47 protein-coding genes and 1 pseudogene are annotated in these 57,671 nt (G+C 63.8%); 24 read left to right on the top strand and 24 right to left on the bottom strand.

All coding sequences use genetic code 11. The features are described 5' to 3' along the window. Positions 1 to 26: 26 nt before the first annotated feature. The 7 genes from J2X62_RS01765 to J2X62_RS01735 are packed head-to-tail and all read right to left on the bottom strand — an operon-like array spanning position 27 to position 8,008. Positions 27 to 1,433 carry an aldehyde dehydrogenase family protein gene (locus tag J2X62_RS01765; RefSeq protein WP_167325212.1) on the bottom strand — a complete coding sequence of 469 codons (1,407 nt, stop codon included), beginning with the start codon at positions 1,431 to 1,433 and terminating at the stop codon, positions 27 to 29. Between the two features lie 35 nt (positions 1,434 to 1,468). After that, the gene (locus tag J2X62_RS01760) at positions 1,469 to 2,272 is read right to left on the bottom strand and encodes an HpcH/HpaI aldolase/citrate lyase family protein (protein ID WP_205024331.1); all 804 of its coding nucleotides are present in this window, start codon (positions 2,270 to 2,272) and stop codon (positions 1,469 to 1,471) included. Then, a complete protein-coding gene (gene hpaH / locus J2X62_RS01755) occupies positions 2,257 to 3,042 on the bottom strand; it encodes a 2-oxo-hept-4-ene-1,7-dioate hydratase (RefSeq protein ID WP_310176760.1) in 786 nt (261 codons plus the stop codon). The genes J2X62_RS01760 and hpaH overlap by 16 nt, the downstream gene beginning before the upstream one ends. Before the next feature lie 34 nt (positions 3,043 to 3,076). Further along, complete coding sequence (hpaD, locus tag J2X62_RS01750; protein WP_057473875.1) at positions 3,077 to 4,228, bottom strand: 3,4-dihydroxyphenylacetate 2,3-dioxygenase; 1,152 nt, start codon at positions 4,226 to 4,228, stop codon at positions 3,077 to 3,079. A 45-nt stretch (positions 4,229 to 4,273) separates the two neighbouring features. Further along, positions 4,274 to 5,806, bottom strand: a complete 1,533-nt coding sequence (gene hpaE / locus J2X62_RS01745) for a 5-carboxymethyl-2-hydroxymuconate semialdehyde dehydrogenase (protein WP_032393251.1) — start codon at positions 5,804 to 5,806, stop codon at positions 4,274 to 4,276. A 37-nt stretch (positions 5,807 to 5,843) separates the two neighbouring features. Then, on the bottom strand, positions 5,844 to 6,515 hold the full coding sequence (locus J2X62_RS01740; RefSeq protein WP_032385579.1) for a GntR family transcriptional regulator: 672 nt from the start codon (positions 6,513 to 6,515) through the stop codon (positions 5,844 to 5,846). After that, positions 6,512 to 8,008: a fumarylacetoacetate hydrolase family protein gene (locus J2X62_RS01735; RefSeq protein ID WP_310176748.1), complete on the bottom strand. Its 1,497-nt coding sequence runs from the start codon at positions 8,006 to 8,008 to the stop codon at positions 6,512 to 6,514. The genes J2X62_RS01740 and J2X62_RS01735 overlap by 4 nt, the downstream gene beginning before the upstream one ends. A gap of 127 nt (positions 8,009 to 8,135) precedes the next feature. Between J2X62_RS01735 and J2X62_RS01730 the strand changes: the two genes are divergently transcribed. The 6 genes from J2X62_RS01730 (at position 8,136) to J2X62_RS01705 (ending at position 16,361) form a co-directional block, all read left to right on the top strand. Next, entirely contained in the window at positions 8,136 to 10,061 is a 1,926-nt protein-coding gene (locus tag J2X62_RS01730; RefSeq protein WP_094693321.1) for an FAD-binding monooxygenase, read from the top strand. Beyond that, positions 10,058 to 11,530, top strand: a complete 1,473-nt coding sequence (locus J2X62_RS01725; RefSeq protein WP_310176743.1) for an NAD-dependent succinate-semialdehyde dehydrogenase — start codon at positions 10,058 to 10,060, stop codon at positions 11,528 to 11,530. Before J2X62_RS01730 ends, J2X62_RS01725 begins: the two co-directional genes overlap by 4 nt. A 227-nt stretch (positions 11,531 to 11,757) precedes the next feature. Further along, entirely contained in the window at positions 11,758 to 12,345 is a 588-nt protein-coding gene (locus J2X62_RS01720; protein ID WP_032393386.1) for a TetR/AcrR family transcriptional regulator, read from the top strand. Positions 12,346 to 12,485: 140 nt separating this feature from the next. Then, a complete protein-coding gene (locus J2X62_RS01715; protein WP_094693325.1) occupies positions 12,486 to 14,444 on the top strand; it encodes a primary-amine oxidase in 1,959 nt (652 codons plus the stop codon). Next, the gene (locus J2X62_RS01710; protein ID WP_230074053.1) at positions 14,437 to 15,876 is read left to right on the top strand and encodes an APC family permease; all 1,440 of its coding nucleotides are present in this window, start codon (positions 14,437 to 14,439) and stop codon (positions 15,874 to 15,876) included. Before J2X62_RS01715 ends, J2X62_RS01710 begins: the two co-directional genes overlap by 8 nt. Beyond that, positions 15,873 to 16,361: a hypothetical protein gene (locus J2X62_RS01705; protein ID WP_052053760.1), complete on the top strand. Its 489-nt coding sequence runs from the start codon at positions 15,873 to 15,875 to the stop codon at positions 16,359 to 16,361. The genes J2X62_RS01710 and J2X62_RS01705 overlap by 4 nt, the downstream gene beginning before the upstream one ends. 376 nt (positions 16,362 to 16,737) lie before the next feature. On the opposite strand, the pseudogene J2X62_RS01700 reads toward J2X62_RS01705, so the two are convergent. Both J2X62_RS01700 and J2X62_RS01695 read right to left on the bottom strand, forming a co-directional pair. Then, positions 16,738 to 18,135 (bottom strand): annotated as a pseudogene (locus J2X62_RS01700) (LLM class flavin-dependent oxidoreductase); the annotation flags it as partial. Positions 18,136 to 18,204: 69 nt separating this feature from the next. Next, positions 18,205 to 18,492, bottom strand: a complete 288-nt coding sequence (locus J2X62_RS01695; RefSeq protein WP_179274124.1) for an antibiotic biosynthesis monooxygenase — start codon at positions 18,490 to 18,492, stop codon at positions 18,205 to 18,207. 300 nt (positions 18,493 to 18,792) lie between these two features. Here J2X62_RS01695 and J2X62_RS01690 point away from each other — a divergent pair, with 300 nt between their 5' ends. The 10 genes from J2X62_RS01690 (at position 18,793) to J2X62_RS01645 (ending at position 31,140) form a co-directional block, all read left to right on the top strand. Beyond that, a complete protein-coding gene (locus tag J2X62_RS01690) occupies positions 18,793 to 20,085 on the top strand; it encodes an alpha/beta hydrolase family protein (RefSeq protein WP_179274127.1) in 1,293 nt (430 codons plus the stop codon). Then, positions 20,082 to 22,649: a DUF2156 domain-containing protein gene (locus J2X62_RS01685; RefSeq protein ID WP_310176728.1), complete on the top strand. Its 2,568-nt coding sequence runs from the start codon at positions 20,082 to 20,084 to the stop codon at positions 22,647 to 22,649. The genes J2X62_RS01690 and J2X62_RS01685 overlap by 4 nt, the downstream gene beginning before the upstream one ends. Before the next feature lie 58 nt (positions 22,650 to 22,707). Continuing rightward, a complete protein-coding gene (locus J2X62_RS01680; protein WP_052053762.1) occupies positions 22,708 to 23,937 on the top strand; it encodes a cation:proton antiporter in 1,230 nt (409 codons plus the stop codon). Between the two features lie 48 nt (positions 23,938 to 23,985). Then, positions 23,986 to 24,675 carry a response regulator transcription factor gene (locus J2X62_RS01675; protein WP_032393256.1) on the top strand — a complete coding sequence of 230 codons (690 nt, stop codon included), beginning with the start codon at positions 23,986 to 23,988 and terminating at the stop codon, positions 24,673 to 24,675. Next, positions 24,672 to 25,781 carry a sensor histidine kinase gene (locus J2X62_RS01670; protein WP_201009648.1) on the top strand — a complete coding sequence of 370 codons (1,110 nt, stop codon included), beginning with the start codon at positions 24,672 to 24,674 and terminating at the stop codon, positions 25,779 to 25,781. Before J2X62_RS01675 ends, J2X62_RS01670 begins: the two co-directional genes overlap by 4 nt. 51 nt (positions 25,782 to 25,832) lie before the next feature. Further along, positions 25,833 to 26,492 carry a response regulator transcription factor gene (locus J2X62_RS01665; RefSeq protein WP_310176722.1) on the top strand — a complete coding sequence of 220 codons (660 nt, stop codon included), beginning with the start codon at positions 25,833 to 25,835 and terminating at the stop codon, positions 26,490 to 26,492. A 1-nt stretch (position 26,493) separates the two neighbouring features. Further along, positions 26,494 to 27,909 carry a HAMP domain-containing sensor histidine kinase gene (locus tag J2X62_RS01660; RefSeq protein WP_236253845.1) on the top strand — a complete coding sequence of 472 codons (1,416 nt, stop codon included), beginning with the start codon at positions 26,494 to 26,496 and terminating at the stop codon, positions 27,907 to 27,909. A 123-nt stretch (positions 27,910 to 28,032) separates the two neighbouring features. After that, a complete protein-coding gene (locus J2X62_RS01655; RefSeq protein WP_032372988.1) occupies positions 28,033 to 29,397 on the top strand; it encodes an MFS transporter in 1,365 nt (454 codons plus the stop codon). 25 nt (positions 29,398 to 29,422) lie between these two features. Then, positions 29,423 to 30,361: a TAXI family TRAP transporter solute-binding subunit gene (locus tag J2X62_RS01650; protein WP_201009647.1), complete on the top strand. Its 939-nt coding sequence runs from the start codon at positions 29,423 to 29,425 to the stop codon at positions 30,359 to 30,361. Between the two features lie 86 nt (positions 30,362 to 30,447). After that, positions 30,448 to 31,140, top strand: coding sequence for a ZIP family metal transporter (locus J2X62_RS01645; RefSeq protein ID WP_032393394.1), 693 nt, complete (start codon positions 30,448 to 30,450; stop codon positions 31,138 to 31,140). 31 nt (positions 31,141 to 31,171) lie between these two features. Here J2X62_RS01645 and araA read toward each other — a convergent pair whose 3' ends face one another. From araA to J2X62_RS01600, 9 genes are all read right to left on the bottom strand, one after another. Then, positions 31,172 to 32,656 (bottom strand): L-arabinose isomerase, encoded by a 1,485-nt coding sequence (gene araA, locus J2X62_RS01640; RefSeq protein ID WP_032393257.1) that lies wholly within the window; start codon positions 32,654 to 32,656, stop codon positions 31,172 to 31,174. A gap of 36 nt (positions 32,657 to 32,692) precedes the next feature. Next, complete coding sequence (locus J2X62_RS01635; RefSeq protein WP_032393258.1) at positions 32,693 to 33,370, bottom strand: L-ribulose-5-phosphate 4-epimerase; 678 nt, start codon at positions 33,368 to 33,370, stop codon at positions 32,693 to 32,695. Further along, the gene (araB, locus tag J2X62_RS01630; protein WP_032393259.1) at positions 33,367 to 35,040 is read right to left on the bottom strand and encodes a ribulokinase; all 1,674 of its coding nucleotides are present in this window, start codon (positions 35,038 to 35,040) and stop codon (positions 33,367 to 33,369) included. The genes J2X62_RS01635 and araB overlap by 4 nt, the downstream gene beginning before the upstream one ends. Beyond that, complete coding sequence (locus J2X62_RS01625; RefSeq protein WP_230591075.1) at positions 35,030 to 36,091, bottom strand: LacI family DNA-binding transcriptional regulator; 1,062 nt, start codon at positions 36,089 to 36,091, stop codon at positions 35,030 to 35,032. The genes araB and J2X62_RS01625 overlap by 11 nt, the downstream gene beginning before the upstream one ends. Further along, on the bottom strand, positions 36,088 to 37,113 hold the full coding sequence (gene yjfF / locus J2X62_RS01620) for a galactofuranose ABC transporter, permease protein YjfF (protein ID WP_080729065.1): 1,026 nt from the start codon (positions 37,111 to 37,113) through the stop codon (positions 36,088 to 36,090). Before yjfF ends, J2X62_RS01625 begins: the two co-directional genes overlap by 4 nt. An 8-nt stretch (positions 37,114 to 37,121) precedes the next feature. Beyond that, positions 37,122 to 38,186: an ABC transporter permease gene (locus J2X62_RS01615; protein WP_080729054.1), complete on the bottom strand. Its 1,065-nt coding sequence runs from the start codon at positions 38,184 to 38,186 to the stop codon at positions 37,122 to 37,124. Then, positions 38,183 to 39,814 (bottom strand): sugar ABC transporter ATP-binding protein, encoded by a 1,632-nt coding sequence (locus J2X62_RS01610; RefSeq protein WP_052056750.1) that lies wholly within the window; start codon positions 39,812 to 39,814, stop codon positions 38,183 to 38,185. Before J2X62_RS01610 ends, J2X62_RS01615 begins: the two co-directional genes overlap by 4 nt. A gap of 10 nt (positions 39,815 to 39,824) precedes the next feature. Continuing rightward, positions 39,825 to 40,826: an ABC transporter substrate-binding protein gene (locus tag J2X62_RS01605; RefSeq protein WP_045842118.1), complete on the bottom strand. Its 1,002-nt coding sequence runs from the start codon at positions 40,824 to 40,826 to the stop codon at positions 39,825 to 39,827. Positions 40,827 to 40,942: 116 nt separating this feature from the next. After that, on the bottom strand, positions 40,943 to 41,953 hold the full coding sequence (locus tag J2X62_RS01600; RefSeq protein WP_052718703.1) for an aldose epimerase family protein: 1,011 nt from the start codon (positions 41,951 to 41,953) through the stop codon (positions 40,943 to 40,945). 207 nt (positions 41,954 to 42,160) lie between these two features. Here J2X62_RS01600 and fdhA point away from each other — a divergent pair, with 207 nt between their 5' ends. From fdhA to J2X62_RS01580, 4 genes are all read left to right on the top strand, one after another. Beyond that, positions 42,161 to 43,378: a formaldehyde dehydrogenase, glutathione-independent gene (gene fdhA / locus J2X62_RS01595; protein WP_032385562.1), complete on the top strand. Its 1,218-nt coding sequence runs from the start codon at positions 42,161 to 42,163 to the stop codon at positions 43,376 to 43,378. 201 nt (positions 43,379 to 43,579) lie between these two features. Continuing rightward, positions 43,580 to 44,134, top strand: coding sequence for a nuclear transport factor 2 family protein (locus J2X62_RS01590; protein WP_032393260.1), 555 nt, complete (start codon positions 43,580 to 43,582; stop codon positions 44,132 to 44,134). A gap of 171 nt (positions 44,135 to 44,305) precedes the next feature. Next, complete coding sequence (locus tag J2X62_RS01585; RefSeq protein ID WP_032393261.1) at positions 44,306 to 45,673, top strand: MFS transporter; 1,368 nt, start codon at positions 44,306 to 44,308, stop codon at positions 45,671 to 45,673. 46 nt (positions 45,674 to 45,719) lie between these two features. Further along, positions 45,720 to 47,420: an amidohydrolase gene (locus tag J2X62_RS01580; protein ID WP_032393262.1), complete on the top strand. Its 1,701-nt coding sequence runs from the start codon at positions 45,720 to 45,722 to the stop codon at positions 47,418 to 47,420. A 98-nt stretch (positions 47,421 to 47,518) separates the two neighbouring features. Here the strand turns inward: J2X62_RS01580 and J2X62_RS01575 are convergent, their stop codons facing one another. From J2X62_RS01575 to J2X62_RS01550, 6 genes are all read right to left on the bottom strand, one after another. Beyond that, positions 47,519 to 48,475, bottom strand: a complete 957-nt coding sequence (locus tag J2X62_RS01575) for a PDR/VanB family oxidoreductase (RefSeq protein ID WP_032393263.1) — start codon at positions 48,473 to 48,475, stop codon at positions 47,519 to 47,521. Positions 48,476 to 48,484: 9 nt separating this feature from the next. Continuing rightward, entirely contained in the window at positions 48,485 to 49,225 is a 741-nt protein-coding gene (locus tag J2X62_RS01570) for an SDR family NAD(P)-dependent oxidoreductase (RefSeq protein ID WP_032393264.1), read from the bottom strand. Then, complete coding sequence (locus tag J2X62_RS01565; RefSeq protein WP_032393265.1) at positions 49,222 to 49,734, bottom strand: aromatic-ring-hydroxylating dioxygenase subunit beta; 513 nt, start codon at positions 49,732 to 49,734, stop codon at positions 49,222 to 49,224. Before J2X62_RS01565 ends, J2X62_RS01570 begins: the two co-directional genes overlap by 4 nt. Continuing rightward, positions 49,727 to 51,025 carry a Rieske 2Fe-2S domain-containing protein gene (locus J2X62_RS01560; protein WP_032385767.1) on the bottom strand — a complete coding sequence of 433 codons (1,299 nt, stop codon included), beginning with the start codon at positions 51,023 to 51,025 and terminating at the stop codon, positions 49,727 to 49,729. The genes J2X62_RS01565 and J2X62_RS01560 overlap by 8 nt, the downstream gene beginning before the upstream one ends. Positions 51,026 to 51,125: 100 nt before the next feature. Further along, the gene (locus J2X62_RS01555) at positions 51,126 to 51,491 is read right to left on the bottom strand and encodes a hypothetical protein (protein WP_032385555.1); all 366 of its coding nucleotides are present in this window, start codon (positions 51,489 to 51,491) and stop codon (positions 51,126 to 51,128) included. Between the two features lie 17 nt (positions 51,492 to 51,508). Next, a complete protein-coding gene (locus tag J2X62_RS01550; protein ID WP_057473888.1) occupies positions 51,509 to 52,663 on the bottom strand; it encodes an acyl-CoA dehydrogenase family protein in 1,155 nt (384 codons plus the stop codon). Between the two features lie 210 nt (positions 52,664 to 52,873). Between J2X62_RS01550 and J2X62_RS01545 the strand changes: the two genes are divergently transcribed. The 4 genes from J2X62_RS01545 to J2X62_RS01530 all read left to right on the top strand — a co-directional run bounded on the left by J2X62_RS01545 (position 52,874) and on the right by J2X62_RS01530 (position 57,612). After that, complete coding sequence (locus J2X62_RS01545; protein WP_032393397.1) at positions 52,874 to 54,397, top strand: PAS domain-containing sensor histidine kinase; 1,524 nt, start codon at positions 52,874 to 52,876, stop codon at positions 54,395 to 54,397. A gap of 122 nt (positions 54,398 to 54,519) precedes the next feature. Continuing rightward, complete coding sequence (locus J2X62_RS01540) at positions 54,520 to 54,789, top strand: hypothetical protein (RefSeq protein ID WP_230074066.1); 270 nt, start codon at positions 54,520 to 54,522, stop codon at positions 54,787 to 54,789. Continuing rightward, positions 54,786 to 56,063 carry an amidase gene (locus J2X62_RS01535; protein WP_310176658.1) on the top strand — a complete coding sequence of 426 codons (1,278 nt, stop codon included), beginning with the start codon at positions 54,786 to 54,788 and terminating at the stop codon, positions 56,061 to 56,063. Before J2X62_RS01540 ends, J2X62_RS01535 begins: the two co-directional genes overlap by 4 nt. A gap of 85 nt (positions 56,064 to 56,148) precedes the next feature. Next, positions 56,149 to 57,612, top strand: a complete 1,464-nt coding sequence (locus J2X62_RS01530; protein ID WP_310176655.1) for an aldehyde dehydrogenase family protein — start codon at positions 56,149 to 56,151, stop codon at positions 57,610 to 57,612. Positions 57,613 to 57,671 lie beyond the last annotated feature (59 nt).

The following is a 57,671-nucleotide window of genomic DNA, read 5'->3' as shown; positions in this document are numbered from 1 at the left end:
CGGCCGAGCACGCCGATGCGGTTCGATCAGCCGTTGATGACCTGTGGTGCCGAGACCGATTTGAGTCCGTCGACGCCGAATTCGAGGCCGTAGCCGGACATCTTGATGCCGCCGAACGGAACCATCGGGTGTACGCCACCGTGGCTGTTGATCCATACCGTGCCGGCTTGAATCCGAGCGGCTATCTTTCGGGCAGCATCGCGGTCGGAACTCCACACCGAAGCTCCGAGTCCGACATCGAGGCCGTTGGCGAGTTCGATTGCCTCGTCGACTGTTTCGTATCGAACGATGGGTAGGGCCGGGCCGAACTGCTCCTCGGTCACCAGGGCGTTGTCGTTGTCGATGTTCGACACCAGAGTCGTGGGGTAGAAGTGCCCGGGGGCGTCGGCGTCCGGGTTTCCGCCGACCAGCATGGTGGCACCGGATTCGCGGGCGCGCTCGACAAGATTCGCGACGATGTCGTACTGCGCCTTGTTCTGCAACGGGCCCAACACGTTGTCCTCATCCAGACCGCGGCCCATCGGCATCGCCTCCGCGACTGCCGCGAGTTCGGTGCAGACCGCGTCGTAGACGTCGGTGTGCACGTACAGGCGCTTGAGGGCGGCACAGGTTTGTCCAGTGTTGATGAAGGCACCCCAGAACAGATCCTGCGCAATGGCTTTGGGATCGACATCCGGCAACACGATGCCGGCGTCGTTGCCACCGAGTTCGAGGGTGAGCCGCTTCACCGTATCGGCGGAGCTCTTGATGATCGCTTGGCCGGTGCGGGTGGACCCGGTGAACATCAGCTTGTCGATGTCGGGGTGCGACGACAGGCGTGCGCCCAGGTCTCCCTCGCCGGCGACAACGGTCAGCACATCCTCGGGTAGCGCCGAGTTGATGACCGTGGCGAGCGCCAGCACACTCAACGGCGTGTATTCCGACGGTTTGACGACGGTGGTGTTACCCATCCGCAGTGCCGGCGCGACCTGCCAGACGGTGATCATCATGGGCCAGTTCCACGGCCCGATCGCTCCGACGACTCCGAGGGGGCGGTAGTACATCTCGGCGTTGCCGTCGTCGCCGTCGAGGAGGGTGCGGCCGGGGAGTTCGGTTGCCGCGGTGGCACGCAGCCAGTTGGCACAGGCACCGACCTCGAACCGCGCATTGGGTCCGTTCAGTGGCTTGCCCTGTTCACGTGAAAGTAATTCTGCGAGAGGCTCGGTGGCTGCATCGATGGCATCGGCTGCCTGGAGCAGACGCGCCGTGCGGTCCTCGTCGGTAAGCGCCGCCCACGCAGGCTGTGCTGCTTTGGCGCGGGCGATCGCGGCGTCGAGCACGTCGACACCCTCGACCGGTGCTTTCCCGACGACGTCCCCGGTTGCCGGGTCGAGGATCTCGCGTCCGTTCGGATCGGTGATCTCGCTGAGAAGCGAATCGAATGTGATGGTCACTGTCTGTCCTTTCGACGGCGAACTGGGTTGGAGGATCAGTAGCTGGCGCGCGCGCTGTGCGCCGATGGATCGATGTAGCGCTGGGCGAGGGCCTCGGAACCCCGCGCCAAGATTGCAGCGTCGGCACCGACGAGCAGGAACCGTGCGCCGTCCTCGGCATAGGAATCGGCACGGCCGGGATCGAAAGCATTGACTCCGAACGGCTTTCCGGTGGATGCGATCGCCGTGAACGCATCGTTCACGGCGGCCACGACGTCAGGGTGGTTCTGCTGTCCGAGTAGTCCCATCGAGGCGGACAGATCGCTGGGTCCGAGGAAGACGCCGTCGATCCCCGGCGTTCCCGCGATAGCCGCTGCGTTGGATACCCCTTCGGCCGTCTCGATCTGTACGAAGACGGACACGTGATCGGCTCCGTCCGCCAGATAGTCCTCGACCCGGTTCCAGCGGGCCGATCGTGCCAGCGCGCTACCGACGCCGCGCCGCCCCACCGGTGGGTACTGTGCCGCGGCGGCCACCTCGCGCGCTTGATCGGCCGTCGAGATCATCGGCACCAGGATGTTCTGAGCGCCCAGATCCAAGACTTGCTTGATGATCACCGCGTCGCCGACGGGTACCCGCACCACCGGCGTCACAGGGTAAGCGGAGACCGCATACAGCTGGGCGAGAACGGATTCGAGCCCGTTCGGTGCGTGCTCCATGTCGATGAGCACCCAGTCCAGGCCCGAGCCGGCCATGATCTCGGCGGCCACCGGCGACCCGGTGGTGATCCAGCCGCCGTACAGCGGCCGGTCCATCTCCGCCAACGCATCCCGGAAGGTCTTGTTCAGTCGAAGCGGCATGAGATCGTTCCCATCGGTCCGTAGTCGGCGAGCACGCTGTCGCCCTGGTGCACCCACATCGGGCGGGTGAACGATCCGGCCAACACGATTTCACCGGCCTCGAGCCGGTCGCCGTGCTGAGAGAGCTTGTTGGCCAACCACGCCACGCCCGTCGCCGGATGATTGAGCACCGCGGCGGCGACGCCGGACTCTTCGATCGTCTCGTTGCGATAGAGCAGCGCCGATATCCACCGCATGTCCACAGTCGATGGGTCGGTCGGGTTACCGCCGTAGACCATCGCGCCGAGTGCGGCGTTGTCGCTGATGGTGTCGACGATGGTGCGGCCCTGCATCTCGATCCGCGAACTGAGAATCTCGAGAGCCGGCACGACGAACTCGGTTGCCTTCAGAACATCGAAGATCGTCGCTGTCGGACCGGCGAGCGGGCTCCCGAGAACGAAGGCGAGTTCGACCTCGATGCGCACATTGGAGAAGCGTCCGTGTTCGATCACCGAGCCGTTGTCGAAAACCTGATCGTCGAAGATCGCGCCGTAGTCTGGCTCGGTGATGCCGGTCGCGACCTGCATCACCTTGCTCGTCAAGCCGATCTTGCGGCCGACCAGGCGTCGACCGGACTCGACCTTGCGTCGACGCCACTCGTTCTGCACCGCGTACGAATCCTCGAAGGTCATGTCGGGATAGCGAGCAGTGAGCCGCGGAATCATCGTCCGCGTCCGTTCGGCTTCTTCGAGTTGGTCGGCGATGGCCGTGATGGTGTTCGGGGGGAGCATGAATTCTCCTGTGCCGTAGAGGAATGAGTCGTTACTACAGCTGTGCGCCGAGCTTGAACTCGCCCTTCTTCCAGTCCGGCATCTCGTCGGTGTCCTCTTTGCGGGTGTACGAGAAGCCGTCCGCCCCGATGGTGACGGCCATTTCGGAATCGTCGGTCCGCGCGATGACCGGTTTGGGGTTGCCGTCGAGATCCAGGACGATCGAGGCGTCGGTGTACCAGCTGGGGACCACCGGGGTGCCCCACCAATCGCGGCGCTGGTTGTCGTGCACGTCCCAGGTGACGACCGGGTTGTCGGGATCGCCGGTGTAGTAGTCCTGGGTGTAGATCTCGATGCGGTGTCCATCCGGGTCGCGGAGGTAGAGGTAGAAGGCGTTCGAGACACCGTGCCGTCCCGGTCCGCGCTCGATGTGGTCGGACATCCGCAGGGAGCCGAGTTTGTCGCAGATCGCGATGATGTTGTGCTTCTCGTGCGTGGCGAAGGCAACGTGGTGCATCCGCGGTCCGTCGCCCCCGGTCATCGCGGTGTCGTGCACGGTGGACTTACGACGCATCCAGGCCGCGTACGTCGTCCCGGCCTCGTCCTGGATGTCTTCGGTGACGCGAAAGCCGAGATCCTCCATGTACGCCACGGCGCGGGGGACGTCGGGGGTCACCTGGTTGAAGTGGTCCAGACGCACGAGCGCGCCCGGGGTGTACAGGTGGTAGTGCCACGCGAGCCGCTCGACGTGCTCGACGTCGTAGAAGAACTCGTACGGGAAGCCGAGAGGATCCTCGACGCGCACCGAATCACCGATGCCCTTGTTGTACCCGTTGGGGTTTCGTTCCACGCGGCAGCCGAGTTCGGTGTAGAACGCGACGGCTTTGTCGAGATCCTCCGGGCTGCGTACCCGATAGGAGAACGCTGCTACACCGGCGACAGGGCCCTTGCGCAGGACCAGGTTGTGGTGGATGAATTCCTCGAACGAGCGAAGGTAGACGGCGTTCTCGTCTTCCTCGGTCACGACGAGGTCGAGTACGTCGACGTAGAACTTGCGTGAACGCTCGAGGTCGGTGACGACCAATTCCATGTAGGCGCAGCGCAATACATCCGGGGGAGTGGCCCGCGGGGTGGGAACCGGGTCGGCCGAGCGGATCGGGCTGGTGCGCGTCACGACGGGCTCGGGGGCATCGGGGGTGATGGTCATGTCATGGTCCTTGTCGAAAGGTGAAGGGAGTCGGTGCTGTCTGCGTCAGTGCTTGGCTGAGTCGGCCTTGCCGAAGGTCGGGTTGTGTACCTCGCCGAGCGTGATGTGCACGGCCTGCTGCTGGGTGTAGAAGTCGATGGAGCGGTAGCCACCCTCGTGCCCGAGCCCAGAAGCCTTGACCCCACCGAACGGGGTGCGTAGGTCGCGGACGTTGTTGGAGTTGAGCCACACCATGCCGGCATCGATGGCCTGGGCGAAGTTGTGCGAGCGCTTGAGGTCGTTGGTCCAGACGTATGCTGCGAGACCGTATTTGACACCGTTGGCCAATTCGAGAGCTTCGTCGTCGGTGTCGAACGGAGTGATCGCCACGACCGGTCCGAAGATCTCTTCCTGGAAGATGCGGGCGTCGGGTGCGACATCGGCGAACACCGTCGGGGTCACGAAGTTGCCCTGCTCGAAGCCTTCGGCCCGGCCGCCGCCCGCAACGAGGCGGGCTTCGGTCTTGCCGATCTCGATGTAGCTCATCACCTTGTCGTAGTGCTCCGGGTGTACCAGCGCGCCGACCTCGGTCGAGGGATCGTGCGGGTAGCCCACCTTCACGCGCTTTGCTTGTGCGGCATAGCGTTCGACGAATTCATCGTAGATGGACCGTTCGACGAGGATGCGGCTGCCCGCGGTGCAGCGCTCCCCGTTGAGGGAGAACACACCGAAGATCGTGGCGTCCACTGCTGCTTCGAGATCGGCATCGGCGAACACGATCGCCGGGCTCTTTCCGCCCAGTTCCATCGACAGGCCCTTGAGGAAGGGCGCGGCGTTGCCGAAAATGAGCTGACCCGTGCTGGATTCGCCGGTGAAGGAGATCAAGGGAACGTCGGGGTGCTTGACGAGCGCGTCGCCTGCGTCTTCGCCGAGGCCGTTGACAAGGTTGAACACACCCTCGGGGAGGCCGGCTTCCTCGAAGATGCCCGCCCACAACGATGCCGACAGGGGAGTGAACTCGGCGGGCTTGAGGACGACGGTATTGCCGGTGGCCAGTGCTGGGCCGAGCTTCCACGATTCGAGCATGAACGGGGTGTTCCACGGGGTGATGAGGCCGGCGACCCCGATGGGGGTGCGATTGACGTAGTTGATCTGCCGTCCTGGGACCTTGTAGGTGTCGTCGGCCTGAGCGACGATGAGGTCTGCGAAGAAGCGGAAGTTCTCGGCGGCGCGGCGAGCCTGACCGAGTGCCTGGGTGATGGGCAGGCCGGAGTCGAAGGATTCGAGTTCGGCCAGCCGGGCGTCGCGTGACTCGACGATGTCGGCAATGCGGTGGAGGATCCGGGAGCGCTCGCGCGGCAGCATGCGCGGCCACGGGCCTTCCTTGAAGGCTTTCTTGGCGGCCTCGACAGCGCGGTCGATGTCGGCCTTCTTGCCGGCGGCGGCCTGCAGGTAGACCTCATTGGATACCGGGTCGAGAACGTCGAAGGTGTCGCCGTCGATCGAATCGACGAACGCACCGCCGATGTAGTGCTGGATCTTGCTGGGAAGGTCGGTGGGGACGTGGCGTTGTGCCTGTTCGGCGACAGTGTTCGTCATGAATGCTCCAATATCGGGATCGGTTGTCTGATCTGACTCAGTAGGCCGGTAGGCCGATGGTTTCGTCGGGGTGCTCGTGGACCAGGTAAGCGTCGAGCGTTGCGGATCGGTGTCGTCGAGCCGCCTTCTCGATTTCGCCGAGGGGCGCACCGATTTCGATGAGCCGCACGATGTTTTCGTGTTCGTGCACCGATTCACGTGCGCGACCGGGAACGAACGCGAACGTCGATGCGCGCAAGTGTCCGAGACGGCCCCACTCGGCTTCGACGAGTGTCAGCATTCGCGGGTTCACGCATTTCGCGAACAGAATTTGGTGGAACTCCTTGTTCAGCGACGTGAACAGGTGCGGATCGAAATGCTCGAGGGACTCGATCATGCGTTCGTTCACGGCACGGGCTTTCCGAATGTCGTCCTCCGACAATCGGCGTGCGGCCATGGCAGTGGCAGCGCCCTCGAGAATGCTCAAACTCTGCATGCTGTAGCGATATTGGGTGTCGTCCACCATCGACACGTGGGCACCGACGTTCCGCTCGAACGTCACCAGACCTTCGGCCTCGAGTTGTCGGATCGCCTCACGAACCGGAACGACACTCATGTCGAGATCCTTCGCGATCGAGCCGAGTACGAGGCGGTAGCCGGGCGTGTATTCCTGCCGCGCTATCCGGTCCTTGATGTAGTGGTAGGCGGCCTGCGATTTGCTCTGTGTCACTGGGAAACTCCCTGATCCATACGCCACTGCTCGTACTTGCTCTTCCACTCCGCATTCGGTGGGAAGAGCCCGTCGAGTGGATGTCCGGCCGCGACTTGGTCGGCAACCCACGCGTCCTGCTCTTCCTGAGCGAGCGCCTCGTCGACCACTTCCTCGGCCAACGCCGGCGGAATCACGATCACCCCGTCGCTGTCGCCGACGATGACGTCGCCGGGCTGTACCGTCGCTCCACCGCAGGCGACGGTCAGGTCGAAATCCCATGGGACGTGGCGGCGGCCCAACACTGCGGGGTGGGCGGTCGCGGCGAACACAGGGAGGCCGATCTCGGCTACGGCGTCGCGATCGCGGACTCCTCCGTCGGTCACGACGCCGACGGCGCCGCGGGATCGGGCACGTAGGGCGAGGATGTCACCCAGAGTGCCGGAGCCGAGTTCGCCGCGGGCCTCGATGACGATGATCTCGCCGTCGTTCACGGCGTCGAACGCTCGTTTCTGGGCGTTGTAGCCGCCGCCGTGGGAGACGAACAGGTCTTCGCGGTTGGGTACGAACCGCAGTGTCCTGGCCGTTCCGACGATCTTGTCGCCGGTATTCAGTGCGCGAACACCGTCGATCGACACGTTGTTCAGTCCCCGCTTACGAAGCTGGGCCGACAGACCCGCCACCGGTACCCGGGTCAGTTTGTCTCGTAGCTGGGGGCTCAAACCTGTTCGAGGCGGGGTGATTCCGGCCGCCTCGGCCGAGCCCCACGCGTCCTCGCGCTGCGCATCGTCTGCCGCCGGCAGAGAGCCGAGCCCTGGGTCGAATTCGTTCTCGCCCTGGGTGACCGTTGTGATCAACCGGCCGGTCGACGACGAATCGTCGATCGTGCTCACCTCGACCTCGACGACGTCGCCGGGAACGACGACCGACGAGCCGGCGGGTGTACCGGTGAGGATGACGTCGCCGGGCTCGAGGGTGAAGTGCTGCGACAGGTCGGCTATCAATTGGGGCAGCGTGAAGATGAGGCCGGCCGTGGTGTCGTCCTGGGCCACGGTTCCGTTGACCCACGTCCGGATTCGCAGTGCAGTCGGGTCGACCGAACGCGCGTCGATGACGTCGGGTCCCAGGGGTGTGTACCCGTCTCCGCCTTTGGAGCGGACGTTGGATCCCTTGTCGTTGGCGCGCAGATCGTAGAGGCCGAAGTCGTTGGCGGCCGTGATGCCCGAGACGTGGTTCCAGGCGTTCTCTGTCGTTACCCATCGCGTTGTCGACCCGATGATCAGGGCGATTTCGCCCTCGAAAGCGAGAAGTTCGGTGCCTGCCGGCCGCTCGACCGTGTCGCCCGTCGACGCCACAGAGCTTGTCGGCTTGAGGAAGTAGGACGGATGAGCCGGGCGGCGACCGCGCTGATCGGCTCGTGATGCATAGCTCAGATGCACCGCGACGATCTTCCCGGGCCTGGTCAGTGAGTTGTTCGACTCGATGACGGCAGCATCGTGGCTCTCGGTCTTCATGTTCCTCCTCGATTGCGACCCTTGCATCATATCTCAGATCGTATACGATGAGTGACGCAGATCGCAATGAATACCGTCGGTGCTACACAGCACTCGAGCACACGAGAGAATCGGCGAAGGTCCAGCAATGCAATTTCACCACCATGGCTACGTATCCGGTGACCCACGCGTCCAGCAAGCATCGGGGACCGGTATCGACCGGCCGGACGAGCTTCCGGAGTACGTCGATGTGCTCATCGTCGGCACCGGTCCGGCAGGAATGATGACCGCCGCACAGCTTTCCCAGTTTCCCGACGTGACGACGCGCATCGTCGAGCGCCGCACGGGACGTCTTGCGATAGGACAGGCCGACGGGATTCAGGCTCGTAGTGTCGAGACCTTCCAGGCGTTCGGATTTGCGGATCGCATCACAGCAGAGGCATATCGAATTACCGAAATGGCCTTCTGGAAGCCCGATCCCGAGGATGCCTCGAAGATCGTGCGCACTGCGCGGACGCCCGACGACGCAACCGGCATCAGTGAATTCCCTCATCTGATCGTCAATCAGGCTCGCGTCCTGGATTACTTCGCCGAGGTCATGGCTCTGTCGCCTACTCGAATGAAGCCGGATTTCGGCTACGAATTCTGCACTCTGGAGATCGGGGATGGCGACTACCCGGTCACGGTCACACTGGAGCACACCGGCGGCGATCAGGTGGGGCAGAAGCGAACGGTTCACGCCAAATACGTCGTCGGCTCCGACGGTGCACGCAGCGCCGTGCGCGACACGATCGGATGTAAGCCGGTCGGAGACAAAGCGTTCCATGCCTGGGGTGTGATGGACGTTCTTGCTGTCACCGATTTTCCCGACATTCGCCTCAAGTGCGCCATCCAGTCCGGCTCGGGCGGGAGCATCCTGCACATTCCACGCGAGGGTGGTCACCTGTTTCGCATGTACGTCGACCTCGGGGAAGTTGCCGAGGACGACAACGGCAAGGTGCGCACGACCAGCATCGACCAGATCATCGCGCAGGCCAACGAGATTTTGCATCCCTACACCCTCGATGTGAAAAATGTTGCGTGGCATAGCGTCTACGAGGTCGGCCACCGCGTGACCGACCGCTTCGACGATGTACCGGCCGACGAGGTCGGGGTGCGTATGCCGCATGTCTTCATCACCGGCGATGCCTGCCACACCCACAGCGCCAAAGCGGGTCAGGGAATGAACGTGTCGATGCAGGACGGGTTCAACCTCGGCTGGAAACTCGGGCACGTACTCGAAGGCCGCGCGCCCGAGAGCCTGCTCGCAACCTATACCGCCGAACGCCAGGTCATCGCGCAGAACCTGATCGACTTCGACAAACAGTGGTCGGCCATGATGGCGAAGCGCCCGGAGGACTTCGACAATCCGTCCGAGCTCGAAGAGTTCTACGTCAAGACCGGAGAATTCCCGGCCGGCTTCATGACCGAGTACCGGCCGTCGATGATCGTCGGCGATACCACCCATCAGAATCTGGCCACCGGATTTCCGGTGGGCAAGCGTTTCAAGTCGGCACCGGTGGTGCGAGTATGCGATGCCAATCCGATGCATCTCGGTCATCATCACCGTGCAGACGGACGTTGGCGGATCTACGTTTTCGCTGACGCGGCCGCCGCCGGCCTTCACTCGGCCAGCGTGGCGTTGACCGAATTGTCGTCGTGGCTCCTCGAATCACCCGATTCGCCGATCGTGCGGTTCACCCCGCAGGGCACCGACATCGACAGTTTCTTCGACGTCAAGGTGATCTACCAGCAGGACCACGCCTCGGTCGATATCGGCGCGGTGAATCCCGTGTACCTCCCCGTCGGGGGTCCCTTCGGACTCGTCGACTACGAGAAGGTCTTCGCGACCGATCCCAGTACCGACATCTTCACCGAGCGCGGAATCGATCGCGACGGCGCAATCGTGGTCGTCCGGCCCGATCAGTATGTGGCACAGGTTCTTCCACTTAGCGCAACCGACGAGCTGGCGACGTTCTTCGCCGGAAACATGCTGCCGCGCACCACGGCCTCCACCCCGAAGGAACTGGTATGACCGATCTCGAGAAGAAGCTCCTCGACTCCGTCCCGAACGAACTGTTCATCGGGGGACACTGGCGCGGGTCGTCTTCGAACACAACTCTGGCGGTACATGATCCGGCAACGGGGGAGGTCGTTCGTGACATCGCCGACGCCACCCCCGAGGACGGGATGGCTGCGCTCGATGCGGCAGTCGCCGCTGCCGACTCGTGGGCGTCGACCCCCGCGCGTGAGCGAGCCGAAATTCTGCGACGTGCTTTCGACCTCGTGCAGGCTCGAAAGGAGGACTTTGCGCTCCTGATGACCATCGAGATGGGCAAACCGTTGGCCGAGGCCAGGGGAGAGGTGGCGTACGGAGGCGAGTTCCTGCGGTGGTTCAGCGAGGAGGCCACCCACGTCCAGGGTCGGTACGGCGCAAACCCGGAGAACACCGGGCGGATGTTCGTCACTCAGCATCCCGTCGGTCCGTGTTTTCTCATCACGCCGTGGAACTTCCCCCTGGCCATGGCAACTCGTAAAATTGCCCCTGCTCTGGCTGCGGGCTGCACTGTCGTGGTCAAACCGGCTGCGCTCACTCCGTTGACGACTCTGCTCCTGGTGAAAATTCTGCAGGAGGCAGGCCTGCCCGACGGCGTAGTCAACGTGGTCACCACCTCGTCCTCGTCGGCGGTATCCGGCCCGATCATTGCCGACCCCAGATTGCGGAAGCTGTCGTTCACCGGTTCGACTCCCGTCGGTCAGGCTCTGCTGCGTCAGGCCGCCACCGGGGTTCTCCGTACCTCGATGGAGCTCGGCGGTAACGCCCCGTTCGTGGTGTTCGGTGACGCCGATCTGGACAAGGCCGTCGACGGAGCCATTGCCGCGAAGTTCCGCAACATCGGTCAAGCCTGCACGGCGGCAAACCGTTTCATCGTGCACAGTTCGATAGCAACCGAGTTCGCCCGGCGAGTCACCGAACGAGTCGACGCCTTCGGCGTCGGGCGAGGTACCGAGGACGGGGTGACGATCGGTCCGCTCATCGACGGCAAGGCCGTGGCCAAGGCCGAGGAGCTGGTCACCGACGCCGTGCAGCGCGGCGCAACGGTCACCACCGGCGGCGCAGCGATCGATCGGCCCGGGACTTTCTTTGCCCCTACGGTTCTGACCGACGTTGCCCCGGGTAGCGAAATCCTGCATGAGGAGATATTCGGTCCGGTACTCGCGATCGCGACTTTCGATACCGACGACGAGGCAGTCTCGCTGGCGAACGACACCGAGTACGGGCTCGTCTCGTACGTCTTTACCGAGGACTTCCGTCGCGGCCAGCGCATGATCGAGCGTCTGCAGACCGGAATGATGGGACTGAACGTTGGTGTGGTGTCCAACGCCGCGGCACCGTTCGGTGGCTGGAAGATGTCGGGTCTCGGACGTGAAGGTGGAGCCGAAGGCATCCATGAGTATCTGCAGACCAAATACACACTGACCCCGTCGCCCTTCGCAGACTAGACACGCCGTTGTGGGGGTCTCGGACCCCCACAACGTGTGTTCGCAGTGAGGATCCGGTAACGCGAAATTCACAGCGCCAACCAGGATTCGTAACGCAGGAGGAGCAATCTTCTTTCAACGGGCGTAGAACAACGAACCGTTCACCGAGAGGAGGTAAAGCGTGAGTCGAGACTTGCGACCGTCGACCGGCGCGTCGGGCCCGCCCGGTGAGCCGTTACCGTGGCCTCATGCCCAAGCTGGTCGACCACGATGAACGCAGGCGAGCCATCGCTGCGGCCACGTGGCGGCTGATCGCGGCAAAGGGGATCGACGCCGCGAACATGCGCGACATCGCTACCGAAGCCGGCTACACGAACGGCGCGCTGAGTCACTACTTCTCAGGCAAGGACGAGATTCTCAGAACCTCGTTCGAGCTCGTCTTCGAGGCTACGAACGCCCGGATCGACGCGCGAATGCGTGACGCCAAAGGTCTCGCCGCGCTTCGCATCTTCTGTCGGGAGATCATGCCGACGACGCAAGAGACGCTGCTCGAAGCCCGTATTGCGATCTCTCTGTTTCAGCGGGCGATGTACGACGAGCGGATGGACGAGATCAATCGCCGTGCATTGAGTCTGTGGCGTGGGCAGATGGCCGGTCACCTCGAGGATGCACGTGCGACAGGCGAGGTCGGCGACATCGATGTCGCGGTCGTCATCGAGCAGTTGCTCGGCATGATGATGGGCGTACAGCTCCTCGGTGTTCTCACTCCATCGGAGAGTTCTGCGAAGATGCAGTTGGCGATGCTCGACAACTTCCTCGCGCTGCTGCGTTCCTAGCGCCCGCGCTCACTGGCTCGATGCCAGAAATTTTTCGGATCGTCTTTCGAATGTGATCTGTACAGCCGTTACCCACAGGTGTAGCGTCCGTCACATCTTTTTTCCAACGTATGTAGAACCAACTTACTCGAGGACTGTTCATGCCGACTCTTTCTCCCACAAGAATCGATCACCCTCTGGCCTTGCCCACCGCCGAAGAGATCGCGGACGTACGTGCCGTCCTCGATGACGCAGGACTGCTGGGTGAGCACACCCGCTTCGTCTATGTCGGTCTGGAGGAGCCGCTCAAGTCGGAGCTGTACCCCACTGCGGCGGGTATCGACCGCCGCTTTCGTGCCTTGCTGCACGACGTCTCCACGCCGAACGCCGTCGACGTCGTCGTATCGGTCACCGAGCGAGCGGTCGTGTCGTCGGTGACTCTCGACGCAATCCGTGACGGCCAGATGCCGGTACTCGACGAGGAATTCGGACTCGTCGAAGAAACGCTGCGAACCGATCCCGAATGGTTGGCTGCGCTCGAGCGCCGTGGTCTCGATGTCGACCACGTCCGAGTGGCACCGTTGTCGGCCGGCGTCTTCGACTACCCCGGCGAGGAAGGGCGAAGGATCCTGCGAGGCTTGGCATTTCGCCAGGATTACCCGACGGATCACGCATGGGCGCATCCCATCGATGGCCTGGTCGGGTTCGTCGACGTCATGAACAAGACGGTCGAAAAGGTGCTCGACACCGGAGTGGTGCCGATCCCCGAGGAGTCGGGCAACTTCACCGATCCCGAGGTCACCGGTCCGATGCGCACGACGCAGAAGCCGATCGAGATCACCCAGCCTGAGGGGCCGAGTTTCGAGGTCACCGGCAATCTCGTCGAGTGGGAGAAGTGGAGCCTTCGCGTCGGTTTCGACGCCCGAGAGGGCCTGGTGTTGCATCAGATCGGCTTCGACGACAAAGGGGCGACCAGGCCGATCATTCACCGCGCATCGATCGCGGAAATGGTTGTTCCGTACGGTGATCCATCACCGGTCCGCTCCTGGCAGAACTATTTCGATACTGGTGAGTACCTCGTCGGCAGGTACGCCAATGCCTTGGAGCTCGGGTGTGACTGCGTCGGCGACATCACGTACTTCGACGTCGTCATCGCAGACGAGCTGGGTAATCCGCAGACGTTGAGAAACGCGGTCTGCATGCACGAAGAGGACTTCGGCATCCTGTGGAAGCACACCGACCTGTGGGCCGGTTCGAATGAGACGAGACGTCAACGTAGACTGGTCATTTCGTTCTTCACCACCATCGGCAACTACGATTACGGCTTCTTCTGGTACCTGTACCTCGACGGCACCATCGAATTCGAGGTGAAGGCAACCGGTGTCGTGTTCACCTCCGGTCATCTCGGAGACGACTACCCGTACTCCTCGCAGATCGCCCCGGGTCTCGGCGCTCCGTGCCATCAGCACCTGTTCAGCGCGCGGCTGGACATGATGGTCGACGGTGCCGTCAACTCGGTGGAGGAAGTCGAGACCAGACGCGTCCCGATGGGCCCGGACAACCCGCACGGCAACGCTTTTGCTCTGTCCACGACTCCACTGACGACCGAGGCCGAGGCCGCTCGCTGCGCGAACGGATCCACGGGACGTGTATGGCACATCAGTAACCCGGATTCACTCAACCGACTCGGTAAGCCTGTCGCATACGTGTTGCATCCGGAAGGTCAGCCATTGCTGCTCGCCGACGACAATTCGTCCATCGCCAAACGTGCCACCTTCGCCACCAAACACCTGTGGGTCACGCAGTTCGACGCGGCCGAGCGCTACGCGTCGGGAGACTTCGTGAATCAGCATTCCGGCGGAGCAGGGCTGCCCAGTTACGTGGCCGATAACCGGGACATCGAGGGCAAGGACATTGTCGTATGGCACACGTTCGGCTTGACCCACTTCCCGAGACCGGAGGACTGGCCGATCATGCCGGTCGACTACACCGGCTTCAAACTCAAGCCGGTCGGCTTTTTCGACCGGAATCCGACGCTCGACGTCCCCGCCTCGACCTCGGCACACTGTGCGCCGTCGAGCACCCCGTGCCATTCTACGAACGGAAGCTCCCATGTCTGACACACGAGACGGAAAGCTGAAGGGCTCGATCGGCGTTGTCGGCATCGTCTTCCTCGTGATCGCAGCCGCGGCTCCGCTCACCGCGATCGGCGGTGCACTGCCCATCATGATCGCGACGGGCAACGGCGCGGGTGCGCCCATGGCATACATCGTCGCGGCAGTGGTGCTGCTGGTGTTCAGCGTGGGGTACGCGGCAATGAGCAGCCACATGACCGACACCGGCGCGTTCTACGCATACGTCGGAAAGGGTCTGGGCGAAAACGTCGGACTCGGAGCGGCGGGACTCGCATTGCTGACGTACACCGCAATACAAGCGGGAATCTACGGACTGGCGGCGTCCACGTTGCAGGGACTCGTCGTTTCCTACGGCGGCCCGGACCTACCGTGGTGGCTGTGGGCGCTGGTGCTCATCGGCACCGTCTCGGTGCTCGGCTACCGAAGCATCGATCTGGGCGCGAAGGTTCTCGGTGTTCTGCTGGTACTGGAAATCGGTATCGTGCTGGCGTTGTCGGTGGCGGTGTTCGCTCAGGGCGGTGCCGACGGTATCGACGTCCAGTCGTTCACGCCGGACGCGTTCCTGTCCGGATCTCCTGGAATCGCGCTGATGTTCGCGATCGCGTCGTTCATCGGATTCGAGGCGACCGCGATCTACGGCGAGGAGGCCAAGGACCCCAAGCGGACGGTGCCGATCGCGACGTACGCCGCGGTCATCGTCATCGGAGCCGTGTACGCGGTGTCGAGTTGGGCGGTCGTGCTGGCATTCGGTAGCAACTCGGTCGCCGACGCGGCCGCCGCGGATCCGGCGGGTCTCACCTTTGCCGCGGCCGCACAGTTCCTCGGAGCGACGTGGTCGGACATCATCCAAATAATGCTCGTGACAAGCCTTTTCGCAGCACTACTCGCCTTCCACAACGCGATCTCACGGTACGTCTTCGCGCTGGCAAGACGAGGCGCAGCGCCGAAAGCACTGGCGCGGACACATGCCCGACACGGATCGCCACATGTGGGCTCGATCTTCCAGACTCTCTCGGCCGTTCTGGTGGTCGGAGTGTTCGCATTGGCGGGCGCAGACCCGATACTTCAGCTGTTCACCTGGATGTCCGGATTGGCGACAGTGAGCATTCTGGTGCTGATGGTCCTCACCGGAGTTGCGATCTACACGTTCTTCGCCCGAACCCGAGTCGACTCGCGGACGTGGCACACGAAGATCGCCCCCGTGCTCGGAACCCTCGGGCTCCTCGTCGTTCTCGGGCTCGTCCTCGACAACTTCACTCTGCTCATCGGAGGTTCGTCCACGATCGCTGCGATCCTGCTGCTCATCGTTGTGGGATTCTTCGTCGCAGGTCTGCTGCGGGGTATCTCCACTCGCCGTTCACGATCGACCGAGGCTTCTCGGGCGATCGAGCACGAACCCGGCGAGCTGGCCCAGTGAGCGCCGCCGACGCGCTGATGGCCGCCGGCGCTGTCGGCGCATTTCTCCCTCTGGTGACGCAGCGCGCGATGTCACGTTCGATGACGATCGCGCACGGCTCCATGGCCGTCCTGATGGTGGTCATGGTGGTGACCCATGTGCCGCAGTGGATCTACCTGATCGCCGCCCTCGGATTACTGGGCCAGGCGTTCCACATGGTGGGGTGTACCAACGGCAGTCGAGCCAGACGACTGTGCACCGTCGACCTCACCGCCATGGGCGCGCTGCTGCTGGCGATGCCGAGCTCGGGCACCTCGGGGGTTTCGTCACTGGGTCACCACCACGCAGCGAGCAGTACGCAACTGCCTTGGGGGCCGGCGATCGTACTCGTGTGTTGGCTTGCAGCAACCACTCTCGTGGCCATCTCGGACCGCCCGCAGGCGAGAAGGGGAGCGACAATCGGTTCGGTGCTGATGATCCTCGGGATGACACCGATGGCAGTGTGACAATGCCATCGGTGTCCGAGATCCCGCTGGGTCAGGCAGTGAGCAAGGATTTGACTGCGAGCAGGTCCACCTGACGGATGGTCGGGGGCTCGGCCAGAAGCTCCTGCTGGCGTTCGCGGAGCGACTTCACGATGCTGCCGTGCAGGTGGTCTTGGCGTCCGTCCTCGTCGGGGAACGTGTCGTAGATCGCGAACGTGTTCTCGCTCAACTTGATTGCATACCAGGTTGTGGTGCCCGGCTCGTCGAGTGCGTGGGCGTGCATCTCGGTGAGCCAGTTTTCCAGGGCGTCTGCCGTGTCGGGTTTGGCGGTGAGGGTGACCAGGAGTCCGACATTGCGGGGTGCGACGCGAATGGTCGTCGGCGGGGCCGGACGGGGACCCGTCGTCGCGGCGGGCCGAAAGGCCGCGCCGGGATGGTCGTCGCGCAGACGGGGCTGCCCCAGCACCAGTTCACGCAGGGAGGTGGGTTCGGTGCGGTTGGTGTCGGGAATCAATCCACGGCGACGGAGTTCGGGGGTGATCAATTCTCCGAAGTCGCGAAACGTTTCGAAGTTGGTGACGCGAGCGATGTTGAAGCCATCGACATCGGCGATCTCGATCCACTCCTCGAAGTGATCGACGATCGTCTTCGGTGAGCCCACGATGCTCGCGCTCATGCCGCCCACGCACAGCCACTCCGCCAGTTTGCGTGGTGTCCATACCAATTCGCTGTCGACCCGAGTGAGCATGTCGCTGAACGCACGGATGCCGTCGCCTCGGAACTGGTCCAACGGCTTGTCGGGGTCGGCTCCCGAGAGATCGACTCCGGTCCATCCGCCCCACAATGCCAGAGCGGCGTCGACCTGGGCGTGCTTCTGAACCTGCAGCAGTTTTTCGTGCGCGGCCTCGTCGGTCTCGGCGACGATGGGGGTCAGCATCATGATGATCTTCAGGCTTCGCGGATCGCGTCCCTGCTCGGCGGCCAACATGCGGTACTGGTCGACGATGGGGCGAACGTCGTGGGGGTTGACTCCGACGAGGAAGACCGCTTCGGCGTGCTTGGCGGCGAATTTGCGCCCCCGGGCCGACGCCCCGGCCTGGAACAGGAACGGCGTGCGTTGCGGGGACGGTTCGCCCAGATGCGCACCGGGAACGGTGAAGTACTTACCGGCATGGTCGATGTCGTGCACCTTGGACGGCTCGGTGTAGACGCCACGAGCGCGGTCGCGCACCACCGCGTCCTCTTCCCACGAGCCCTCCCACAGCTTGTAGCAGACCTCCATGAACTCGTCGGCGATCTCGTACCGTTCGTCGTGCGAGATCTGCTGCGTCAGGCCGAGATTGACTGCTGCGCTCTGCTGGTAGGACGTCACGACGTTCCACGCCACACGGCCTTTGGTGAGGTGATCGAGTGTCGTCATGGTCTTGGCGAACTTGTACGGCAGCTCGTAGGTGGACGAGACCGTCGCACCGTAACTCAGCGTCTTCGTCGCCGCGGCCATGGCCGAGATCGTCAACAGCGGATCGGCTACGGGTGCCTGTGCAGCGGTACGCAGTGCGGCGTCTCGGTTGCCGCCGTACACGTCGTAGAACCCCAGGACGTCGGCCAGGAAGAGGATGTCGAAACCCGCCGCTTCCAGCGTCTGCGCTAATTCCACCCAGTACTCGATATCGGTGTAGCGGTGGGTCTGATCATCGGCGTCGGTCCACATGCCGGGGTTCTGGTGCACCACGCACGCCATGTCGAAAGCACTCAGTACCAGCTGCTTGCGTGCGGTGTCGGGCCCTGCGTTCATGTTCGGCTCTTTCGATCAGCGGGTCGGAGTACTGGGGTGAACCTGCTGCTCATCGCAGGTCGGTCGACATCAGACCTTGGCGGCGAGCACGTCGAACGACTGCACCGACGGCGCGTGCGCGAGCAGATCGTCGGACAGTCGGGTGAGCACCGGATGGCCGTCCTGGCCGAGGGGCGCCTTGCTTTCGGACGAACCGAAGATTCCGAACTCGGTGTTGGTGATTCGATACGCGTACCACGTCGCGGTCTGCGGATCCCGCGCCACCGATCCGAGTGCTTCGCCCAGGATCGCGGCGACCTCGTCCTGCTTTCCCTCTCGTGCGACCAGGTGGATCAGAGTTCCGTTGTTGAGCGCCATGCGGTGCGACTGTCCTCACTGTTGGGCAGACCGACGTCCACCACGAATCGAGCATCGTTACCGAAGCTAACCCGTCCGAGTCCGTGCAGCGACGGTTCGAATCACCCTGATTCGAAGCCTGGCCAACGGTCGCCGAGCGTGCGAGACGCGATTGGTGGGCGCGCGTGTGCGCCGACCGACGGCCATATCGATCGAAACTCCCGCCGATCGGCGGGGACGGAGCAGACCTTCGGTGGATGTTCTTCGGCCGCGGCCGACACCAGGATCGAAGGACAGGAAGTCGATGATCGGAGTGGCCGGGTGCAGTGGTTCGAGGACGTGTCGTTGATCGACGGTTGGCTTGTGCCGGTCCTGTGGGGCATCGCTGCGGTGGGCGCGATCGCGCTGCTGGCCGTCAGGTCGGCGTGGTACGCGCAGGTCGTCGTCCCGATCGTGGCGGCAACGGCCGCGGTCGTGACCGGCGTCGGTTACGTCGTCATCGAGCATTGGTGGCATCCGTTTCCGGACAGACTGCCCTTCGTCGTCTACCTGTGGGCCGGTGTCGGTGTAATGGCGGTCGGCTTGGCGGTGTACCGCTCGCTTGCCGGTCGCAGCATCGGGACCGCGGTCGTCGTGGTGCTCGCTGCTTGTGCGGTGCTCGTGCAATCGGCCGCTGCCGTCAACGGGTACTTCGCCTACTTTCCGACTGTCGGCGCGGCTGTCGGGACCAGTCGGGTGAACGAGATCCCGTTGCTGTCGTTGCCGGCGCACCATCGGGAGCCCGTGCCCGTCGCACAGTGGCAGGACCCCGGTGGTCTACCGGCAGGCGGATCCGTCGTCACCACCGACATAGCCGGTCGGACATCGAGTTTCTCGGCCCGTCCCGCAAAGATCTACCTGCCGCCCGCGTATTTCGCGGCCCGTCGGCCGTCGATGCCGGTATTGGTCCTACTGGCCGGCCAGCCCGGCAGCCCGGGGGACTGGCTGCGAAGTGGAGGGTTGGTGAAAACGATGGACGCCTTCGCCGCTCGTCATTCCGGGCTCGCACCCGTCGTCGTGGTTGCCGACGGAACCGGGTCGACGCTCGCCAACCCTCTGTGCGTCGATTCTCCGCGAGGAAATGCTGCGACGTACCTGGCAGTCGACGTACCGGCGTGGGTCAGAACGTTCCTTCAGGTCGACAACTCCGCGTCGTCCTGGGCGGTGGGTGGGCTGTCGTACGGCGGAACGTGTGCACTGCAGCTGGCGACCAACTATCCGTCGGTGTTCCCGACGTTCCTCGATATTTCCGGTCAGGCCGAGCCGACGTTGGGCGGCGATCGTCGACGCACTCTCGACGCAGTCTTCGATGGGGACGCAACGCTTTTCGAGAAGGTCAATCCCCTGGACAAGCTGCGGACGAATTCGTACGCGAACAGCGGTGGTGTCTTCGTGGTGGGGGCGTCCGACAACGACAACAAACCGGGCTTGCAGGCGCTGTACGAGGCGGCCCGGTCATCGGGGATGCAGGTCTCGTACCAGGAGATTCCGGGCGGACACGACTTCCGGGTGTGGTCGGGCGGCTTGTCGAGCCAAATCGATACCATCGCAGCACGATTGGGAATATCCCGATGAGTACGGGAATCGAGCCGCGTCCCGAGATCGTGCGTGCGTCGACCGCCCTGGCCTGCGCCGCAAAAAGGTGGACTGCGGGCGCGCCGATCACGATCGTGATCGCGGCGACGACTGCGGTCGCGACCGTGACGGTTCACGCTCTGACGGCCGATCCGGACTTCGTGGAACACCATCTGAACCTGAGCATTTCGGCGCTCTCGCAGATGCATTGGTGGACGCTGCTCACTTCTGTGGTCGTCGCACCGAATTTCCTCGTGCTCTCGCTGTCCGTCGTGCTGTTGCTCCTGTGTGGGGTGCCGTTGGAACGACACATGGGCTCGGCCAAGTTTCTGGCGGCCGTCGGAATCGTTGCCGTACTCGGGGCCATTGCCGGACTGAGCCTTGCCGTCTCGGTCGATTCGTTCGACGAGGACTGGGGCAGTCGGCTCGGCACGTCCGTGGTGTTCGATCCGGCGGCGTGGGTCGCTGGGGTCGCCATGGCAGCGAGTGCATCGATGCCCGTCCTGTGGCGCCGCAGAATTCGCGTGGGTCTGCCGGCCGCTGCGATCGTGCTCGCGCTGTTCCACGGCGGGTTGTCGGATCTGGTGGGGCTGGCATCCATCATCGTCGGACTCGCGGTCGGCCGGGTGATGTACGGCCCAGTCGATCCGGAGGACGCGGTGGCGGGGACGCGCCGCGAGAGCCGCTTGCTGGTAGCGCTGATCGTGCTGGCAAGCGCGCTGGGCCCGGTGCTCGCGCTCGTGTCGAACGATGCTGCCGGTCCGTTCGGGGTCCTGGAGGCATTGCTGCGGGCCGATCCGTGGACCGCCGAGGAAGTACGGGCGGTCTGCAGTTCGGCGGCCCAGAGTTCCGAATGCCGGCAGGGATTGTTCGCCTTGCGGTTCGATGGGCTCGGGTTCACGGTGCTCGCCGTCGCACCGTCCCTGTTTCTCGTCACGATCTGCGACGGCCTCCGGCGGGGCAGGCGAGCGGCATGGACGTCGGCTCTGATCGCGCAGCTGTGTCTGACGGCATCGGCGGTCCTCAACGTCGCTCAGTTGCACGAGTCCTGGTCCGAATTGTCCGATGCCGGTGTGCAGCTGGACGGTTCGTATCTGATCCGGGCGGCCGCGCCGCTGTTGACCCCGGTAGCGGTGGCTCTGGTCCTCGCCTTCACCCGATCGTCCTTCACGATCGCCTCGCCGAACGGAGCTGCACGATCGGCATTGCGATCCGTCGGTCTGGCGCTGCTCACCTTGGGCACGCTCTACGTCGCCACGGGATCGATGTCGGCGCGGACGATCGCATACGTTCCCGAACTGGCCGTCGACTTCGTTCAACGCCTGATTCCCAGCGTGTACCTGCAATGGTTCGAGCCCGCTCTGCTTGCCGGGGAGTTCGTTCCGTCCTGGATGTACCAGTGGATCGGCGTCGCGTTCTGGGTGACGCTGTGTGCGACCGTCCTGGCGATGTTTCTGCGGCCCACCTACGACGACGAGCCGGACGATGCTCGGCGGGCTCGCGACATCCTCGTGCGCAGCGGTGGGTCGAATCTGTCGTGGATGTCGACCTGGAGCAGCAACAATTATTGGTTCACGCCGGACGGAAACAGCTTCGTGGCCTACCGCGTCGTGGGCGGCATTGCGTTGACCACTGCCGGCCCGGTCGGACCGAGACAAGACCATGCCGCCGCGGTACGCGCATTCGCGGACTTCTGTTCCGACAACGGGTGGACACCGTGCCTGTACTCGATCTCGGCTGACACCCGTCGCGTCGCAGATGCATTGGGCTGGAACTCCGTTCACGTGGGGGAGGAAGCCATCCTCGACCTCACCTCGCTGAAATTCACCGGTAAGAAATTCCAGGACATCAGGACGTCGTTCAACCGAGCGACGAAATCCGGAATCGCTGCCGAGTGGACAGCGTATTCCGACGTATCACCGGTGATACGCGATCAGATTGCGGCCATTTCCAGAGAGTGGGTGGCGGACAAAGCGATGCCCGAGATGGGGTTCACTCTCGGTGGATTGACGGAGATGAAGGATCCGGACGTCCGATGCCTGATAGCCATCGATGCCGATCGAACGGTGCACGGTGTCACATCCTGGTTGCCGGTGTATCGAGACGGAGAAGTGGTGGGATGGACGCTCGATTTCATGAGGAGACGATCGACGGGATTCGGACCGGCAGTGGAATTCCTCATCGCGTCGGCAGCCGTGTCGTTCGCGTCGGAGGGTTTCGAATTCGTGAGCTTGTCCGGCGCACCACTCGCCAAAAGCCCGCGAACGATCGAGGCCGACGGTCTCTCTGCGACAGTATCGAGCCCGGACCCGGTGGAGAAGCTCCTCGATGCCGTCGGCCGAGCACTCGAACCAGTCTACGGATTCAGGTCTCTGCTGGCATTCAAATCCAAGTTTCAGCCGCGGTACGAGTCCATGTACATGAGCTTCCCCGACAGTGCCGCACTTCCGGGTATCGCCAATGCGGTCGGTCGTGCGTATCTACCGCGAATGACGTTGAGCCAGAGCGCACATCTGATGTGGACTGTCGCTCGCTCCCGGGCAACGAAACGCGACCGGCAGTGAGGCCACCCGCCGACAGGATCGACTGTGTCCGGCCGAGAAAGAACGAGGGGGTACACCGATGACCGCACTGGCTCAATCACTGCTGTGCTGCGTCGGCGTTGTCGCACTGTGGTCACTGGTGTCCGCGAAGCTTGCGTCGTGGCGAGTGAGCGCACCTCTGGCGATCGCGTCGGCGGGCGCAGTGGTCGGTTGGTTCTTCGGGCCCGAGATCGTGACGGTGCTGAACTATCACGTCACCGAGCAGATCGTCGAACTCGTTCTGGCTGCACTGCTGTTCTCCGATTCCCTCAGGGTCGAGGGAAAGATGCTGGGGAGCTCGCCCTCGGTGTCGCTTCGGCTACTTCTTCTCGCACTACCGCTGAGCCTTGCGTTGGCGGCGAGTGCCTCATGGTTCCTGTTGCCCGAGTACGGCTTTGCCGTCGCACTGCTGATCGCGTGTGTGATCATGCCCATCGACATGGCTCCAGCGACGGCAATTCTGACCGACAATCGGCTCACGCGCGGCGTGCGGTCGGCGCTCAACGTCGAGTCGGGGTACAACGACGGGGTCGTTGCTCCGATCTTCGTGTTCGCGCTCGCCATGATCACCGCGACGAGTGTCGACAGCGTGACCACATCGATCGGGAAAGCGCTGCTCGCCAGCACCGTGTCGCTACTCGTCGGCAGCGCCATCGGCCTTACCTTCGGATGGGCGATGAAGGTGGCCCTGCGACGGGGGTGGACCACCACGAGCTCGTTGTCCATCGGCGTGCTCGCTGTCCCTCTCGTGACGTTCTCGGTGGCAATCCTTCTGCACGGCAACGGTTTCGTCGCGGCATTCGTGGCAGGAGTTGCCGTGCACCTGTGCGCGCGCTCCGAACTCCACCCGCACACCGCCCTCACCGAACAGTTCGTGGAATGCACGTCCCTCGTAGTGTGGTTCGTATTCGGCGCGGTGGCCGCGTACATCGTCTACCTCGGTCTCGACTGGCGCATCGTCGTCATCTCGGTGCTGGCCTTGACCGTGGTGAGACTGGTGCCGGTGTGTCTGGCGCTCGTGGGCTCACGATTGGGCGTCGTCGATCGGCTTGCGTCGTCGATCCTCGGTCCGCGCGGGATCACGACCATCGTGCTGGGATTGTTGGCGTTCAACGCACTCGACGACGACATCGGGTTGATCGTGTTGCAGGCGATGATCGTCACCATCTCCCTCAGCCTGCTGATGCACGGATTGGGCTCGTCCTTCATGGTCCGGGTGTTGTCGCGTGCACGGTTTCGTTCGCCGCACACCAGCAGCGCCCTATGCTGATCGTGTTCGCGGGCCCGTGACTGTTCGATGATCTACAGGAGTGCTGTCGTGGGTGATACCAAGAACGTCAGAGTCGTCGTCGTGGACGACGAGGCGCTCGTCAGATCGGGTTTCGAGCTCATCCTCGGTGCCGCGCCCGGCATCGACGTGGTTGCCACGGGCGACGCGGCCGACGCCCTCGATCTCGTCGTCGGAACGGAACCCGATGTCGTGCTGCTCGATATCAGGATGCCCGGTCGCAACGGGCTCGACGTCCTCGCCGACATCCTCGCATTGCCGCAGCCGCCCGCAGTGGCGATGCTGACCACCTTCGACTCGGACGACTTCATCATGCGTGCACTCGACACCGGTGCCGCAGGCTTCCTGGTCAAGGACACCGATCCCGAAGAGTTGCCGAGACACATCAGATCGCTTGCCGCTGGTGGAATAGTCCTGTCGCCGACCGTCGGACGCACCGTCGTTCGTGGGTTTCTCGGAGCGGCCCGTGATTCGACCGAAGCCCGAAAGATCGCGCGGCTCACCGAGCGTGAGCGTGCCGTTCTCGTGCGCGTGGTGCACGGCGACTCCAATGCGGAGATCGCCGCCGCACTGTTTCTCGGCACCGGAACCGTCAAGGATCACGTCAGTGCGATCTTGTCGAAGTTGGAGGTCTCGACGCGGGTGCAGGCGGCCTTGATAGCCGAGCGGGGTGGATTGTCGGCGGGCGGGTCCACTTCGGTTGGGGGCGAGTCGCAGTGAGCACTGTGCAGGCTGTTCGGCGTGCGACCGAGCGGCGATCGGGTGTGATTCTCGATGCGGTGTTCGTCGTTCTTTCTTTCGCCGATGGACTGCTCACGTTGCCGGATCCGACCACGGCGGAAGTTGCCGTCGCCCTCCTCACCCCGGTGCTGTTGTTCGGGCGCAGACGATTTCCGGTACTCGTATTCGTACTGACGCTGCCCGGTCTGGCAATGGGCGTCACGTTGCTGGCGGCAGTGTTCTCACTCGGGACGGTGGCGTTCGTCGTTCGCAGTCGCGTGGCCGTGGGTTGTTGCGGCGCAGGTATGTTCGCGGCCAGCATGGCGTGGGTGACGACGGACTCCTCGTTCGAGTCGGTCGTCGCGATCACCCTGGCGGCCGGCGCGTACGCCTCGGCCCCGGTGGCCCTCGGTCAGCTGATTCGAGCGCAACGCGATCTGAAGCAGCAATTGAGCGAGTTGCACCAGGCTCGCGAGCGAGATCGGACTGCGCAGGCCGAACTGGTGCTGTCGACCGAGCGCGCACGTCTGGCGCGAGAAATGCACGATGTGGTCTCGCATCAGGTGAGTTTGATCGCGGTTCAGGTCGGTGCCCTGATGGTCAGCAACGACGATCCTGCGGTCAAAGCCGCCAGCCGGACCATTCGGTCGCTTGCGGTGCGAACACTCGAGGAGCTGCGGCAGATGGTCAGTGTCCTGCGGGCGTCGGGCGGCGAGGCCGACGGAATCGATCCGCAGCCGGCCATTTCCGATCTCTCGGCGCTGGCGGCTGAATCCGAGTTGGACGTCGAATTGACCGTGCACGTGGAGTCGGATGTGCCGAGTTCCGTTCAGCGTGCTGTGTATCGAATCGTCCAGGAGGGGCTGACCAACGTTCGCAAACATGCTCCGGGCTCGAAAGTCGATGTCACCGTGAATGAAGTCGACGAATCGGTGACGGTACAGGTTGCGAACACGGCTCCCACGCTGCCGCCGCTCGCATTCCCGTCGTCGCGGCACGGACTCGTAGGACTCGCCGAGCGGGCGGAATTGTTGGGTGGGCACGTCTCGGCCGCCGCGACGGTGCACGGCGGTTTCACCTTGCGGGTCGTCCTTCCGATCGACTGATCAGCGTCGGCCTGCAACGCCCGTCGGCCGTCGTGGCCTAATCTCGAGGCGATGCGAATAGCGGTGGTGGAGGACGACGACGGCGTCGGCGACGCGTTGATAGACGCGCTGACCGAGGTGGGGCACGACCCTGTCCGGATGCGCCGCGGTGCCGACCTGCTGCTCGGGTACCACGGCATGGGTGTCGTTCTCCTCGATCTCGGCTTGCCCGACATGGACGGCCTCGAGGCGCTTCGTAAGCTGCGGACCCTGAGTTCGGTGCCCGTGGTGGTGCTGACCGCGCGGGACGACGAGCGGTCGGTGGTCCGAGCGCTGCGCGCGGGGGCGGACGACTACGTCGTCAAGCCCGCTCGGTTGGGGGAGTTGCACGCGAGGCTGGAAGTGGCGGCGCGGCGTCGGAGCGCAACGAGTGATGCGGCGGTGGATCGGCTCGAGTTGGGCGACGTGGTCGTCGATCTCGTCGGGCGCAGCGTCGAAGTCGACGGGCGAGACATCGGGCTGACCACCAAAGAGTTCGACCTGCTCGCGCACCTGGCGACTCGGCGTGGCGAAGCGGTGAGCCGCGAACAGCTGATGGATGCGATCTGGGGCGATGCGTACGTGGCGATCTCGCGATCGCTCGACGTGCACATGACGACGTTGCGTGCCAAGCTCGGCCGACCCGGGACCATCGCCACGATCCGCGGCTTCGGCTACCGCTGGGACGGCTGACGTGCGGCGCCGGGTTCTCGTGGTGCTGATGGTCTACTCGGCCGTCGTCGTTCTCGCGCTGTCGGTTCCGCTGGGATTGTTGCTGGGGCGCGAACGCGCCCAACGATTCGGTGAGAATCGAGCTGCCGCTGCAACGTACTTCGCGGAACTGAGCTCCCGGGAGGACGAGTCGGGTGATTCTCGAATCCGAGAGTCGGTGCAGCGCTACAACGATCTGTACGGCGAGGGGATCGTGGTGGTCGACCGCACCGGAGCGGTCCGTGCTGCATCGGGTCTGGATACGACGCGCGCCGACGTCCAACAGGCGGTGGCCGGTGCGCTACGCAATCAACGCGGTGGCCTTCCGTCGAGTGTGACGCCGTGGTCGCCGTCGTCGGTACTGGTGGCTGCACCGATCGGTGGGGGAACGCAGGTCGACGGTGCCGTGGTGATCGCAGCCTCCACCGACGCGGCCCGCCGGGATGTGGCGATCGGGTGGGCGGTGATCGCTGTCGGTGCGCTGCTGATCTTGGCCACGGTGGCGCTGATCGCAGCTGCGTTGTCGCGCTGGGTCGTTCGTCCACTGACGTCGTTGTCGATGCGAGTCCAATCGTTCGGCGACGCCTTTCACGATCGCCGGCCTCTCGACGACTCGCCACGTCTCGAGTCGGACGCACACGTCGGTCCGCCCGAGGTTCGAGCGCTCTCGCGTGCGTTCGACGCGATGGCAGACGATGTGGAGAACGCGACCGCTGCGCAGCGCCGTCTGGTGGCCGACACCGCTCACGCGTTGCGTAACCCGCTGGCGGCATTACGGATTCGACTGGACGTGTTGGGAATGCGGGTGCCCGAATCGGTCGCCGAAGCGCACCAGCGAACGACACTGGAGGTCGATCGGCTCGACTCCGTCGTCGAGGATCTTCTCGTTCTCGCTGCTGCCGAGACGCCGGTCCTGCATCGCGAGACCGCGTGCGACGTACTGTTCGTGCTCACCGACAGAGTCCGATTCTGGTCGAGCGCACTGACAGTGGCCGGGCTGACCGTCCATGTCGCGGATCCCGACCCGGGAGCCGATCACACTGCTGCGGTACCGGAGGAAGACCTGGTGCGCATGCTCGACGCGATCCTGAGCAACGCGACCAAGTACGCCGGTTCGGGAGCGGATGTCGACATCGACTGCCGAGCCGGCGACAATCACGTCGTGGTGTCGATCACCGACACCGGCCCGGGTGTATCCGCTGCCGAATTACCGATGATCGCGGACCGGTTCTTTCGGGCATCTAGTGCTCACGGGACCGGAACGGGGCTCGGCCTGGCAATAGTTGCGGCCCTGATCGAACGAGTGGGAGGACGCCTCGAGGTCGACGCTCATCGACCGTCCGGTTTGATCGTCCGAATGCTGCTCCCGCGTCACGGCTCGAGCGGGTCCTTGTCCTAAGGGAGTGTTAGGAAACGCGAAACAGCTTGGTTCTCGCTGTGCTGGGGGTCACAGTAGAAGGACTTCGGTTGCCGTCACGCGTTCGGCGACCCACCCGCAAGCTATCTGTGGAAGGACCTGCCCATGGCCAACGAGGCCACTTCGACCGCTGGTTCGTCTCGTGCGAACCCGCCGGTCTCGTCTCCCGCAGCCACCCGCCGCGCCGTCTACAACACACTGCGTGGGTCGTCGGGCAACCTCGTCGAGTGGTACGACGTGTACGTCTACACCGTCTTCGCGACGTATTTCGAGAATCAGTTCTTCGATTCGGCGGACAAGAATTCGACCATCTACGTCTACGGGATCTTCGCGGTCACGTTCCTGATGCGTCCGGTCGGTTCGTGGTTCTTCGGACGCTACGCAGACCGGAACGGTCGCCGAGCTGCACTGACATTCAGTGTCTCGCTGATGGCGGCCTGCTCGATGGTCATCGCGTTCACCCCCGGCCGGGAGAGCATCGGTGTATGGGCCGCGGTCATTCTGATTCTGTGCCGTCTGGTGCAGGGCTTCGCCACCGGTGGTGAGTACGGAGCGTCGGCGACATACATGTCCGAGGCCGCCACTCGTGAGCGTCGCGGATTCTTCTCCTCGTTCCAGTACGTCACGCTGATCGGTGGCCACGTTCTGGCGCAGGTCACGCTGCTGCTCATGCAGGTCTTCTTCGAGCGGGAGCAGATAGAGGACTTCGGTTGGCGCATAGCGTTCTTCATCGGTGGCGTCGCCGCAGTGGTTGTCTTCTGGCTGCGCCGCAGCATGGACGAGTCCCTGACGAAGGATCAGCTCGAGGCAGTTCGTAGTGGTGCCGATCAGGCGTCCGGATCTCTCAAGGAATTGGTCGGAAAGCATTGGCGCGCTCTGCTGATCTGTTTCATGGTGACCGCCGGTGGCACCATCGCGTTCTACACCTACAGCGTCAACGCACCCTCGATGATCAAGGCAGCGTACGAGGACCGCGGAATGACCGGGACCTGGATCAACCTGTTCGGGCTGATCTTCCTGATGTTGCTGCAGCCCATCGGCGGCTTGATCAGTGACAAGGTGGGACGCAAGCCTCTGCTGGTCTTCTTCGGCGTCGGTGGCGTGCTCTACACCTACGTGCTCATCACGTATCTGCCGTCGGCGACGTCGGTGGTGCAGTCACTGGCGCTGGTCTGCGTCGGCTACGTCATCCTCACCGGCTACACCTCGATCAACGCGATCGTCAAAGCCGAATTGTTCCCCTCGCACATCCGCGCCTTGGGAGTCGGCCTCGGTTACGCGCTGGCGAACTCCGCGTTCGGTGGTACCGCTCCGTTGATCTACCAGGCCGCGAAGAACGGTGGGCACGTCGGGTGGTTCATTCTGTACGTGACCGTCGTCATCGGTATCTCGCTCCTGGTGTACATCTTCGTGCTGCGGAACAAGACCGAGACCGTCCTCGACAGGGAGCAGGGCAAGGCCTTCGCGTGACCTGTGACGACTTACAGTGAGTGACATGCTCCGGCCCGCTGCGTTGTTCTCCCGAAGAACAGCTCTGCGGGCCGGTGTCGTGTCGCTGACCGCGGTGGCCATGGGAGCCTGTGCCACGGACCCGCCGATGCAACTGCGCCTGGCGGCGGGCGAGGTGGGCGGCTTCTTCTGGGAGTTCTCCGGCTTGCTGTCCGACGCGGCTGCCGGACTGTCGGAGGTCGAGGTAGTGCCGCTCACGACATCCGGTTCTCTCGACAACCTCGACGCGTTGATCTCCGGTCGTGCCGAACTGGCGATGACGCTGATCGACGCCGCCTACAGCCACCCGAGTACCGACCTGGCCGCGGTCGGATGTGTCTACGAGAACTACTTTCAGGTCGCTGTGCGGGCGGACTCGACCATCCTCGCAGCGAGCGATCTACGGGGACGACGAGTGAGTACCGGCGCGCCCGGATCGGGGGCGACGGTTCTCTCGCATCGGATCCTCGACGCGGCCGGCGTCTCGGGACCGGATGCAGTTCGTGAAGTTCAATTGTCGATGAAGGCGGCTGCGACCGCGTTGTCCGACAACGAGATCGACGCGGTGATGTGGGCGGGTGGATTGCCGACCCCGGCTTTCGCCGAGCCGAGTAGCGAGATCCGGTTGCTCGAATTGGGCAGTCTCGTTCCGAACCTGCGTCGGGCGTTCGGCACCGCGTACGAGGCGGTCCCGGTTCCGGCGAACGTGTACGGCTCGCACCCGGAGGTGACGACCGTCGGAATTCCGAATCTGCTGTTGGCCCACCCCGATGTGCCGAACCGAGTTGTCGCCGCACTGGTGAGCGTTCTGCTCGACCGATCGTCGGCCCTGGTCCCCGGGCAAGCGATCGGCAGCCAATTTCTCGACGCACGCTCACTGGTCATGACGGGCGGTATTCCTCTGCACCCCGGGGCCGAAGAGGAATACCGCGCTCGACACGGTTAGACGGCCGTGCACGGTTTGTATCTCGGTCGCTCCGGACATCCACAGTGGGTGACCGAGCAGTCTTCGTTCGACCGAGTGAGGCACGCGTGAATGCGTTCGGAGCAGCACTGTACGGGGCCGGAACGGCCCTGCCGTTGGTGATCGGGGCCGCTGTCGGCCTGTGCTGGTCTCTACCGAAACGAGTACTCGCGGCCATGATGGCGTTCGGCGCGGGCACGATGATCGCGGCGGTGTCCTCGGAATTGTTCGAGCCCGCCTTTACCCAATCCGGCATCATCACCGCCGGTGCTGCGTTGTTCGCGGGTGCGGGGGTGTACGTGGTCGCGAACCACCTCATCGAGAATCGGCTGGGGCCGGCGGCAATCGGGTGGGCATTGATGCTTGGAACAGTGCTCGACGGCGTTCCGGAGAACACCGCGTTGGGTGTGTCACTGACCAGTGGCGGTGGCCTCGTGCTCCTCGTCGCCGTCGCCGTCGGCAATGTTCCCGAGGCTGTCGGCGGTGCCGCTCTGATGCGAGATCAACACAACTTCGGCCGAGCCCGCGCCCTCGGGTTATGGAGTGTGACTGCGGTTGTCCTGGTACTGGTGACCGTGGCGGGGTTCCTGCTCTCGGACGTCATCCCTGCTACCGGGATATCGGCAGTGCAGGCATTCGCCGGCGGTGCGACCTTGGCGGTGCTGGCCGATTCGTTGATGCCCGAGGCGTACCGAGACGGCGGCTGGTGGGTGGGAATGGCCACCGCCGCGGGTTTTCTCGTCGCTTTCGGTCTGGGCTGACCGCCGCGGCCGTAGCCGCGGCGGCCCGGACTCACAACCTCGCTGCGAGTCGGTGGTAGGCCGCATTCCATCGGAGAGTCTGCTGGAACCCACGCGTCGTGGTGCCGGAATCGATAGCGAGCAGCTCGACACCGATCATGTCCGAGAATGCCTCCAGCACAGGCAGACCGATGGCGGTGCTCAACACCGTGTGGTGGGGTGCGCCTGCAGTCAACCACGATTCGGCCGACACCGACAGCGAGGGCTGCGGTTTCCACACTGCGCATGCCACGGGTAGTTTCGGCAGCGCCTCGTCGGGCTCGACCACGTCGATCACGTTGGCCGTCAATCGGAATCGCTCACCGACGTCGGACAGTCCGACGACGACGCCATGCCCCGGATCGGCGGTGAATCGCAGCCGCACCGGATCCTCGCGGCCGCCGATCGAGAGTGGATGAATTTCCAGTGTGGGGCGAGACGTCGTGATGGACGGGCACACCTCCAGCATGTGTGCACCGAGGATCTTCTCCTCACCGGGGACGAGGTGGTAGGTGTAGTCCTCCATGAAGGACGTACCGCCCTCCAGTCCCTCGGCCATCACCTTCATGCCGCGCAACAACATCGACGTCTTCCAGTCGCCCTCGCCGCCGAAGCCGTAACCGTCGGCCATCAGTCGCTGCACCGCCAATCCCGGCAACTGACGCAGGCCGCCGAGGTCCTCGAAATTGGTGGTGAACGCCTTGAACCCGCCGTCGGTGAGGAACTGCCGCATTCCCGCTTCGACGCGTGCGCCGTAGCGGAGGGAGTCGTGACGATCCCCGTCCTTGTCGAGGCTCGGTGCGATGTCGTAGAGCGACCGATACTCGTCGACGAGTTCCGAGACGGCCGACTCGCTGACGCTGTCGACCACGTCCACGAGATCGTTGACGCCGTAGGTGTTCACGGAGACGCCGAACCGCAGCTGCGCCTCCACCTTGTCGCCCTCGGTGACCGCGACGTCGCGCATGTTGTCGCCGAAGCGGGCCAGTTTCAGCGAACGCAATTCGGCCCGGCCGAGTGCCGCGCGCGCCCACTGCTCCGCCCGCGTCCGTACCGACGGATTGTCGACGTGGCCCGCGATGGTGGTGCGCAGTACGCCGACCCTGGACTCGATGTGCCCGAACTCGCGATCACCGTGCGCAGCCTGGTTCAGATTCATGAACTCCATGTCGATCGTGGACCAGGGCAACGACATTCCGGCCTGCGTGTGCAGGTGCAGCAGTGGAACATCGAGCGCGTCCAAGCCTGCGATCCACATCTTGGCCGGCGAGAAAGTGTGCATCCAGGTGACGACGCCGATGCAGTCCTCGGCGGCGTTGGCCTCGCGCATGCACCGCAGGATCGCGGACGCGTCGAGCAGCACCGGCTTCCAGACGACGGATACCGGTAGTGCGCCGTCGAGTTTGTCTGCGATCTCCCGTGACTGGACTGCTACCTGCTCGAGCGTCTCGGGACCGTAGAGGCCTTGGCTGCCGGTGAGAAACCATACTTCGGACATGGAGAATGTACCTTCCGTGGAAAAATGTGGCGCTGATCAGCGCTGGCCGTAGACGTTCTGGTAGCGGTCGTAGAGTGCGTCGACCGACGCGCGGGGGATGGGAAGTGGTTGTCCCAGTTGATATGACAGGTGCACCGATCGGGCCACGTCCTCGCACATGACCGCCGCTTTCACCGCAGATCGGGCCGACGGGCCAACGGCGAAGACGCCGTGGTTCTGCATGAGTATTGCCGGAGAGCGGCTGCCTGCGAGGGTGTCGACGATGCCGCGCCCGATCGAGTCGTCGCCGATCACGGCGAACGGACCCACCGGAATGTCGCCGCCGAATTCGTCGGCGCACATCGTGGTCACGACCGGAATGGGTTCTCCTCGTGCGGCCCACGCCACCGCGTAGGGCGAATGAGTGTGCACCACACCGTTGATATGGTCGAGGTGCCGATAGACGTATGCCTGCGCCTCGGTGTCCGAGGACGGCGCGTGGTCTCCTTCGACCACTCGACCGTGCAGATCGCACACCACCATGTTGCCCGGTGTCAGGTCGTCGTAGGAGACGCCGCTCGGCTTGATGACCATGAGGTCTCGACCGGGAACGCGCGCGGACACGTTGCCCGCCGTCCACACGACCAAACCGTAGCGCACCAGTTCCGCATGCAGTGCGCACACGTCCTTGCGAATCTCCTCGACGACCTCGCGAACATCGTCGACAACTGTCATTTCGCTTCCAGCTTCCTCGTCAGGGCTGCGCGACGCAGTGATCGCAGCCGGCGCATGGTCGGTACGTCCCGACCGAAGCGATCGTGCAGTTCCAGGTAGATCTCGTACAGCGAGTCGTATGCCTCCGAGCGGGACTCGTCCGGAACGAATGCACCGCGGCGGACCTTGCCCATCGACTTCGACGCCACCGGCACGTCCGGGTAGCAGCCTGCGGCCACTGCCGCGTGGATGGCGGAGCCCAAGGCGGGGCCCTGTGCGGACGCGATGACGGACAACGGCATACGTAGCACGTCGGCGTAGATCTGCATCAGCAGTGGGTTGCGGGCCAGACCTCCCGCCACGACGAATTCTTCGACGGGAACGCCGCTGTCGCGGAACGTCTCGACGATGACGCGGGTGCCGAATGCCGTTGCCTCGAGCAGTGCGCGGTAGGTGTCCTCGGGCCGCGTCGCAAGCGTCGATCCGATGACCAGGCCGGACAGTTCGTGATCGACCAGGATCGACCGATTGCCGCTGTGCCAGTCGAGCGCGACCAGACCGTGCTCGCCCACCTCTTGGGCCGACGCGAGCCGCGTCAGGTATTCGTGCACGGACTCGCCTGCGGCAGTTGCCGCTTCACTGTAGGACGCGGGAACTCCGGTGCGGGTGAACCACCCGAAGATGTCGCCGACCCCACTCTGGCCGGCCTCGTACCCGTACGACCCAGCGACGATGCCGCCGTCGACGACGCCGCACATACCCGGAACGTCGTTCAACACGGTCGAACTCATGACGTGGCAGGTGGATGTTCCCATGATGGCGACCATGCGGCCCGATTCGACGGCACCCGCAGCCGGGGCCGTGACGTGCGCATCCACGTTGCCGACCGCGACGGCTATCCCCTCGGGCAATCCCGTCCATGCCGCGGCCTCGGCGGTCAACGTGCCTGCACGCGAGCCCAACTCGCCCAGCGGTTGGTCGAGTTTCTCTGCCACGAACCCACCGAACCCGGACGCGAGCTCGGTGAGGAAATCGACGGAAGGATACTTGCCGTCCTGATAGATGCCCTTGTATCCCGCGGTGCAGGCATTACGCACGTAATTTCCGCACAGTTGCCAGACGATCCAGTCGGCCGCCTCGACCCACCGGTCCATGGCCTCGTAGATCTCGGCGTCCTCCTCGTGAATCTGCAGCGCCTTGGCGAATTCCCATTCCGAGGAGATCAAGCCGCCGTAGCGGGGGAGCCAGCTCTCTCCGCGACGGGCGGCCAGTTCGTTGATCCGGTCGGCCTGTCCCTGCGCCGCATGGTGTTTCCACAGTTTGACGTATGCGTGTGGGCGATCGACGAACCGCGGGTCTTCGCTGAGCGGCGTGCCGTCCGCGTAGGTCGGCACCATGGTGCATGCGGTGAAGTCGGTCCCGATGCCCACCACCTGCTCCGGCTCGATGCCCGCGGCGGCCATCGCAGCGGGGACGGCGCGGCGTAGGACGTCGCGATAGTCGTCCGGCACCTGCAGAGCCCACGCGTCGGGTAGTCGGACGGTACTGCCGGGCAGGGTTTCCTCGAGTACGGCGTGACTGTATTCGTGTACGGCAGATGCAATTTCGGCACCATCGGACACACGGACGACTACGGCACGGCCGGAGAGAGTGCCGTAGTCCACTCCTACCGTGTAGCGGTCATTGGACATGCGATTCTCCTTGTTGCGGTGCAACGGTTGTGGTCGGTTTCGGTGCAGTGGTGCTGGACGATCGAACGACGAGTTCAGGATCGATGGACGCCTCGGGCGCGGCAGTGTTGTCCAGTGCCGCGCGCAGGACGTCGATCGCGCGTCTGCCGACTTCGGTGAAGTCCTGGCGGACCGTCGTCAGTGGTGGAATCAGGAAAGCAGCCTCGGGGATGTCGTCGAATCCGACGACGGCGAAGTCCTCGGGCACACGGCGGCCGCTCTCGTGGAAGGCGCGCAGCAAGCCGAGGGCCATCTGGTCGTTGGCACAGAATGCGGCCGTGACGGTGTGGTCCTCGGCGAGGCGGAGCCCGTTCTCGTAGCCGCTGCGTGCGGACCAGTCGCCGCGCAGGACCGGTGTCCACGCCAGCCCGGCCTCGTCGAGCGCATCCTGCCACCCTTGTTCACGGCCGCGGGATTCGGTCCATCCCTGCGGTCCGGACAGATGCACGATGCGTTCGTGGCCTGCCTCGATCAGGTGTCGGGTGGCCAATCGAGCGCCGCCGACCTGATCGATGCCCACGGTCCAGGTCGAGGTGGTGGGGTCACCTTCGACGACCACGACGGGTACCACGGACTCCTCGGAACGAGCCGCTGCCACAGCGTCGTCGGTGGCGGCGATCAACACGATGCCCTCGACGCCCTGGTCGTGCAGGTGATGCAGTGCGCCGACGAGTTCGTCGTGTGTCAGCGTTGCGAGACTGACTGCGCTGACGGAGAATCCGGCATCACGTGCCGCGCTCTGCACGGTGCGATGCGTGGTGCTCGGCCCCCAGAACCCGCCTTTGGAGCCGATGATTCCGATCGACGCGGACCGTTTGGTGACCAACGCCCTGGCGGCACGATTGGGACGATAGCCCAGTTGATCGATGGCATTCTGTACCCGGTCGCGGGTTTCGGGGCGTAAGTTGTTCTGGCCGTTGATGACCCGCGAGACCGTCTGATGGGATACCCCGGCCAATCGGGCGACGTCGGTCATGACGGGTGCCTTACCGTCGATCCCTGTGTTGGTCACCTCTTTCTCGCCGTCAGCAGACGTTGGGCGAGAACGAACACCAGGAGCAGCACTCCGATCGTGATTCGCGTCCACCACGAGCTCAGGGTTCCGTCGAAGGCGATGAAAGTCTGTATGGCACCGAGGATCAGGACTCCCACCAGCGATCCGAGGACGTACCCGCGCCCGCCGGTGAGCAGCGTTCCGCCGATCACCACCGCGGCGATAGCGTCGAGCTCCATGCCGACGGCGTTGAGGCTGTAGCCCGACAGTGCGTAGAAGGAGAACAGTAGGCCGGCGAGCGCTGCGCAGAATCCGCTGATCGTGTAGACGCCGACTTTCACGGCCGCCACCTTGAGCCCCATCAGCAGCGCGGACGCTTCGTTGCCACCGATGCCGTAGACCGAACGTCCGAAACGAGTGCAGGCCAACACGTATGCAGCAATCGCCACCGTGACCAGCGCGATCACCACGCTCCAGGTGATGGTGTAGCCGCCGGGTAGTTCGATGACGGCGAATGCGATCGAGGAGAACGTGTCGTCGGTGATCGGGATCGACTCGACACCGATCATGTAGCACAGGCCCCGGGCGAGGAACATCCCCGCGAGTGTGGCGACGAACGGCTGAATCTGCAGATAGTGGATGAGGGCACCCATGACGGTGCCGAGCACGGCACCGCACAGCAACACCACGGCCATGACCAGCAGCGGTGGCCAGCCCAATTGCAGTGTGCGCGCTGCGATCATCGTCGACAGTGCGACGACGGACCCGACGGAGAGATCGATTCCGCCGGTGAGGATGACGAAGGTCATCCCTACGGCGAGGACGATGAGGAACGAGTTGTCGATCAGCAGTGACAGGAACACCTGTGGATCGGCGAAGCCGCTGTAGCGGAATTCGCCGAGTCCGAACAGACCGACGAACAGCGCGAACGTGGCGATGACCGGCAGAAACCGAGACGGTGGGGAGTACCGCTTCACGCGGTCCCAGGTCGAGGGCGCGGTGCTCGGTGCTGCCGCGGTGGTCGTGGGGGGAGCAGTCATGAGGTCGCTCACGGTCGTACCGCCTTGGTGGAGTCGGTGCGGAACCACGTCCGCAGTGATGCGCGGGCTCGTGGTGATTGCAACAGGCAGACCACGATGATGACGACCGCTTTGAACAGGTAGTTGGCCTCGGAGGGGATACCGACATTGGTGATGGTGCGCGTGAGCGTGCCGATGAGCAGGGCACCGACGACGGTGCCGGCGATGGAGAATCGACCACCGGTCAGAGCAGTACCGCCGATGACGACAGCGAGGATCGCGTCGAGCTCGATCCACTGGCCCAGACTGTTCGCGTTCACCGAGTTGGTGTTCGCAGCGATGATCAGACCGGCCATTCCCGAGCACACCGCGGCGAACACGTAGACCGTCCAGACGATCGTCCGCGACTGGACACCGGCCAATCTGCTTGCCTCCGGGTTGATTCCGACGGCTTCGACGAGCATCCCCAGTGCAGTCCGCCGGGTCAACAGTGCGGTTGCCGCCACGACCACGAGAGCGATGATCAGTGCCAGTGGAAGTCCGAGAAGCGTGCCCGACGCGAGCGTGCTGAAGGCCGGGTTGTTGACTGTCGTGATGTTTCCGTCGGTGATCAACATGGCCAGGCCACGTCCGGCGACCATCAGAATGAGCGTCGCGATGATGGGTTGAATTCCGAAGACCGACACCAGAAGGCCGTTCCACAGACCCAGCAGCAGACATGCTCCCAGTGCCCAGACAACAGCCATGATCATCGTCGTGGTGGCACCCTCGTCCGGTGCCGCGACGATGCGAGTACACGCAACGGCGGCAGCGATGACTGCCACTGCGCCCACGGAGAGGTCGATGCCGCGGGTTGCCACCACCAGCGTCATGCCGACGGCCACCAGAATGAGCGGCGCGGAGTTGCGTGCGATATCGACGATGTTTCCGAACAGGCCACCGTTCTCGATTCGAATGTCGAGGAAGTCCGGTGTCACAACGACATTGACGACGATCAGAGCTATCAGAGCCAGCAGCGGCCAGACGACCGGCTGGGCGAGGGCGGCACGTGCGCGAGCGGGCGCGCCGGCCGATGGTTCGAGGGTTTCGGTCATGATGCGACATTCCTGTCGGTGGTCGAAGTGGCGGCCGCGACGGGTTCGTCGGTGCGCACCCCGGCTGCGATGGTGGCGAGCACGTCGCCGACCGACACACCGTCGTTGATACGTTCGTCGATCTTGCGGTGATCTCGCATGACCACGATGCGGTCACTGAGGCGCAGGATCTCTTCGAGCTCGGCGGAGATGAACACCACCGACATTCCGCGCGCGGCCAGGTCGGCCACCAGGGTTTGGATCTGCGCTTTGGCACCGATGTCGATTCCGCGTGTCGGTTCGTCCAGAATCAGAAGTTCGGGTTCGGTGATGAGCCAGCGGGCGAGGAGCACTTTCTGTTGGTTGCCGCCGGACAGGTTGCGCATCAACGCGTTCGGATCGGCGGGCCTGATGTCGAGTGCAGAGATGTATTCCTTGACGAGCTTGGTGCGGGTGGCACGGGGGATGGGACGAAGCCATCCACGCTTGGCCTGCAGAGCGAGCAGCATGTTGTCGGCCACCGTCAGATCGGCCACCACACCGTCGGCCTTGCGATCCTCGCTGGTGAGGGCGATGCGCTGATCGGCGGCCTGGCGTGGACTGCGAATGCGGTGCTTGGTCGCATGCACTTCGATCGATCCGGAGTCCGATCGATCGGCTCCACCGAGCAGGCGAGCAAGCTCGGTACGGCCGGACCCGAGCAGACCGGCGATGCCGACGACCTGTCCCGCATGAAGACGCAGATCGGTTGCTTCCAGTGCGCCCTTGCGTCCGATGCCCAACACTTCCACGACGGGCGTCTGTTCGTCGGAAACCATCACCGGCTCGCGGCTGTCGAGTTCGCGCAAGGTGTCCAGTTCCCGACCGATCATCAACTCGACCAGCTCGAACTGCGGAGTGTCGGCGACCAGGCGCTCGGAGACGAGCTTTCCGTTGCGCAGGATCGTCATTCGGTCGGAGATCCGATAGATCTGGTCGAGGAAGTGCGACACGAAGACGATCGAGGTTCCGTCTTCCCTCAGCCGTTCGATGACGGAGTACAGGGTTTCGACCTCGTCCTTGTCCAGGCTCGAGGTCGGCTCGTCCAGGATGAGGACGCGGGCGTCGACATCGACTGCGCGGGCGATGGCGACGAGCTGTTGCACGGCGATCGGATGGTCCCCGAGGACCGACGACGGCTCGATGTCGAGGCCCAGCCGGTCGAGAGTCGTTCTGGCACGGCGGTTCATCGCTCGCGTGTCGATACCGCCGATGGCCCCCAACAGTTTTCCGGGTAGGCGTCGGGGCTCGCGGCCCAGGAGCATGTTCTCTGCGACAGTCAGATTCGGAAGTAGGTTCACTTCCTGGTAGACGGTGCTGATACCTGCAGCCTGGGCCGCGCTCGGCGTCGCGAACTCGTGTTCGGTTCCGTCGATCGTGACCGTTCCGCTGTCGATCGAGTAGACCCCGGTCAGTGCCTTGATCAACGTCGATTTACCGGCACCGTTCTCACCCATCAGCGAATGCACCTCGCCGGGGAAGAGCCGCAACGACACCCCGTCGAGGGCTCGGACGGCACCGAAGGTGATCGAGATGTCTTTCATCTCCACGAGCGGAGTCGGCTCTGTGCTGGTGATCGGCTCCGCGGTGGGAACGGTGTCGGTATGCATGCGTCGACTTTCAGTACTGGCGGTCGGCGAGTACTGCTGCCGCCTGGTCGGGCGTGAAGGTGGTCTCCTCGGTGACGACCCTCTTGGGAACGTCCTCGCCCTTGACGACCTTGTCCGTGAGCTCCATCAGTTGCGGTCCGAGAAGTGGGTTGCACTCGACGATGAAGTCGATCTTCTTGTCCGCCAGTGCTTGCATTCCGTCCTTGACGGCGTCGACGGTGATGATCTTGATGTCTTTTCCGGGTACCAGCCCGGCTGCTTCGATGGCTTGGATTGCGCCCAGGCCCATGTCGTCGTTCTGGGCGAAGACGACGTCGATCTGGCCTCGATTGGAGTTGAGGAACGACTCCATCACCTGCTTGCCGCCGTCACGGGTGAAATCGCCGGTCTGTGACGCGGTGATCGCGATGTTCGACTGGCCGCCGATAGCGTCGCGGAATCCCTCGGCCCGGTCGATGGCGGGAGCGGCTCCGGTGGTTCCCTGCAGCTCGACCACGTTGATCTTGCCGTCGCCGGTGGTGTCCGCAGAGGCGCTGTTCTGCACCAGCCAATCGCCTGCCTTCTTGCCCTCCTCGACGAAATCGGAGCCGAGGAACGTGGCATACAGCGAATCGTCGGTGGTGTCGACGGAGCGGTCGGTGAGGATCACCGGGATGTTCGCGCGCTTGGCTTCCTGGAGGACCGGCTCCCATCCCGTCTCGACGACGGGGCTGAAAGCGATGACGTCGACCTTCTGCTGGATGTAGGTGCGAATCGCCTTGATCTGGTTTTCCTGCTTCTGCTGCGCGTCGGAGAACTTCAACTCCATGCCGGCAGCGCTGGCCGCGTCCTGGATGGAGATGGTGTTGGCCGTGCGCCATCCGCTCTCGGCACCGACCTGGGAAAAGCCCAGCACCGTTGCGCCGTCACCGCCGCCGGACGCGTCGCCGCCGCCTCCGCTACTGCACGCACTCAGGACGATCGCACCACTCAGAATGAGCGCGCTCGCCGCAAAAATTGTCTTCGACGCCATGGTGATCTCCTCAATGTCGCCACTCCACTGTGACGTGTGCAACACAGTGTGAGCGTTAACATCGGGCCGCGTCAAGACTTGAAACGTTTGAATTCCAAAAATTTGTGAGCGTTCACTCAAGCGTGAAGTGCAGAAAATCTCCACTCGATCACGGACCGGTACGTCTGGCCCGGTCGCAGCACCGCAGAGGGAAAGTTCGGGTGATTCGGTGAATCGGGGAACAGCTGGGGTTCGAGTGCGATGCCGTCGCCTTGGCGCAGCATCGAGCCGCGTCGGGACACATCGCTGCCGTTCAGGAAGTTGCCTGTGTACACCTGCACGCCGGGCTGATCGGTCCACAATTCCAGTGCCGTTCGACTGCGCTCGGAGCTCAGGATCGCCGCACGCCGATGCCCCGTACCGTCGACGACGAAGTTGTGGTCCACACCCCGGGCGGTCAGCAACTGCGGATGAGTGGCTCGGGCCAGGTCTCCGACTCGTCCGGGCGTGCGCAGATCCAGCGCGGTGCCGTCGACGGATTCGATGGCACCGGTCGGGATTCCCTCGGTGTCGACCGGGGTGTACGTCGAGGCGAACACCTGCAGGGTGTGATCGTCGATGCCATGGCCATCGAGATCGAAATACGCGTGCGACGTCAGGTTCACCACCGTCGGCGCGGTGGTCGTTGCCGTCGACTCCAGCCGCACGCGATCGGTCGTGACGGAGAACTGGGCCCGCGCACGGACTTCGCCCGGGTAGCCCTGATCGCCGTCGGGGCTGATCAACTCGAACTCGACCGAATCCGGCGATCGGCCGACCACGGTCCAGTGTCGTGAGTCGAAGCCGTCGGTTCCGCCGTGCAGGTGGTTGGTGCCGTCGTTGATCGTCAGTTGCACCGCCTGCCCATCGATCTCGAACCGGCCGTCCTTGATCCGGTTCGCGTACCGGCCGACGGTAGAGCCGAAATAGGCAGTGGACGAACGAAGCTCACGCTCGCCCGCCACGCCGACGAGAACGTCGCGGCGCTCGCCGTCTCCTCCGGTCACCGACATTCGTTGCAGGGTCGCGCCGTAGGGGAGTACCTCGACCTCCACCCCGGGCGAACGTCCGATGGTGATGGTCTCGTTGTGATCGTCGTCGGTGGGCACCGGTCGACGATAGCTCCGGGGAGTGAGATCGGTCCCCGGATTGCTTCGTGCGGCGGGCGACGCACCGTGTATTCGTAGGTGCGCATACTATGGTGTGATGCAGGCCACATCACTGCGCGTTGATCGTCTCGATGAGATGAAAAGAGCTATCGCGCAGGCGATCTCGGTCTGTCGAACGCAGCCGGACACCGTCGAACAGGAGAAATCGTGGCAGACAACAGAGCAGTGACGTACGCCGGACCAGGAAAAGTAGAGGTTCAGGACATCGCTTTTCCGGGCCTGGAATTGACCGATGGCCCCGGCGTGAATCCGGCCAATGTCGGCCGCAAATGCGAACACGGCGTGATCCTGAAGGTCGTCTCGACCAACATCTGCGGCAGCGACCAGCACATGGTCCGTGGACGCACGACGGCACCCGAGGGTCTGGTGTTGGGCCACGAGATCACCGGCGAGATCGTCGAGGTCGGACGAGACGTCGAATTCTTGAAGGTCGGCGACATCTGCTCGGTACCGTTCAACATCGCCTGCGGACGGTGTCGAAACTGCAAGGAGCGCAAGACCGGTATCTGCCTCAACGTCAACCCGGATCGACCCGGTTCTGCGTTCGGTTACGTGGACATGGGCGGATGGGTGGGCGGCCAGGCCGAATACGTCATGGCACCGTACGCGGACTTCAACCTGCTGAAGTTCCCCGACCGCGATCAGGCGATGGAAAAGATCCTGGACTTGACCATGCTCTCCGACATCTTCCCGACCGGATATCACGGCGCGGTCACCGCGGGAGTGAAACCCGGTGCGACGGTGTACATCGCGGGTGCGGGCCCGGTCGGTCTGGCGGCCGCGGTCGGCGCACAATTGCTGGGCGCGTCGGTGGTGATCGTCGGCGACATGAACGCCGACAGGCTGGCGCAGGCACGAACGTTCGGCTGCGAGACCGTCGACGTGGGCAAGGGCGCGCCGCAAGATCAGATCGAACAGATCCTCGGTGTCCCGGAGGTCGACGCTGCGGTGGACGCGGTGGGATTCGAGGCTCGCGGCCACGGCGGAGACTCGTCCCACGAAGCACCGGCCACGGTGCTCAATTCGCTGATGGACATCACCACCGCGGGCGGTGGCATCGGAATTCCCGGGCTCTACGTCACCGGCGATCCGGGCGGCGTGGACGAGGCCGCACAGCGTGGTGCTCTCTCGCTCAGTCTCGGCACCGGTTGGGCGAAGTCGCTCTCGTTCGCCACCGGGCAGTGCCCGGTGATGAGCTACCACCGGGAACTGATGAATGCCATTCTCAAAGAACGAGTGTCGATTGCGAAAGCGGTGAACGCAACGGTCATCACTCTCGACGACGCCCCCCGCGGCTACCGTGAATTCGACAGCGGAGTCGCACAGAAATTCGTCATCGACCCGCACGGCATGATCGCCGGCTGACACCGCGGCGTAACTACGGCCGCCCTCGCTCCGGTGGATGCGAGGGCGGCCGTTCTCGTGTGCGGTCGAAAGGCGGTGGAGCGCAGGGGGTGACGGACGAGCCCGACAACGCTGAAGGATTTGCGTATATCGCCGATTTCGGAGTCGACATAGCGTCGAGTCGTACCCGTCCGTGATCGTGGTGTTTACCGAGGAGATCGAATGACCGACACAACCATTGCTCAACTCACCGCCCGACTCGAGGTGCTCGAGTCCGAGGCAGACATTCGACGCATCCAAGCTCGCTACATGTTTCTGTGCGACACTCCGTGTCCCGAATTCGGCGTGGACGACGACGCTCGCCGAATCGAGCTGGTGCTGGACCTGTACACCGAGGACGCGGTCTGGGAAGGCGTGGGCGAGTATTACGACGGCCAATTCGGCCGCGCCGAAGGCAAGGAAGCCATTCGGGCGCACTTCAACCGCTTCTGGGGTGAAAAGACCGATCCTGCGTTGTTGCTCAACGCCCACTACCTCACCTCGGAACAGATACACGTCGACGGCGATACGGCCGAGGGCCAGTGGATTCACATGCAGCCCTGGCTGTTCTCCGACGGCAGGAGCCTGTTGCGTTCGAGCCGCCTCAACAACGCCTTCCGTAAGGTCGAAGGCCGGTGGCTCATTTCCAGAACTCGCACCGAAAACGTGTTCGTGGCACCGCTACCGAACCATTTCGCGGAAGCGTTCCCCAGCTCGTCGGTGTTGTTGAAGCCCTGATGCATCGAAGTCGAAATGTCAATAGGGATGTGGAGTCGCCCGCCTAGGGGAACCTTTATTCAGGCCCGGTTGCGCTGAAATTCTTCTTGGGATGGTCGACAGTGTTCTCTACAACGCCGCGAGAATCACTCTCCAGTCCGGCGGTCGTCCAACCGAACAGGATCGATACCGATGTCCGAGAAGATAGTTGCAACCGAAGCCGAGTCACCGCCGAAGCGTTCGAGTCTGGGAAGAATTGCATTCGCCAGCGGCGTCGGAACGTCACTGGAATTCTACGATTTCGCTATTTACGGAACCGCTACAGCACTCGTGTTCACCGATACGTTCTTCCGCACGGGTAATGCATGGTTCGGCACATTCATGGGTCTGGCCACATTCGGCATCGGATTCTTGATGGCCCCGCTCGGGGCCGTGCTCTTCGGCTGGGTCGGTGACACCTACGGTCGCCGCCGCGCCCTGCAGTTGACGTTTCTCGGGATGGGTGCGGCCACCCTGATCATCGGCGTGCTCCCCACCTACGCACAGGTGGGCGTCGCGGCCCCGGTCTGTCTGGTTCTACTCAGGCTCGTTCACGGACTGTGCCGTGGTGGTGAGACCGGTGGCGCTGCCGTGCTGGCCATCGAGCATGCCCCGGACGACCGAAGAGCACGCTACGGAGTCTTCACCGCTCTGGGGTCCCCGATCGGCACGATCCTCGCGAATGCGTCGTTTGCATTGGTTCTGCTGTTGCCGGCAGAGACGGTGCAGGAGTGGGCGTGGCGCCTGCCGTTCCTCTTCGGCGGTCTGGTTCTGGTGTTGGGACTGTGGGTTCGCAAGGGCGTTCACGAGAGTCCGGTGTTCCGACAGATGGTGGCCGAGCGCGGGGAAGAGGCCGTGCGGGCGCAGATGCCGTTCAAGACCGTCGTGAAGAGCAGTTGGCGTCGCCTCGTGCTTGCGGCGGGGGTCAACGTCGGACTGAACTCCACGACCTTCGTGCTCGCGATCTTCATGCTGTCGTACGCCACGGCCGAAGCTCCGGAGGGGCTCGGTCTTCCACGTACCGACATCGTGTACGGCAGTATCGCCGCGTTGGTACTGCACGGCGCGGCGGTGGTGCTTGCATCACTGCTGTCCGATCGGATCGGACGCCGACCGGTGATGATGGGCGGTGCGCTGGCCACTATCGCGGCGGTGCTCACCATCTTCCACATGGCCCAATGGGGCACCGTCACCTCGGTTGTGCTCGGTTTGATGATCGGGTTCACCGCCACCGGGTTCCTGTTCGGCCCGATGTACACGTACTTCACCGAGCTGTTCCCGAAGGAACAACGCCAGACCGGGATGGGCATCGCGTTCCATGTCGGGGCGGTGCTGGGCGGCGGCATTGCACCCCTGATCGCGAACCGGATCGTCGCATTCACCGGTGATGCCTCGAACATCGGCTACTACCTTGCCGGTGCCTGCATCATCTCACTGACCTGCCTGTGGATTCTGCCCGAGACTGCGCCGGTTCGGTTGGAGCGCAATCGGATTGCGGCAGGCGCGGCTCGTGCGTCCTGAACACGATCACAGTGGCCGGATCCGGCCACCGAAACAGAGGAATGTCATGACGTACGCCGATTCTGTCTACATCAACGGCCGTATCTTCACGATGGACGCCGCTTTCGGTATTGCGTCGTTCGTCGCAGTCACCGGTGATGTCATCACCGCTGTCGGCATCGACGACGACGTTGCGGCGCACATCGGGCCCGACACCGTGGTGATCGATCTCGCGGGCAACACCGTCCTACCGGGAATCAACGACTCTCACCTACACGGGATTGCCTTCGGCTTGGATACTCCGCCGTTGTCCCTGGACGTGACGTACCCGACGGTGCAGTCGATCGCGGATGTCGTCGCAGCTGTGAAGGCAGCCGTCGACGCCGCGCCCGAAGGTGAATGGATCATCGGAACCGGCTGGGACGAAGGATATCTCGATGAGTGCCGCGGAGAGGCAGGGCGATCGCCGACCCGTTGGGATCTCGATGCGGTGTCTGCGCACAACCCGGTGTTCCTACAGGACTTCTCTCGGCACACGTCCTGGGTCAACTCGGCTGCGCTACGGCTCGTGGGCGTCGACGAGAACACCGTTGTTCCCGAGGGCGGCCGCGCGGTGAGGAACGCCGAGGGAGAGCTCACCGGCATATTCATGGAGGGGGCGCAGTCTCTGGTGCAGGCAGGCCTCCCACTTCTCGACGACGCACGACGCGAGAAAGCCGCACGATCGGCAATCGCCTCACTGCAGCGCGAGGGCATCACGAGTTTCACCGATCCGGCCCTGGGGCCCGGCGGAGAATCGCTCGCGGGAGGTGCGATGGGCAGTGGGGGCCTTGCCACGTACGCGAAGCTGGCGGCCGCCGACGAACTCGGAATTCGCGTATCCGTACTGCTGCTGCCGTGCGGAATGAGTGGTACGGCAGAGGAATTCGCAGAAAATCTGGCTGGTATCGAACCACCGGCCGGCCCGGACTCGCGTATGTTCCGGGTGCTCGGCGTCAAGGTGTTCGCCGATGGGATACCGCTGAGCAAGACGTCGTGGATGCACGAGGAGTATGTGGGTGGCGGCTGCGGATCGCTCTGTGTCGGTGGTGAAACCGACGAACGCCGCGTCGAAGAAGTGACCGAGATGGTTCGACGAGGCCATATCGAGGGCTACCAGGTAGGCGTGCACGTCACCGGTGACCGAGCGATCGACACGGTGGCGGCCGCACTGATCGCAGCACAGCGTGATCACCCGCGACCCGATCCGAGGCACTACTTGATTCACGGCGACTTCATTTCTCGAGAAACGCTGGACAGGCTGGCCGAGGCAGGAATCGGCGTCAACATGAATCCGACGATCAAATGGACCATCGCTGATCTCGAGCCGGAGTTCGTCGGAACCGAGAGGGCAGCATACGAATTCCCCTATCGAAGTGCCGTGGACTCAGGGGTTCGACTGATGAGTAGTTCGGATGCCCCTGTCACGATGCCCAGTTGGCGACAGGGGCTGTCGACGATGATTCTTCGCGAGAGCAAAGCCTCTCGGGCCGTCAGCGGCCCGGACCAGACGATCTCGTTGGAGCAGGCGCTCCGCACCTACACGATCGACGCGGCGTGGCAGGACTTCGCCGAGGACTGGAAGGGATCGATCGAGGTGGGCAAGGTTGCCGACCTGACCGTCATCGAGGGTGATCTCCTCACCGTCGACCCTCATGACATACCCGCAATGGCAGTGCTGCGCACCGTAGTCGGCGGTACCGCTGTGTACGAGCGGGCGCAGCAGTAGCGCGTGCCGGGCATGGTGCGGACCTCGCGCGGAAGCGGGTGATACCGACTGGCCTCCCCCCGCCGACATTGCGGGGGGAGTGGGCCGTTCAGCTGCGATCAATACAGCTCGATGACCAACTTGCTCGATTTCGCACGCGAGACGCAGAGCGCGATCTGGTTGCCCGCGGCCTTGTCTGCAGCCGACAGGCAGTTGTCTCGGTGCTCGGGTTCGCCCTCGAGGAGGCCGGACACACACGAGCCGCAAATACCTTCCTCGCACGACTTGAACACCTCGATGCCGTTCTCCTCCAGCACGGAGAGAATCGATCGGTCGGCAGGTATCTCGAAGGACTCACCGGTATCCATTTCGACGGTGAACCCGGTGTCACCAGAGGTGTCGATGTCGGAGGCGACGAAGTGTTCGATATGAACGTTGTTCGGCCCCACCGTCGGTGTGAAGATCGAGACCACAGTCTCCATGAAACCTTCCGGACCGCAGGTGTAGACGGCCGAGGAAGCGCTCACGGAGCCGGCCAACCCGTCGAGAACAGCCTTTTGCTGTGTGCGGGAGAGACCGATGTGGAGATGGACACTGTCACGGAATTCGGCCCGATCCTCCAGCAACTCGAGAAACGCGGTGTGCTCCCGACTGTGCGAGAAGTAGTGGAGCTGAAAATCGGAACTGCTGTGGTGCAGTTGATACGCCATGCTCAGCAGGGGAGTGACCCCGATACCGGCCGCGATCAGCACATGGGCGTCGGCGTTCGGTGCCACCCCGAGGATGTTGCGCGGTTCGCTGATCTCGATGACGTCGCCTTCCCGAATCCGGTGCAACGCTTCGGATCCGCCGCGGGACTCCAGCTCGCGTTTGACCGCGATGAGCAACGAATCGGGTTCGGCAGGGGGACCGCACAGGGAGTACTGGCGCAGTACGCCCGTCGGACCTGTCACGTCGATGTGGGCACCGGCCTGATAGGGGCCGAGTGCGCCCCCTCCGTCGCGCACGAGACGAAGGGAACGAATGTTCGGCGTTTCGTCGACGATCTGCGCTACGACAACTTTGACACTGGACACGGCGTCTTCCTAACGCATGTAGAGTCCGCCGTTGGCATCCCAACAAGCACCCGTGACCGACGCTGCGGTCGGCGATGCGAGCAGAGACACCATTTCGGCGATGAATGCCGGGTCGCCGAGACGACCGACGGGGATGGTCTGTGCGTAGGACTCGATATTGGCCTCGCCGACGATCTTCCGCACGATGGGGGAATCCTGGGGCCCGGGTGAGACCGCGTTGACGGTCACTCCGGAGGGTGCCAACTCTCGGGCGAAGACTTTCGTCAAAGACATCACCGCGCCCTTGGCCGACGCATAATGCCCACCGGTTGCCGTTCCACCGTTCTGTCCCGCCAAAGATGCCATGTTCACGATGCGGCCGTACCGGTTGCCTGCCATGTAAGCACCGAATATCTGGCAGGCCGTGAAGGTGCCTTTGAACCCGACGGACATGACCGAGTCCAGCTCTTCGGCCGTGATGTCCATCAGCGGACGTGCCTGTGTCTTGGCGGCGTTGTTGACCAATACCTCGACCGATCCGAAGTCGATGATCACTGCGGACAGAAGACGCTCGATCGCAGACCTGTCACCGACATCCACCTGGTAGCTGCGGACCGAGTCGGCAGAGCCGAGTTCGGCTGCCAACGAATTCGCGGACTCCAGGTCGATGTCTGCGACAACGACTCGGTGACCGGTGGAGTGAAGTTTGCGCACAATGAGCTCGCCGAGCCCGCTCGCGCCGCCGGTGACGACAGCAACAGGCGCGTTCACAGCAGGAATCCGGCTGCGGGAACGGCGTCCTCGCTGTCGACGAGCCGAATCACCTTGAGAGCGATCCGGTCCGCTGCGCCGTCGACTCCCAGTCGGATGCGGTATTCCACGTCGCCGGCCCACAGATCGTGCTTCCCACGTTTGAACGCGACGACGATCTGTGCGGCCCTGAGGTGAACAGTGTCGTCCGCACAGGATTCGACGACGAAACGGGAGACGGTTCGGGTGGTGATCGCAGCGTCGACGGCGGCGATCGCGTACCCCTCGGTCATCCGCACCACCCGCATGTCACGCATCCGAGCGTCGTCGTAGATCATGTTGAGACGATTGTCGAAGTCGTCTCCGGTCGAGTCGATCGGGACGACGTACAGGCCGTCCTCGGAATACAGGCCCTTCCACGTCTCGTATTGCTTGCGATCGAGCAGATCGGCCTCGCGCCAGATCAATTCGATGGCTCGTACCACACGGGTGTCTGCGATCGACAGCGTTTCCACGGCGGTATCAGTCATGGCTCATCATCTCTTTCCACTGTGCGTAGGCGGCGCGCATACCGGTTTCGTCGGTCACGTGCGAGGTGGGCCATCCTTCGGCACTCGGCTTCTCCCGAGCAGCACCACGATTGACGAGAATGGGCATGTCGGGAGCGCCCTGAGCGCCGCGTTGCACCCGATCCCATCCTTCTGCGTCGTCGGGTGTACCGAAACCGAACGGACCCTGGAAGTGTTCGTGCACTCGTAACCGCGCCCTGTTGACCGGATTCACCACCTCGGCCGGCCCGTCGGGACCGATTGCCAGATGCTCGATGGTCGTCGCGTCGACTGCGGTCGGCTCGAGAACACGGAAGAAGGCAGCCGACATCGACACGTTCGGGAAGAGATTGAGGTTGAAGCCGGTGCCGTGCATGGCGCGAACGATTTTACGGATCGCCGGCTCGTCGAGACCCGCAGCGGACAGCTCGGCCACGAGATCGTCGAAACGCGCCTGCAGCGGCTCGGATCCATCGTCGGCATCGAGATCGGAGTGCTCGGGCACCATCTGCATGACGCTGTGACCGTTGCCGAGATCGTGGGTGACGGCTTCCGGGTTGGTCATGAACGACATCATGTCTGCCGTCTCGGCGTCGACCGATGCCATCCAGGATCGATGAACGATGGGGAAATGATAACCGTCCGTGGTGTTCTCGAGCTGGATCTTCCAGTTGCCGTTGAACCGGAATCGGTGCGTACCCAGCACCTTGATGGGGTAGCCACCGCCCTGTTTCATGAATCGATCGATCCACAGCTTGGCGTCGCCGAGAAAGTCTTCGAGGGATTCGATGTCCTGGGCGAACGTGGCGAACACCATTCCGCCGTAGGACTCCGTGCGCAGTTTCCTGAGCGAGAGTTCGCCCTTCTCGATGACGCCCTCGTACCCCTCGGGGTACGGAATGCCGCGCAGCTGCCCGTCGAGGCTGTACGACCAGGCGTGGTACGGACACGTGAAACCGTTTGCGACGCCGGTCTTCTGCTCACAGATGCTGGCACCACGATGCCGACAGCGGTTGAGCAGTGTGTTGATCTGTCCCTTGCGGTTCTTGGTCACGATGACCGGCTGCAGGCCGACGTGAGTGGATTTGAAGCTGCCCGGCTTCGGGAGCTCCGATTCGTGAGCGACCCAGATCCAGGTGCTCTCGAAGATCTTGGTGATCTCCTCGTCGAACACGTCCGGGTCGGTGTAGATCCGACCCGCGACACGATCGCCCATCACCAGATCGGACGCCGGGGACTTCGGTGTTGTCTCTACGGTGTCGTGCACGGTCATCGATATCTCCAAAGCTCTCACGTTGTCGAGGTTGTCAGTGGTGGCCACCGAACGACGCAGCTGTGCAGCGTCGTTCGGCGGAGCATGAGTACGCGGTGGTTCAGTACGTGCGGGGCGTGAGTGCGCGGCCGATGCGGGCCTCGATCTTCACGTACTTCCACAGCTTCCAGTCGCTGGATCCGACTTCGATCGTCCGCAAGAAGTTGCACGCCTGCTTGACGGTGTCGTGGGAGTCGACATCGGCGAGCAAGTAGCACGTCCACGGCCAGGAATCCGAGGGGCCGACCATCGTGGCGTCGTCGTCGATATCGCCGATGAAGTCGACACCCTCGAGACCCTTGATGCCGTCGGACAGGGCGACGAACGCAGTCCAGACGTCTCCGGCTGTCACTCCGGACTCGGGGAGATCGAAGAAGTTCTGGTTGATGCCGATACAGAACAGAACGCGAAGCGGAGTAGTGGTCATGTGTTGTCCTTCGAGGGTCATTTGAAGCCGGGGACGGTGGGCGGTAGGCCCATCAGCACTGCGCCTGCGGCGTCGAGAACGGCTGGGCCCAGGAATGCGTGCTGCTGAGGAACGAGTGCGTCACCGGTCCACTGCTGAAGCGGATGCGATGCGTAAATGGCTCCGGTGCCCGAGATTTCGACGACTTTCGCTGCAGTCGCCGCCGAAATTTTGGCGAGGTGGGTCGATGCCAGACGGAGGTGAGCATTCTGAGCGTCGGTGGGTTCGAGCCCGTTCAGCACCGCGCTCCACACCTCGTCGGTGACCTCGTAGAAGTACGCTCGCGCAGATCGCAAGGCGGCTTCCGCCTCGGCGACGGCAATGCGGTAGTAGGGCCGGTCTGCGAGCTTGGGGGCTCCGGTGATGCCGGACCTGCCGGCACCGACCTGCACTGCGTAGTCGAGCGCGCTTCTGGCGACGCCTGCACCGACCACTGCGAGAACCTGTGCGGCGTAGGCGATCGTCGGGTAGCGGTAGAGAGGCTCGTCGATGGTCGCCGCGCCGCCGCGAATGAAGGTCCACTCCCGCGCTACTTCGACCTTGTTCACCACGAGGTCGAACGACCCGGTGCCGCGCATACCCACGACATCCCATTCCTGGACGATCTCCACGTCCTTCGGGCGCAGCAACGCCGTTCGGGGTTTTCCGCCGGTCGAGTCGTCACCGGGAATTCCGACGCCCAGAATGTCGGCACCCATCGAACCACTTGCGAATTTCCAACGCCCGTCGACCAGGAATCCCCGGTCGGTCGTCGCCGCCGGCTGTACCGGAAACAGACCCCCCGCGAACACGACATCCGGTCCCTCGGCGTACAGCTCGGCCTGAGTGTCCACCGGTAGAGCAGCGAGGTAGATCAAGGCAGAACCGAAGCTCGCCACCCACCCGGTCGAACCGTCGACAACGGAGATCTTCTCGATGGTCCGCAGGAAGTCCGCCGGGGCCTGCGGATCGCCGCCGAAGCATCTCGGGGTGGCGGCCCGATATATGCCGATTTCCTTGAGGCGGGCCACGAAGTCGGGGGAGACGAAACGCTGATCGCGAAACTCCGTCCGCCGCTGAGCCAGTTCGACCAACACGTCGTCGAGAGTGGCCGTGCTTCCGGCGTCGGGTGGAGCGTCCTGAGTGACGGTCATGATCGGTCTCCTTGTGCAAGGCCTCGTGCCTCGTGCCTCGTGGCCTGTTCGTTGGTTCGACCGTAATGCGAGTCACGTGCGGCCAATATCGGTAAAGAGTGCGGTCGGCAGGGGGTGCGTCCATCAGTCGTATAGGTAATTTCTTCAGTCCAGGTGTGAGATTCGAACCTTCCGCACATCGTTCGGTTCACCGCGCATACGCTCGTGAAGATGTCCATGGACTCACGTGTTCCGGAATTGGTGCCGGCCGATTTCGTCGAGATGATGAATGCCGCGCAGGTATGTGTGCTCGTGCACGACGGGGCGACCAAAAGCATCCTGTGGGCCAATCCCGCCGCCTGCGCGATGCTGGAATTCGATCTCGACGAAATGCGTCCTCTCAAGGCGAACGACATGAGTAGTTCTGCGCAGCAGTACGACCGAGTGGTCGGACGAGCGTGGTTGCACGAGGCCGTCGAATGCGGCAGCAGTCGTATCGAGTGGCACTATCGGTCGAAATCCGGCCGTATCATCCCGACCGACGCCATTGCGACCAGGATCGAATTGCGCCAGGGCCCCGCAGTGATGGTGCAGTTCCGGGACATCGAGAACGAGCAGCGCACCGAACGTGCGTTGAGGTTGACCACCACGTACGTCGACGCACTGTCGAGGAATACGTCCACGATCGCGTTCGTGCTCGACGAGACCGGCGCGATCGGATTCGCGACCGACACCGCGATGGAACACCTGGGTATCGATCCCAGTGTCGAACCCCCGGCAGGCAGATCCCTCGCCTCGTACGCGTCGTTTCATGTAGCCGGTCGCCGATCCACCTGGAGCGACCTGGCACGGGACGCGAGTCCGGTGGCCTCGGTCCGTCTGGAAGTGCTTGCCGCAGAGGGCAGAACACGGTGGCTGGACGGCAGTGTCGAGCGACTGCAGGAGGACGAGGTCAGCGCCTATCTGATGTTGCTGCACGATGTGTCCGATCGCGTGCGCACCGAGGAGATGCGCGGGCTGGAACTTCAGCGCGAGAACTATCTGGCTCGGTACAACGCCATGGGCGATATGGCCATGGCAATCGCACACGAGTTGGGGCAGCCGCTCGCGGCGGCGGGCAACTTTCTGGCGGGGGTCGAGACCATCCTGACCGGCGACGGTCATCTCGCGGCGCGCGTGGAGTACGGTCTCACATCGGCTCATCGGCAAATCGAAAGGGCAGCAACGATCGTCTCCACACTGAGGACGTTCGTCGGACACCTCGAACAGATCGATCAGACGGTAGATCTCAATACCGTCGTCACCGAATGTCTCTACTTCATTCGCCTCCGCGCGGAACAGAATTCCGTCCGAATCGACTTCGAGCTCGCCGACGATCCGGTGCGGGTGCGCTGCGAACGCGTACTCACCGGCCAGGTCATCATCAATCTGTGCTTCAACGCGATCGACGAAATGGCCCAGTGCGCGCTCCCGGACCGCACGATCACCCTGTCCACCGGGAACCGCGAGGACGGTGGTGCCTTCACCGTGACAGACCGAGGAAGAGGGCTGCAGCGCAACCCTTTCGAGGAGTCGTTCACCACCAAGCAGTCGGGCAGCGGGATCGGTCTCGCACTCAGTTATCGGATCATCACCAGGCAGCACGGCTCCATCTGGTACACCCCCGGCGCGGAGGGCGGTTCGGTGTTCGGGTTCGTACTCCCGACGGTCGATAGGGACTCGGCTGTTGCGGGCGAGCACGGCCCACCGGCGTAGGGAAAATCTTCAGGGTCGGCAAGGAACTCTTCATTCCGGTTCGACCGCCCGGCTCGTAGCGTCGACCCATGATCTTCGGTTGCTGAGCAGTGCGCAGCCGGACCTATCCGGGAGAGCGACGTATGGACGACACACGCGAACGCATGACACTGATGTGCTACAACGACACTCACGGGTACGGATGGCGACACGTGGACCTGTTCATGCACGACCATGAGGGCAACGAGCTGAACTGGGTGCATTGGCAGGTCCGAGCCGATGGCCCGGATGCGGCAGATCGGGCGACCGAGCGCGCCGAGCCAGCACTGCGGCGCGTCTCGGAGTGGCGACATTTCGTCAGTGCCGGTGGAATGGACTATTGGACAGCCGACGCAGTGTGGGGCGACCGATGAGCATCGGCTCTCCCCTGTACGAGCCGTGGTCGCTGGCCGATCTCGTGGCCGACCTACGGGCCGGACGCAGCACCGTAGAGGATGCATGGCGGCGGTCCCAGCGCCGCATCGACGACACAGAAGATGATCTTGCGGCATGGGTAGTGCACGCGCCTCCGGTCGAGCTCGAGGATCCGCCCGGCCTGCTGGGCGGAATTCCGTTGGGAGTCAAAGACATCGTCGACGTCGCGGGACTACCGACGAGATGCGGAACGTATCTCTATGCCGCGCGGGGGCCGGCCGAGGCCGATGCCGCTGTAGTGCAGGCCTGGCGCACTGCAGGTGCCGTGCCCGCGGGCAAGACCGTCTCGACCGAGTTCGCATTCTTCGCCCCCGGACCGACTCGCAATCCTGCCGATCCGTCGCGCACCCCGGGGGGATCGTCGAGTGGTTCGGCAGCCGCGGTGGCGTCGGGGCAGGTGCCCTTGGCCGTCGGTTCTCAGACCGCCGGATCGGTGACTCGACCCGCCTCGTACTGCGGCGTCGCGTCGATGGTCATGACCCGGGGGCGGCATTCGACCGAGGGCGTGACCGGCTTGGCGGCCAGTCTCGACAGTCACGGATTCTATGCCGCCCAGGTACGCGACCTTGCATGCGCGTGGTCCGCATTCGTCGGGCAGGAGGTGGTTCTGGGTTGTATGCCTGCGCCGCCACGGGTACTGCTCTGGGACGCAGGCGAACTCGGCGTCGTCGAGCCCGACATGGCAGATGCTCTCGCCCGTCTCGGTCGTGGGATTCGAGCGGATGGAGCCGGACAGTCGGCATTCCCCGCGGGTGATGCCGTTTCGCTCGCCACCGCTGCCCATGCCGTGGTCATGTCCTACGAGGCAGCACGCGAACGGAGCGCACTCTTCGCCGATGTCGACCGACTCAGCGCTCCGCTGACGGCACTGTTGCAACGCGGAGCAGCAACCGCCACCGCGGACTACCACGCTGCGTGCATCACCGTCGCCGAGACGCGGGAGCACATCCTGAGTCTCTTCGACAGCGTCGACGTCATCGTGGGGCCCGCGGCCCCGGGCGCTGCCCCCGAAGGTCTCACCGCGACAGGGGATCCGGTACTGAGCCGGGCGTGGCAAGCCTGGGGACTGCCTGTTGTCACCGTTCCCGGCCTGACCGATGGCAGGGGCCTGCCGCTCGGAATTCAGGTCATCGGACCGCCGAACTCGGAGGCAGAACTTCTGGCCGGCGCGTCGTGGATCTCCGCGGTGATCGCCTCGCAGCCTGCGGCGTGATCGCCGGCATCACCGATGCCGGTTTCGGCATCGATTTCCTTTCGTCACCGAGCACCATTCACTTCGACCAGCACAGGAGGCGGCCATGACCGCAGTATCGAATTTCACCACCGATCTTTTCATCGACGGGGGCTGGAGCAGCGGCGGCGCCGGTACATTCGAGACTTTCGATCCTGCGACCGGTGAGAAGCTCGCCGACATCGCCTCGGCGGACGCCGCAGACGTCGATCGTGCAGTCCGCGCAGCGCAGTCCGCGTCGACCGGAAGCTGGGCCGCGGTGCCGCCATCGCACAAAGGGCAGCTGTTGAACAAGCTGGCCGACTTGGTCGAACGTGACGCCGAGCTACTGGCCCGCCTCGAGTCGCTCGACATGGGTGGACTGTTCTTCCTCGGCAAGATGATGTTCATCCCCAATCTTGTTGCCTCGCTTCGCTACTACGCGGGATGGGCAGACAAGATCAACGGCGAGACCCTGCCGAACGACGGCTACATGGGCCGTCCCACGTTTGCCTACACCCGCCGCGAACCAATCGGGGTCATCGCCACGATCATTCCGTGGAACGCCCCACTGATGATCCTCGGATGGAAATTGGCACCGGCGCTGGCCACGGGTAACACGGTGATCGTCAAGCCGGCCGAGGACGCGTCGTTGTCGATCCTGCATCTCGCGCGTTTGATCGAGGAGGCCGGATTCCCAGCAGGCGTCGTGCAGGTTCTTCCGGGTATCGGTTCGCTTACCGGCGAGGCGCTCACGACACACCCCGGCGTAGCCAAGGTGTCGTTCACCGGATCCACCGCCGTCGGCCGTCGAATACTCGTGAACTCCGCTGCGGACTTCAAGCGCACCACGCTGGAGCTGGGAGGCAAATCGCCGCAGATCATCTTCGGCGACGCCGATCTCGAATCGGCAGTGGGCGGTGCCGCAATGGGACTGTTCACCAACTCGGGCGAGGTGTGTGCCGCGGGAACGCGTATCTTCGCGCACCGCTCCGTGTACGACGCGGTAGTGGAGGGACTCGGTGCGGCCGCCGGAGCGCAGGTGCTCGGCAATCCCTTCGACGCCTCGACGACAATGGGCCCGTTGATCAACGCGAAGCAGAAGAACCGCGTGCTCGGCTATATCGAGAAGGGCAAGTCCGAGGGTGCCCGCCTGGTAGCGGGTGGTACCGACGGCGACGCAGACGGAAACGACCGCGGCCACTTCGTACGTCCGACGGTGTTCGCCGGCACCAACGATCTGACCATCGCCCGCGAAGAGATCTTCGGGCCTGTGGGCATCGTCGTTCCCTTCGACGACGATATCGACGCAATCGCTTTGGCCAACGACAATCAGTACGGCCTGGCGGCCACGCTCTGGACGACCGATCTGGGGCGGGCCCACACCGTGTCGGCGGCATTGCAGGCGGGAGCCGTCGCGGTCAACGGATGGTCCCCACTTGCTCCCCAATTGCCCTGGGGCGGAGTCAAAGCCAGTGGTCTCGGCCGTGAGCTCGGATACGAAGGAATCTTGGCCAACACCGAGGCGAAAACCGTCACGATCGTTCTGTGACCGACCACGTCGACTCCGTCGGCCGATCGGTGGGCGGCTTCCGCTGTGCCGAGGCCCGT

Origin of the sequence: Rhodococcus sp. 3258 (genome assembly GCF_031456475.1) — a bacterium.
GTDB lineage: Bacteria > Actinomycetota > Actinomycetes > Mycobacteriales > Mycobacteriaceae > Rhodococcoides > Rhodococcoides fascians.
Note: the sequence above shows the minus strand (reverse complement) of the source record. Positions and strands in the feature narration are given on the sequence as shown.

Excerpts from the sequence above, each read along its gene's own strand:
- J2X62_RS01760 (WP_205024331.1), bottom strand. The coding sequence starts at position 2,272 with ATGCCGCTTCGACTGAACAAGACCTTCCGGGATGCGTTGGCGGAGATG.
- hpaH (WP_310176760.1), bottom strand. The coding sequence starts at position 3,042 with ATGCTCCCCCCGAACACCATCACGGCCATCGCCGACCAACTCGAAGAA.
- hpaD (WP_057473875.1), bottom strand. The coding sequence starts at position 4,228 with ATGACCATCACCCCCGATGCCCCCGAGCCCGTCGTGACGCGCACCAGC.
- hpaE (WP_032393251.1), bottom strand. The coding sequence starts at position 5,806 with ATGACGAACACTGTCGCCGAACAGGCACAACGCCACGTCCCCACCGAC.
- J2X62_RS01735 (WP_310176748.1), bottom strand. The coding sequence starts at position 8,008 with ATGAAGACCGAGAGCCACGATGCTGCCGTCATCGAGTCGAACAACTCA.
- J2X62_RS01730 (WP_094693321.1), top strand. The coding sequence starts at position 8,136 with ATGCAATTTCACCACCATGGCTACGTATCCGGTGACCCACGCGTCCAG.
- J2X62_RS01725 (WP_310176743.1), top strand. The coding sequence starts at position 10,058 with ATGACCGATCTCGAGAAGAAGCTCCTCGACTCCGTCCCGAACGAACTG.
- J2X62_RS01720 (WP_032393386.1), top strand. The coding sequence starts at position 11,758 with ATGCCCAAGCTGGTCGACCACGATGAACGCAGGCGAGCCATCGCTGCG.
- J2X62_RS01715 (WP_094693325.1), top strand. The coding sequence starts at position 12,486 with ATGCCGACTCTTTCTCCCACAAGAATCGATCACCCTCTGGCCTTGCCC.
- J2X62_RS01710 (WP_230074053.1), top strand. The coding sequence starts at position 14,437 with ATGTCTGACACACGAGACGGAAAGCTGAAGGGCTCGATCGGCGTTGTC.
- J2X62_RS01695 (WP_179274124.1), bottom strand. The coding sequence starts at position 18,492 with ATGGCGCTCAACAACGGAACTCTGATCCACCTGGTCGCACGAGAGGGA.
- J2X62_RS01685 (WP_310176728.1), top strand. The coding sequence starts at position 20,082 with ATGAGTACGGGAATCGAGCCGCGTCCCGAGATCGTGCGTGCGTCGACC.
- J2X62_RS01680 (WP_052053762.1), top strand. The coding sequence starts at position 22,708 with ATGACCGCACTGGCTCAATCACTGCTGTGCTGCGTCGGCGTTGTCGCA.
- J2X62_RS01665 (WP_310176722.1), top strand. The coding sequence starts at position 25,833 with ATGCGAATAGCGGTGGTGGAGGACGACGACGGCGTCGGCGACGCGTTG.
- J2X62_RS01655 (WP_032372988.1), top strand. The coding sequence starts at position 28,033 with ATGGCCAACGAGGCCACTTCGACCGCTGGTTCGTCTCGTGCGAACCCG.
- J2X62_RS01650 (WP_201009647.1), top strand. The coding sequence starts at position 29,423 with ATGCTCCGGCCCGCTGCGTTGTTCTCCCGAAGAACAGCTCTGCGGGCC.
- araA (WP_032393257.1), bottom strand. The coding sequence starts at position 32,656 with ATGTCCGAAGTATGGTTTCTCACCGGCAGCCAAGGCCTCTACGGTCCC.
- J2X62_RS01635 (WP_032393258.1), bottom strand. The coding sequence starts at position 33,370 with ATGACAGTTGTCGACGATGTTCGCGAGGTCGTCGAGGAGATTCGCAAG.
- araB (WP_032393259.1), bottom strand. The coding sequence starts at position 35,040 with ATGTCCAATGACCGCTACACGGTAGGAGTGGACTACGGCACTCTCTCC.
- yjfF (WP_080729065.1), bottom strand. The coding sequence starts at position 37,113 with ATGACTGCTCCCCCCACGACCACCGCGGCAGCACCGAGCACCGCGCCC.
- J2X62_RS01615 (WP_080729054.1), bottom strand. The coding sequence starts at position 38,186 with ATGACCGAAACCCTCGAACCATCGGCCGGCGCGCCCGCTCGCGCACGT.
- J2X62_RS01610 (WP_052056750.1), bottom strand. The coding sequence starts at position 39,814 with ATGCATACCGACACCGTTCCCACCGCGGAGCCGATCACCAGCACAGAG.
- J2X62_RS01605 (WP_045842118.1), bottom strand. The coding sequence starts at position 40,826 with ATGGCGTCGAAGACAATTTTTGCGGCGAGCGCGCTCATTCTGAGTGGT.
- J2X62_RS01590 (WP_032393260.1), top strand. The coding sequence starts at position 43,580 with ATGACCGACACAACCATTGCTCAACTCACCGCCCGACTCGAGGTGCTC.
- J2X62_RS01585 (WP_032393261.1), top strand. The coding sequence starts at position 44,306 with ATGTCCGAGAAGATAGTTGCAACCGAAGCCGAGTCACCGCCGAAGCGT.
- J2X62_RS01580 (WP_032393262.1), top strand. The coding sequence starts at position 45,720 with ATGACGTACGCCGATTCTGTCTACATCAACGGCCGTATCTTCACGATG.
- J2X62_RS01565 (WP_032393265.1), bottom strand. The coding sequence starts at position 49,734 with ATGACTGATACCGCCGTGGAAACGCTGTCGATCGCAGACACCCGTGTG.
- J2X62_RS01560 (WP_032385767.1), bottom strand. The coding sequence starts at position 51,025 with ATGACCGTGCACGACACCGTAGAGACAACACCGAAGTCCCCGGCGTCC.
- J2X62_RS01555 (WP_032385555.1), bottom strand. The coding sequence starts at position 51,491 with ATGACCACTACTCCGCTTCGCGTTCTGTTCTGTATCGGCATCAACCAG.
- J2X62_RS01550 (WP_057473888.1), bottom strand. The coding sequence starts at position 52,663 with ATGACCGTCACTCAGGACGCTCCACCCGACGCCGGAAGCACGGCCACT.
- J2X62_RS01545 (WP_032393397.1), top strand. The coding sequence starts at position 52,874 with ATGTCCATGGACTCACGTGTTCCGGAATTGGTGCCGGCCGATTTCGTC.
- J2X62_RS01540 (WP_230074066.1), top strand. The coding sequence starts at position 54,520 with ATGGACGACACACGCGAACGCATGACACTGATGTGCTACAACGACACT.
- J2X62_RS01535 (WP_310176658.1), top strand. The coding sequence starts at position 54,786 with ATGAGCATCGGCTCTCCCCTGTACGAGCCGTGGTCGCTGGCCGATCTC.
- J2X62_RS01530 (WP_310176655.1), top strand. The coding sequence starts at position 56,149 with ATGACCGCAGTATCGAATTTCACCACCGATCTTTTCATCGACGGGGGC.